This is a genomic window from Komagataeibacter europaeus LMG 18890 (assembly GCF_000285295.1).
Taxonomy (GTDB): Bacteria; Pseudomonadota; Alphaproteobacteria; order Acetobacterales; family Acetobacteraceae; genus Komagataeibacter; species Komagataeibacter europaeus.
The window spans coordinates 1-57,352 of sequence record NZ_CADP01000008.1 but is presented as its reverse complement, the minus strand read 5'-3'; the positions used below and the strand labels follow the sequence as shown (position 1 = coordinate 57,352).

Here is a 57,352-nt window from a genome sequence, read left to right as displayed (position 1 = left end):
GGTGGCCAGCAGCACATAGGTTTTTGTCAGCGCCGCATTGTCCTTCAGCTGCGCCTGGCATGCGGCCAGAAGCTGAAGCTGGTTTTCCGTGGGCTTGCCACCCGCCTTGATGGTGGCGTCAATCTGCGCCTGCTGCACGCGCGCGGCGTTGGCGTAATCATGCTGCAGGTAATACGCCTGGATCAGGATCGTCAGCATCTGCGGGTTCTTGCCACCCGCCTTGATGTATTTTTCAGTGACCGTGATCGCCGTGGGGTAATCCTTGGCGGTGAAGGCCATGCTGCCTTCGGCCAGCGCCATCTGTTCCCTGGTCGCCGCCGGGGTGCGCGGTGATGCGATCAGCGTGTCATAGGCCGAAATCGCGGCGGGCACATTGCCGGACTGGGCGGCGACGGCGGCACGCATCTGCGCGATGGTATAGGATTCGTACTCGGACTTGCCGGTCACGGCATCCGCCGCGTCAACATCGGCCATGGCCTGCGGGTATTTCTTGACGGCCAGTTCAGTCTGCGCCTTCTGCAGTGCCGCGCCAACCTTTTCCCCCAGCTGGTCCGCCGCATACGCACCGTGAACGGGCAGCACGCCCGCCAGCGGCAGCGCCATCATGACCCCGGCCAGCAGGCGCCCGCGCAGCTGGAACAGCGATTTGGATGTGATGTTTTTCAACTGGATGTCCTTCCATGAACGGGTCATGGCCCGATTGATCGGCCAGGGCATCACGATGGACCCGCGCGGCCCATCATTCAATCCGCCCCTGACCGATGGCGACACGGCAGGCCGCATGATATGCGCCTGCCGTGTCACGACGTGAAATCAGATCATGCGCGGGTGTCGGGCTTATTCAGCGGCGTCGTGCGTTTCATGGCGATAGCCGCCCATCAGGATCGACTGCACGTCAGCGGCGAAGTTGCGCACCTCATCCAGCGCGCCCTTGTTGCGGCGGACCAGCATGTTGTAGCCCAGCACCGCAGGCACGGCGGTGCCCAGGCCGATGGCGGTCATGATCAGCGATTCACCAACCGGACCCGCAACCTTGTCGATCGAGGCCTGCCCCGCGATGCCGATGGCCGTCAGCGCGTGATAGATACCCCAGACCGTGCCGAACAGACCCACGAACGGCGAGGTCGAACCCACGGTGCCGAGGAAGGCCAGGCCACCCTGCAGGCGGTTCTGGATGAAATCCACCGAACGCTGGATGGACATGGTGGTCCAGGAATGCAGGTCGATGGTTTCCTGCATCGTGCCTTCGTGGTGTTCGGCGGCCTTGATGCCGGTATCGGCGATGTAGCGGAAGGGCGAGGCGGTATCGAGCAGCGCCGCACCTTCCTTGATGTCATGGGCAGGCCAGAATTTCGCCTTCACTTCCTTGGCATCCTTCAGGATACGCGCCTGCTCGAGGAACTTGGTGATCATGATGTACCATGTCCCGACAGACATCACGACCATGATGATCAGCACGGTACGCGCAATGAAGTCACCATTCGACCACAGCGCGCCCAGGCCATACGGGTTGGAATCGGCAGCCGCCGCGGGGGTGGCGTAGGCAAGGGCGGGCAATGCAGTCAGCAGCGCGGCCGCGATGACTTGATTACGATGCTGTCGGGTCATTTACCTGAAATCCTCTGACGAAAGGGCCATGGGTCTGGCCTGCAACACATTTCATGACTGTTATCTGACCAGTCCGGGAGATGAAAATCAATCCACCTGTATCGATTTCGGAACAATTTCCGGCATGTGGACCCGTCGGTCACGCCCGATTACGGGGGCGGGAATGACGGGAACCAGCGGCTGGACCATGACCGGACGTACGGGCGGCGGCGCGGGCGGGACGGGCGGCATCGGTTCGGGAATGATCCGCAGCGTCACCGGTGGCAGGGGGCGATAGGGTTCGGGAAACATGGGCTTGGCCTTGGGCCGCAGCCCGTAGGCCAGCATCGACAGGACAACGACATGGACCGCAATGATCACGCCCACCACGCGCACGTACGGCGTGCGCCGTCGCTGCCTGGCCGCATAATCCAATCCCATGACTTCGTCAGACCACATGCCATTCCCGTCCAGACGCCACCAGCCAGCGCCCTTGGACCGGGGCTGCGCGCCATTAATTGCCAGACCCTGATTGGGCGTGGTCGGGGCGTATGTGTCAAGCACGATATGCAACAGGTACGGAACAAATTTACTGTTGCGGAACAATGGTTCCCGCCCGGCCATGAAAAAACCCCACGACCGGAAGCCGTGGGGTGCGCGGATGGGCGGACTGTCGCGGTTACTGCGCCTGCGCGCTGGCTTCCGACCGGGTCGCCCCCACGCGGGCGGCANGGGCGGCCGCCATGAAGTCATCAATGTCACCATCCAGGATGGCGTCCGGATTGGTTTTTTCCACGTTGGTACGCAGGTCCTTCACCAGCTGGTACGGGGCCAGCACGTAGGAACGGATCTGGTGCCCCCAGCCGATATCGGTCTTGTTCGCCTCGGTCTGGGCGGCGGCGGCCTCGCGCTTCTGCAGTTCCTGCTCGTACATGCGCGCCTTCAGCATGGTCATGGCCGTGGCGCGGTTGCGGTGCTGGGACCGGTCGGTCTGGCATGCCACCACGATCCCGGTGGGGATGTGGGTGATGCGGATGGCCGATTCCGTCTTGTTGACGTGCTGGCCGCCCGCGCCCGATGCACGGAACGTATCCACACGCAGGTCGGCTTCGTTGATCTCGATCTCGATCGAATCATCGACCACCGGATAGACCCACACGGATGCAAACGACGTCTGCCGCCGCGCCGCCGCATCAAACGGCGAGATCCGGACAAGGCGGTGCACCCCCGCCTCGGTCTTGAGCCAGCCATAGGCATTGGGGCCGCTGACCTGGATGGTGGCGGACTTGATGCCGGCCTGCTCCCCTTCCGAACTTTCCATCATGGTCACCTTGTAACCATGCTGTTCGGCCCAGCGGGTGTACATGCGCAACAGCATTTCGGCCCAGTCCTGCGCCTCCGTCCCGCCCGCGCCGGCGTTGACTTCAAGGTAGCAGTCATTGCTGTCCGCCTCACCCGAAAGCAGGCTTTCGGTCTCACGCCGCTTGGCTTCTTCCGCAAGCGCGCGCAGGCTGGACAGCGCTTCGGCCACGACAGCCGAATCGCCTTCCATTTCCGCCAGTTCCACCAGTTCGATCGTATCGTTCACATCGGCTTCAAGCCGCTGCACGCCCTCGATCTGGTTGGCCAGCAGCGTGCGCTCGCGCATGAGCTTCTGGGCGGCTTCGGAATCATTCCACAACTCGGGGTCTTCGGCCCGGTTGTTCAGCTCCGCAAGGCGGTCGATTGCGACATCCCAGTCAAAGATGCCTCCTCAGCAGTGCCACCGACTGCTTGATCTGGTCGTTCAGGGCCTCTGTCTCGGCAGACATGGGCTTGCTCCTCGCTCAACGGTAAACAATGCGGGCATGCGCGCGGCCGCCCGGCATAACGGGCGTCAATACAGGCCACCCATGCCAATGTCACCCCCGGAAGGCTGGGATGCGGCGGGGCGGGACGGCGCACCGGGATGGCCCGCGGATGTGCTGCCATCACCTGCCGCAGCCGGGCTGCCGGGCATGGTGGCCATGTCGGTTTCGGAATCGGGCATGTTTTCAGCACCGGTATCCGCCGCCGTCAGCGCCATGCCCGACCCCGCGCCAAGGTCAACACTGACCCCCGGCACCTGCCCGGGCTTGAAGGCGTCGATCGCCATGCCCATCCCGGTATCGTAACGGGCCAGCTGTACCCCTTCGGGCACGCGGAAATCAAGGCGTGGGCGGCTGGCCAGCGCCGTCTTCATGACCTGGTTCCAGATCGGACCCGCGATCGCGCCGCCGGTTTCGTTCTTGCCCAGCGACTGCGGGGTATCGAACCCGATCCATACCACCGTCACCAGATCGGGGGAAAAGCCCGCGAACCATGCATCATTGAAATCCTGGCTGGTGCCGGTCTTTCCCGCGATGGGCCGGTCAATGCCAGCCCCCGCGCGCACGCTGGTACCCCGGCGCACCACGTCCTGCATCATCGCCACGATCTGGCTGGCGGACGTGGCCGATACCACCTGCGGGCGGCTATCTTCCATCTGCGGGCCATCGGCGGCCATGCTGCCGGCCTTCCACGTCACGCCATCGGGGCGCCAGACAATGTTGCCGTTGCGATCCTTGATATCATCAACCAGGGTGGGCGTGACCAGCCTGCCGCCATTGGCGATGGTGGCATAGGCGCCCGCCTCACGCATGACAGTGGTTTCCACTGCCCCCAACGCCGCAGGCAGCACCAGCGGCATGGAATGGACCAGACCAAGCTTCTGCGCCAGGTCGGCCACCGGCTTCATGCCGATCTGTGCCGCAAGGCGGATGGTGACGAGGTTGCGCGATTCCCGCAATGCGTCATGCAGCGTGGTCGGCCCCCAGAAATCCTTTTCATAATTGTTGGGATGCCATTCGCCGTAGCTGACGGGAGAGTCATCGAATTTCTGCGAAGGGGAAATCCCCTGCTCCATCGCCGCCAGGTAGACGAAGGGCTTGAACGAAGACCCCGGCTGGCGCGCCGCCTGCGTCGCGCGGTTGAACTGCGATTCCTTGAACGACCAGCCCCCCACCATGGCCATGACGCGCCCGGTATGCACGTCCACCGTGGCCAGCGCGCCTTCCACGCGCGGCACCTGCCGCACGGCAACGCCGCCGCCATCAGCCTGTGGTTCGATCAGGATCACGTCACCTTCCTGCAATCCCTTGCCGGTGCGCATCCATGCCCGGTCACGCGCCAGCAGGTCACCGGTATGGGGAATGACGGGATCGCGCCCTTCCAGCCAGCCCACGCGCCCGGTGGCGGGGGACAGCACGACCGCGACCCGCCACTGTTCCAGCATGGCGGCGGGTGCCGTGACACGGGCCAGCGCATTGGCCCAGTCCCCGCCTGCATCCGCCGCATCGATATGCGCAAAGGCGCCGCGCCAGCCACCATGCGCGCGGTCATAGCGCAGCAGCCCGTCACGCAGCGCGGTGGTGGCCACCTGCTGCAGGTGGGAATCGAGCGAGGTATGAACCGACAGCCCGCCTTCCATCGTCGTGCCGATGCCATAGCGTTCGATCAGTTCACGACGCACTTCCTCGGCAAACCATTCGGAACCGGGGACCGGGCCGGGGCGGGTGAAGTTGGCGGGCACCAGCGGCTCCTGCTGGGCCGCGCGCGCTTCCTCGGGCGTGATGACCTTCAGGTCCGCCATGCGGTCCAGCACCCAGTTACGCCGGTTGGTCGCCGCCTGCACGAAGCGGTGGGGGTTGTAGTTGGTGGGCGACTTGGGCAACGCGCCAAGAAAGGCGGCCTCGGCATTGTCCAGCTGGTCCAGCGGCTTGTTGAAATAGGTCTGGGCCGCGGCCCCGATGCCGTAGACCCCTTCGCCAAGGTAGATTTCGTTCAGGTAGATCTCAAGGATCTGTTCCTTGCTCAGCGTCTGCTCCAGCCGCATGGCCAGCAGCGCTTCCTTGATCTTGCGGTCAATGGAGACCGCATTCGACCCCAGCAGCATGATGCGCGCGACCTGCTGCGTGATGGTCGAGGCCCCGATGGGACGGTGCTTCGTCCCGTGCATCATCATGTCGGTCAGGCCCGCGCGCAGGATGGCCATGGGATCGACACCGCCATGGGTGAAGAATTTCTGGTCCTCCGCCGCAAGGAAGGCATCGCGCACGCGTTCGGGTATGGCGCTGTAGGGCACGAATATGCGCCGTTCCGCCGCCAGTTCCGCCATGACCTGGTCATCGCCCGAATACAGGCGGCTCATGACCGGGGGCTGGTAGGTACGCAGGCCGTCAACCGTGGGCAGGCCCTCGCTCAGGCGTTCATATTCCCCCCATGCCAGAAGGGCCGCTCCACCACCGCCCAGCAGCAGGACGGCAAGCGTGCTGCCCGCAAGCCAGCGCACCATGCGGTAACGTGGGCGGCGCGGGCCGCCAGCGCCTGGGCGTGAGGGTCCATCAATCCGGCCATCGCGGCCTGATCCGTCAGCAAGCGTCATCCGGTATCCAATAGGGAAAGAAAGGGGCGGTTCTGTGTCGAGGCCCCTGTCTAGCATTGTCCGCCGCCGCCGTCGCCCCCGATCCGCCGCACATGGGGCGTGCCGCCCCCTTACGCGCCGTTACGGCTGGCCCATTCCGCGCGCCCGTCGTTATCAAGCTGCTGGAATTCCTCATGGCTCAGTTCAATGGCGGCAGCGACCGCATTATCGGCCAGATGGTCGGGGCTGCTGGTGCCGGGAATGGGCAGCATGACCGGCGCACGGCGCAGCAGCCACGCCAGCGCGATCTGTCCGGGCTGCACGCCCTTCTCGCTGGCCAGGCGGGTCAGCAGGGTATCGCCCTTCGTCAGGCTGCCCGCCGCCAGCGGCGCCCACGGGATGAAGCCGATATTTTCCTTCGTGCAGTAATCCAGCACGTCTTCGGAATAGCGGTTGACGAGGTTGAAGCGGTTCTGGACCGTAGCGACCGGGAAATACAGCCGCGCGCGCTCGATCATCTCCACCGTCACTTCGGACAGGCCGACATGGCGGATCAGCCCCTGCGCGCGCATGGCGGCAATGGCCTCGAACTGCCGTTCGGGCGTGCAGTCAGGCCCCACGCGGTGCAGTTGCCACAGGTCGATGCGTTCGACCCCCAGCCTACGCATGCTCATCAGTACGCACTGCTGCAGGTAGTCGGGATTGCCCACCGGCTTCCAGATATCGGGACCGTGGCGCGTATGGCCGCCCTTGGTGGCGATGATGGTATCCGTGTAGGGATGCAGCGCCTCGCGGATCAGGTCCTCGCTGACAAACGGACCGTACGCATCCGCCGTATCGACGAAGTTGATGCCCAGTTCCGGCAGGCGGCGCAGGGTGGCCAGTGCCGCGGCACGGTCGGCGGGTTCACCCCATATGCCCTTTCCCGTAATGCGCATGGCGCCAAAGCCAAGCCGCGTGACCTCCAGGTCACCACCAATCATGAACGATCCGGACTGCCTTGCATCGGGCGTGAACATGCCATTCTCCTTGCGCGTTGGGCGACCCTGCGCCTGTGTGGGCACGGGACGCGTGTGGCGGGTCTGTGCCACACATTAAGGACCGCGGGCGGCGTGGGTTGCATTGCAATCCCGTCGCCTCAGCCCAGCATCCGCCCGATCACCCGCGCCGTGTAATCCACCACGGGAATGATGCGGGCATAGTTGATGCGGGTGGGACCGATTACGCCAATCGCCCCCACGATGCGGTTGGAATCGGTGCGCGCGGGGGCGACCACCACCGACATTCCCGCCATGCCGAACAGCCCGCTTTCCGCACCGATGAAGATCCGCACCCCTTCGGATTCGCGCGCAAGGTCGAGCAGGCGCAGCATGGTTTCCTGTGTCTCCAGCCGTTCAAACAGCATCTGGATCGTGGTCAGGCGTTCGATTTCCGTCACATCGGCCAGCAGGCGGCCCTGCCCGCGTATGAACAGGGTGCCGCCGCGTTCATCGGCGTCGCTCCATGTCGCAAGGCCGCTTTCCACCACTTCCGCCGTCAGGTGGTCCAGTTCGTTGCGGTTGGCCGTCATGTCGGTGCTGACCGTCTCCCGCAGGCGGTCCAGCGTCTGGCCCGACAGGTGGGCGTTGAGGTAATTGCCCGCCTCCACCAGTGCGGAAGGCGGCAGGCCGGGCGGCGTCTCGATCACGCGGTTTTCCACCTGTCCGTCCGCACTGACCAGAATGACCAGCGCACGCCCCGGGCCAAGGGCCACGAATTCGATATGCTTGATGGTGGCGCCATCGCTCTTGGGGGCCATGACCAGTCCCGCAGCCGATGACAGGCCCGACAGCATGGACGATGCCTGCGCCAGCGTATCCTCCAGCGAACGGCCCTTCACGTCCAGCATGCCCGCGATGCTTTCACGCTCCTCCTCGCTCAGGTTGCCGAACTGCAGCAGGCCATCGACAAACAGCCGTACGCCCTTTTCCGTGGGCAGCCGTCCTGCCGATGCATGCGGGGAAAACAACAGCCCCGCGTCGGTCAGGTCCGCCATCACATTGCGAATCGTGGCAGGGGAAAGCGACAGCGGCAGGCGCTGCGACAGGGTGCGCGAGCCCATCGGTTCGCCCGTTTCGACATACTGCTCCACGATCTCGCGCAGGATCGCGGCAGAACGCGCATCAAGCCCGGACAGCAGGGCTGGCTGCGATACCTGTGGTCGGTTTTCCATCGCCATGCCCCCTGTGTTGCACGTATCCATTCACCATGCGGACCATCCGCGTCCCCATCATAGCAGATCCTGTCCCGTCCTGCCCACGCGGGACTGGAAATCGGGACGGATTGCAGGCTATGCCGCCCCATCACCTTGCGGAGTTTTACGCCCATGCGCCCATCCGGCCGCGCCATTGACGCCCTGCGTCCCGTCTTCATCCAGCCCGGCTTCGCCCACCATGCCGAAGGGTCCGCCCTGATCCGCATGGGCGGGACCGAAGTCCTGTGCGCCGCCACGGTCGAAACCCGCGTGCCCTCCTTCCTGCGCGGCAAGGGACAGGGCTGGGTCACGGCGGAATACGGCATGCTGCCGCGCGCCACCCACAGCCGGGGCCAGCGCGAGGCCGCGCGTGGAAAGCAGACCGGCCGCACACAGGAAATCCAGCGCCTGATCGCCCGTGCCCTGCGCGCGGTGGTGGACCTGAAAGCGCTGGGCGAAATCTCGGTCACGGTGGACTGCGACGTGCTGAACGCCGATGGCGGCACGCGCTGCGCCGCGATTACCGGGGCATGGGTCGCACTGCGCCTGGCGCTGGAAAAACTGGTGCGCGACGGCACCCTGCCCGCCCTGCCGATCAAGGGACAGGTCGCGGCCATATCCTGCGGGCTTACGGATGACGGCCCGGTTCTGGACCTGGACTACAGGGAAGACAGCACGGCCAGCGCCGACGCCAATTTTGTCCTGACCGCCGATGGCGGCATTGTGGAAATTCAGGGCACGGCGGAAAAGGATCCCTTTACCGAAGCCCAGTTCAACACCCTCATGCGGCTTGCCCGCACCGGCACGGCTGAACTGTTCCGTATCCAGACCGCCATCGTGGAAGAGGCATTGAAGGCATGAACACAACCCCCACCCGCCTGAACCGTGGCTACACACTGGTTCTGGCCACCCATAACCGGGGCAAGATCGCGGAATTTGCCGCGCTGCTTGCGGGATACGGCATCCGTGTCGTCTCGGCTGGCGAACTGTCCCTGCCCGAGCCGGAGGAAACCGCCGACAGCTTTACCGGCAATGCCGCCATCAAGGCCGTTGCGGCAGCCAAGGCCGCCAACCTGCCCGCGCTGGCGGATGATTCGGGTTTCTGTGTCGCGGCGCTGGATGGCGCACCGGGCATTTTTTCCGCCCGCTGGGCTGGCCCGCAAAAGGATTATCCCGACGCCATGCGCCGCATCCATGACCGGATCGGCGATAACCCGGACCGCAGCGCGTGGTTCATTTCCGTCCTGTGCCTTGCATGGCCCGACGGGCGGACCGAAACCTTTGAGGGGCGGATTGACGGTCATGTCATCTGGCCACCGCATGGCGAAAACGGCCACGGCTATGACCCCATCTTCGCCCCCGGCAGCGGCACCCGCAGCTTTGCCGACATGACCGATGCGGAAAAGAACGCCATAAGCCATCGCGCGCTGGCTTTCGCGTTGTTCCGCGATACCTGCCTTCCTGCAACCGCATAAAACAGCAGTTTTTGGTAAAGCTTTTTCAAAAAAGGCGGCACCCCAAAACTTCCGTTATTTTTATAATGAAACAGGCCGGTTTCCTTACGGGGACCGGCCTGTTTCATATGGTATGGACCACCAGCCTAACGTCCGGTCATGATCCGCTCCAGCAGTTGCGCCACGGTGGGCACAAAGCCGTTGGCATAGAATGGGTCGGTCGCGAAACGCCATGCGTTCGTGCCGCCGAACATGAGGTTGTGGTCAATCACCTCCGCCTGGTCCGGCCCATGGGCATGGGCCGCCGCCTGCAGCGTTTTCTGGATGCAGTAGGAACGCGGATCCGCCTTGTGCCCGTTGGAATAGGCAGGCGGCTTCTGCGACCAGTTGGAAAAGCGGCATTCCGACAGGCAGCCCATGCAGGCCCCCTGATCGGCCAGGATTTCCCGTGCCCGTTCCGGGGCCACGAACACCAGCGTATTGTCCGGCGTGCGCATGGCCTCGGTATGGCCTTCCTCGATCCACAGCCGCGCGCGCTGCGCATCGGCCGGGGTGACATAAACCTGCCGCCCACGCGCGCCGATGGCCAGCGCCGCCGTGTGTTCGCCCAGTGCTTCAGGGGAGAACGGAATCTGGCGTTCCGACCGCCCCCGCAATTCGCGCAGGAACGAATTGTTCACCGCGGATGAATAAAAGCCGGTGGGCGAGAAACGGTTGAGGAACACATCCCCCTTCTTCAGCGTCAGCAGGCGCTGCTTCCATGCGTCGGGGATCGGGCTTTCGCGCGTCAGCAGCGGCCGGGTGCCGAACTGGAACACGATTGGCCCGAGTTCAGGGTTGTCGATCCAGTCCTGCCATTCCTCCAGCCACCATACGCCACCGGCCATGATGATGGGGGTATCATCCAGGCCAAAGGCACGCATCTGCTTACGCAGCGCCAGCACGCGGGGGAAAGGGTCTTCCGGCGCCAGCGGGTTTTCGGTGTTGGACAGGCCGTTATGGCCACCCGCACGCCACGGGTCTTCATACACCACCGCACCCAGCAGTTCGCCCGTCTTGTGGTACGAACGCCGCCACAGGGCGTTGAACGCACGGGCGGACGATACGATGGGATAATAATGAATGCCGAAACGCGCCGCGATTTCCGACAGGCGATACGGCATGCCCGCGCCACAGGTCAGGCCCTGGATCATGCCCGGCGCACCCTCCAGCACCCCGTTTATGACGCGTTCCGCACCACCCATTTCCCACAGGATATTGGCATGGATACGTCCCCTGCCACCTGCGATTTCATGCGCGATGCGGGCCTGTGCGATCCCGCCGCGAATGGCGTAATCGATCAGTTCCTCGTGCCGCTCGCGCCGTGTTTTACCATGATAGATCTGCGGGACGACGTTGCCATCTCTGTCATAGGAATCGGCATTCACGATCGAGACCGTGCCAGCCCCCCCGGCTGCCGCCCAGTGCCCGGCGGATATGCCGGTTGAGATCGAGACGCCTTTCCCCCCTTCGACCAGGGGCAGAATATCCGTCCCGCCCATACGGATCGCATTGATCGGCTTCATCACCATTCCATCGTCATGTGTCTGCCCGCGCGGCGGGGCGCCCATACCGGGCACGTCCCGCCGCCGGGTGTCATACAAGCCGGAGCCGCGTCTTAGCGCGCGGGCGCACGACCGGGCTTCGCGCCCACTGTCTCGGTAATATCGGCACCGGTATCCTGATCGACCACGCGCATGGACAGCTTGACCTTGCCGCGATCGTCAAAGCCCAGCACCTTTACCTTCACCTCGTCTCCCTGCTTGACGACATCAGTCGTCTTGGAGACACGGCCCTGCGCCAGTTCGGAAATGTGAACCAGCCCGTCACGGGGGCCAAGGAAGTTGACGAACGCACCGAAATCAGCGGTCTTGACGACCTTGCCGTTATAGATGTGGCCCACTTCGGGTTCCGCCACGATGCCACGGATCCGTTCGATGGCCTTTTCGGCCTGATCGTCGGACGACGCGGCGATCATGATCGTGCCGTCATCGTTGATGTCGATCTTCGCGCCCGAATATTCAACAATCTCACGAATAACTTTACCGCCCTGGCCGATCACGTCGCGGATCTTTTCCTTCGGCACGGAGATCGTGGTGATCTTCGGCGCGGAGGAGGACACGTCCGAACGGCCTTCGGTCAGCGCCTTGGCCATTTCACCAAGGATGTGCAGGCGACCCTGACGGGCCTGACCCAGCGCGATCTTCATGATTTCCGGCGTGATCGAGGTGATCTTGATGTCCATCTGCAGCGCGGTCACGCCCTGCTCGGTGCCCGCCACCTTGAAGTCCATGTCGCCAAGGTGATCTTCATCGCCAAGAATGTCGGACAGGACGGCGAAATCCTCGTCTTCCTTGATCAGGCCCATGGCGATGCCGGCTACCGGACGCTTCAGCGGCACACCCGCATCCATCAGCGCAAGCGACGTGCCGCACACGGTCGCCATGGATGACGAGCCGTTGCTTTCCGTGATCTCGGACACCACGCGCATGGTGTACGGGAAGGTGTCCTTGCCCGGCAGCAGCGGGTGGATCGCACGCCATGCCAGCTTGCCGTGGCCGATTTCACGACGGCCGGGGGAACCCATGCGCCCGCACTCACCGACCGAGAAGGGCGGGAAGTTGTAGTGCAGCATGAAGTTGTTGCGATATTCGCCTTCCAGCGCATCCACGATCTGCTCGTCCTGCCCGGTGCCAAGCGTCGCGACCACAAGGGCCTGCGTCTCGCCACGGGTGAACAGGGCGGAACCGTGCGCGCGCGGCAGGATGCCGACTTCGGACACGATCGGGCGGATCGTTTCCAGATCACGGCCATCGATACGGAAACCGGTATCCAGCACCTCGGTGCGGACCACGTCGGCTTCCAGATCCTTGATCATGGGCTTGGCGGCATCGGCGTCGGCCTCACCGATCTTGGCGAGGATGGCGTCACGGGCTGCGGCGACCTTCTTGTAGCGCACCTGCTTGGCGCGTTCCTTGTAGGCATCGGCGATCAGGGCGCGACCGACCTTGTCCACCTTCTTGCGCAGCTTGATTTCCTCGGCCGTCGGCTCGGCCAGTTCCCATGGGGCCTTGGCTGCGCTTTCGGCCAGGTCGATGATCGCATCGATCACCGACTGGAAGGCTTCGTGACCGAACGTCACCGCACCCAGCATCACTTCCTCGGACAGTTCCACGGCCTCGGACTCAACCATCAGGACGCCTTCGGACGTGCCGGCCACGACCAGGTCCAGTTCGCTTTCCTTGAGCTGGGAAATGGTCGGGTTCAGCACGTACTTGCCGTTGCTGTAGCCAACGCGGGCCGCACCCACGGGGCCGAAGAACGGAATGCCCGACAGCGTCAGCGCGGCCGAACAGCCGATCAGCGCGACGACGGCAGGGTCGTTTTCCATGTCATGGCTGAGCACGGTGGCGACGACCTGCACTTCGTTGCGGAAGTTTTCGGGGAACAGCGGCCGGATCGGGCGATCGATCAGGCGGGAGTTCAGGACCTCGGCCTCGCTCGGGCGACCTTCACGCTTGAAGAAGCCACCGGGGATCTTGCCCGCGGCGTAAGCCTTTTCCTGATAGTTGACCGTCAGCGGGAAGAAATCCTGTCCCGGCTTCACGCTCTTGGCGCCAACGGCCGTGCACAGCACCACCGTGTCGCCATAGGTTATGACAACCGCGCCGTCGGCCTGGCGGGCGATCTTGCCCGTTTCCAGCACCAGCGGGCGGCCGCCCCATTCGATTTCCTTGCGAAAATAATTAAACATCCAGACAACCCTGTCCGTTGACTGCCGCAATGCAGGCGGGCCGGACATTGGAACGTTGATGGCAGCGCCTCGGACGGCATGGAGTGATGACGGCACATACCGCCAGAACACCATGTGGCCTGAAACGCTGCGATCCGGTCCGGATATCTCCGCCGTGGCGTCGGCAGCGTGTTGATGGCACCCGTTTTGGTCACGGATGCCGGAAGATAGCCGACCCGACCGGACACGGGCATGCGGGTGCATGCGCCGTGCCCGTGCGGATCGTATGGCAGGAACGCATTATGACCGCGTTCCCGCCATGTCGCAAATCAGCGACGCAGGCCGAGGCGCTTGATCAGCGTTTCGTAACGGGCCTGGTCCTTGCGCTTGACATAGTCCAGCAGGCGGCGGCGACGGCCGACCAGCATCAGCAGGCCACGACGCGAATGGAAATCCTTCGCGTGGGTCTTCAGGTGATCGGTCAGGTTCACGATCCGCTCGGTCAGCAGGGCAACCTGTACTTCCGGCGAACCCGTATCCGTCGCGGCATTGCGGTATTCGCCAATAAGCGCCGTGCGGCGTTCAGCAGTAATCGACATCGTCATCTCCATTGATCATTCGGTTCACAGCATGCGTACCGATCGCAGCAGGCCCCCTTCGGGACGGCACAGCCCGACCACACGCGCCCCGTCCATCGCACGCACGACACCCGAGCGGGGGTCGGCGCGTTCCGGCATCCGGTCCGCCAGCTGGTTCAGGTCAATCGCCTGGCCAAATGACAGGGCATCCGCTTCCTCACGGGTCAGGGCCAGCGCCGGGATGTCGGCCAGCGCGGTCGCGACCGGAAGCAGCAGATCCGGTGGAGCAGGCGCGTTGTCGGCGCTTGCGACAATTTTGTCCAGTGGAATCGCATGGGATTCATCAAAAGGCCCGACGTTCAGCCGCCGCAGCGCCGCAACATGCCCCACCGTGCCACAGGCCAGGGCGATATCACGGGCCAACGCGCGCATGTACACGCCCTTGCCCGATTCCACTTCGAACACCGCCGTATCGGCATCGGGGCGGGCAATCAGTTCAAAGCGGTCGATCCGCGCGGGACGGGCGGCCAGTTCGGGCGCGTTGCCCGCGCGCGCCATGTCATAGGACCGCTTTCCCCCGACCTTCAGCGCCGAAAAGACCGGCGGCACCTGCATGATGTCACCACGGAAGGCGGCAAGGGCCGACTCAAACGCGGCATTGTCGGGCCGCACGTCGGATATGGCGGTCACGCTGCCTTCCGCATCATCACTATCGCGCGCTTCCCCGATACGCAGGGTGAAGTGATAGCGCTTGGTGCCGTCCATTATATAAGGCACGGTCTTGGTCGCCCTGCCAAAGGCCACGGGCAGCAGCCCCGTCGCCAGCGGGTCCAGCGTGCCGCCATGCCCCGCCTTGGCCGCATCAAACAGGTAGCGCACGCGGCCCACGACCTGGGTGGAGGTCATTCCCAATGGCTTGTCTACTATCAGCCAGCCATCCAGCGGGCGTCCACGTTTGCGTCCCATTGCAGGCACCTTGATCCATGAAGGGGGAATGCCGTGCGTTTAGACGAGGCACGCATGCACGGCAATGCCCCATTCCGTCACGGGGGCTGGCCGCCCACGCCACACGTGGTAAAAGGCGAAGCGGGCACATGCCTGCCATCCCTGCTGCCCGCTTTGCCAGTCGTGGATGTAATGTCATCTTGCAGCAAACGGACACATGGCCAAATGCGTCCGCAATCGTTTTTTATTCTGCGTCTAGGGAGACCTGAACACCATGGCTGAACGGCAGACCACGGTCGGTGCATTTGTGTTGGGTGGAGCCCTGCTTGGTGTGACGGCCATAGCGCTGTTCGGACAGTTTCATCCCTTTTCCCCCACCAGTCGGGCCGTGGTGGTGTTCGACAGCCCGATCAACGGGCTGGGCGTTGGCGCACCCGTCACATTCGATGGGGTGCAGGTCGGTCACGTGGACCATATTGCCGTCCAGTTCGATCCCCAGACGCATCAGGCCTACATTCCCGTCACCCTGGAACTTCAGGCCAATGGCGCACACATGGCAGGCAGCCATGGCAAGGTTCTGGACAGCCGCGAACTGCCGAAACTGGTGGAAAACGGGCTGCGCGCCGAACTGCATATGCAGAGCTTTGTCACGGGCCAGGAAGAAATCGACCTGACCTTCGATCCCAGCGTGCCTGCGCACCTGCATCCCGGCATCAGCCCGCTGCCGGAAATCCCTGCGCGTGAATCGGAAATGCAGAAGCTGACCGACGCACTGACGGCGCTACCGCTGAAGAATATCGCCAACAATGCCGACGCCATGCTGGTCAGCATCCGTACGCTGGCGGACAAGCTGGACAAGGATCTGCCCCCGCTGGTGGACAGCGTGCGCGCCACGTCCGACCATACGCGGGTGACGGTAGATACCGCGACCGATGCGATCCGTGACCTCGACCACCATATGGATACAACGCTGGCGTCCATCAACAACCTGGCCGATACCGGCACGGCGCAGCTGGATGCGCGTGGCAGCGAACTGCATACCCTGCTGGTCAATTCCAATGAAACGGTGACCGAGGCCAAGGGCGCGCTGGCTGGCCTGCATGACATTACCGCGCCCAGTTCCGCCGATCGTTCCAATATCGATTCGTCGCTGCGTGACCTTGCCGCCGCCGCCGCCGCCCTGCGCGGGTTTGCGACCGATGTGGAACGCAACCCGCAGCTGCTGCTGATGGGGCGGCGTAACTGATCCCTTTCCCAGATCGGGACCATAAAAAAGCCGGTCTGGCATTACGCCATGACCGGCTTTTTTATAGGAAGAACAAAGGTTTTTTAGGTGCCACCTTTTTTCAAAAAAGGCGGTGTTCTTTGAAGCATTTGTTCAGTGGGAAGGCGATCCAGCCGTAAAGCCGAACGGATCAGTCCTCCAGATCCCGCCTGACTTCCGGCTGACGCAGCATGTTATCGACCTCCATCGCATAATCCAGCGCCGTATCGGGCTGGAAATGCAGGTCGGGCACACCCCGCAGCCGAAGCGCATGGGACAGGCGCGTGCGCAGGAAAGGCGTCACACGCTTGAGCGCAGGCAGCAGTTCCGCCACATCGCTACGCCCCAGGCGGGCCACGAATACAGTGGCGTGCTTGAGATCGGGCGAGATACGCACCTCGGTAACCGTAATGCGCACATCCGCCAGATCCGGGTCACGGAATTCTGTACGGGCAAAGATTTCCGCCAGCACGCGACGGACTTCTTCCGCCACGCGCAACTGCCGCTGTGAGGGGCCTGATGCGGAATGGCCGGCAAGTTTCCCTGCCGGCCCGCTCTCGCTCATCCCTTTTCTGGATGAATTACGGCTCATGCCGGGACGAGTTCCATTTCATAACATTCAACCACGTCACCCTCGCGCAGGTCATTATACCCGGCAAAGGACAGGCCACACTCGTAACCGCGCGCCACTTCCTTGACGTCATCCTTGAAGCGCTTGAGCTGGCTCAGCTCACCTTCATGGATCACAACGTTGTCACGCAGCAGACGCACGCCACAGCCACGCTTGACCACGCCTTCGGTCACGTAACAACCGGCAACCTTGCCCACCTTGGTAATTTCGAAAACCTTGCGGATTTCGGCGTAACCCAGGAACTTCTCGCGATGCTTGGGCGCGATCTTGCCACGGACCAGCTGTTCCACATCATCAGCAACCTGATAGATGATGGAGTAGTAGCGGATATCCACACCTTCACGCTGCGCCAGTTCACGCGCCTGCGCCGTGGCGCGGACGTTGAAGGCGATGATGACGGCGCCGGACGCCTTGGCCAGCTGCACGTCACTTTCGGTGATCTGACCGACAGTGGCGTTCAGCACGCGGATCTTGACTTCCTCGTGCTCCAGCTTCTGCACCGTGGCTTCAAGCGCTTCCGCCGAACCCTGCACGTCCGCCTTGATCAGGACGGCGACTTCCTTCTGCGCACCGGCCTGGATACGGGCCAGCATCTGATCCAGCGTGCCGCGTGCGGCCGTCTGGCCTGCTGCCGTGCGCTCCTTGATCACGCGCTGGCGGAATTCCGAGATTTCGCGGGCGCGGTTCTCGTTTTCCACCACCACGAACGGCTCACCCGCACCCGGCACCCCGGTAATACCCAGGATTTCAACCGGCATGGATGGACCGGCTTCGCCCAACTGGCGATTACGGTCGTCGATCATGGCGCGGACGCGGCCCCATTCAGCACCGGCCACCACGATATCGGTGCGGCGCAGCGTGCCCTTCTGGACCAGCACGGTCGCAACCGGGCCACGACAACGGTCAAGACGGCTTTCGATCACCGAACCTTCGGCAACGCGATCCGGATTGGCCTTCAGGTCAAGGATTTCGGCCTGCAGCAGGATCGCTTCCTCAAGCTTGTCCAGTCCGGTGCGCTTGAGCGCCGAAACTTCGACATCCTGCGTGTCGCCACCCATGCTTTCCACCACGATTTCGTGGTTCAGCAGTTCCTGACGCACGCGGTCGGGGTTCGCACCCGGCTTGTCGCACTTGTTGATCGCCACGATGATCGGGGCATCAGCCGCCTTGGCATGCTTGATGGCTTCGATCGTCTGCGGCATCACGCCGTCATCCGCCGCAACCACCAGCACCACCACATCGGTCACCGATGCGCCACGGGCACGCATGGCCGTAAAGGCTTCATGACCCGGGGTATCGATGAAGGTGATCTTCGCACCCGACGCCAGCGTAACCTGATACGCACCGATATGCTGCGTGATGCCACCTGCTTCACCATTGGCGACATCGGTGGTGCGCAGGGCGTCAAGCAGCGAGGTCTTGCCATGATCGACATGACCCATGACGGTCACGACTGGCGGACGCGGCTTGAGATCCTCTGCCTTGTCCTCGATGCCTTCGATGCCGATTTCGACATCGCTGTCGGACACGCGGCGCACACGGTGGCCAAATTCCTGCACCACCAGTTCAGCGGTATCCGCATCAAGCGACTGCGTAACCGTCGCCATGACGCCCATTTTCATCAGCGCCTTGATGACCTCGCCCTGACGGGCGGCCATACGGTTGGCGAGTTCCTGCACCGTGATGGTTTCGGGCAGGACCACGTCACGCACCACACGGACCTGATCGGAACGCAGGCGCTCCAGTTCGGCCTGGCGGCGTTCACGCTCACGCTGGCGGCGGACGGATGCGAGCGAACGGGTCTTGTCGTCATCCCCTTCGATCGCGGCCTGCACGTCAATACGACCGGCGCGACGGCTGTCATTGTTCTTCTTCGCGCCACCCGAGGGGCGGCGACCGGGCGCTGCATTGCCGGGACGGCGGCTGGGACGACGTTCTTCTTCGCCCCCATCCGCACGGCCGCTGTGCAGGCGCAGCGTCTCACCCGCGCCAGCGGCGGCGCGTCCGGCGCCACCTGCCGCGTTGCCGCCACCTGCCGGACGTGCCGGGCGCAGCGGCTGTGCCGGCATGATCGCACGTTCGGCCAGCGGACGCAGGCGCTGCATCGGCGGCGCCAGCGTGACCTCGCCGGGAATCGGCACGGAAGAAACAACCGGGCCGTCCGGTTCAGCGGATTCGACCGGTTCGGTCTTGCCCTGTGCCGCGGCACTGCGGGCTTCCTGTTTGCGGGCCTCGGCCTCAGCTGCGGCATCTGCCTTTGCGCGCGCTTCTTCTTCGGCGCGGCTGGCATTTTCCTCTTCCTGGCGACGGGCTTCTTCCGCGGCGGAAAGGATCGTGATCTTTTCCTGCTCGCGCGCATCCTTTTCGCGCTGGATGGCGGCGCGGCGCTGTTCGTCCAGCACGCGCTGGCGGGTCGCCAGCTCGGCTGCCGTCAGCGCGCGACCACCCCGTCCCCCGGCGCGACCGCCAGCCGGCCCCGATCCGTTACCTGCGGCCCCGGCCCCGCGCTTCTTGCGCACCTCGACCTGAACCACCTTTGAACGACCATGGCTGAAGCTCTGTCGCACGGAACCGGCATCCACCGTCCGTCCGACTTCCCTACGGCCCGCCGGCCGCAGGGACAAGCGTCCCTTACCCTGATCCTGATCGTTGCCTTCGCTCATGTACCCGCCTGTTCACACCGTCCGGCGGACCGCTCCGCCGAATTCGGGCTGGCCCTGCCGGACAAACCCGCAAAACGTTCACTCTCGATCCGGAATCGGCGCGCCAGTTCACCATGCAGCATCGCCGCATGAACAACATGGTCGCGGCCAAACGCCGCACCCAGACCCGATGCCGTAGGAACAACCGCAACCGGAAGGTCCCGTGCACCGGACAAAACTCTCTTCCTCTCGTCGGGGCTGCCATCGGCTGCCTGGATAACCAGACCGGCCCGACCGCCCACAACCCACTCACGCACCTTGGCGAAACCACAGACAATCTGCCCGGCCCGCCGTGCCAGTCCTGCAACATCCATCATGCGCCGCAGCAACCCGTCTTCAACAAGATGGGTCAGGTCAGGGTGAATAACAACCCTTCCCCGTGCCGCACGTGCGAATGCGCCACGTGTGCGTGCTGTTTCTAACACATCCGCACGCGCGCTCAACCAAATTCCCCGTCCGGGCAGACGTGCGGAAAGATCAGGGATCACGACTCGGTCGGGGGAAATGACAAACCTGACCATTTCCTCCTTCGGCAGCCGGACGCGGGTGACGGCACAGCGGCGCAGCGGACCGCGCTCTTCATGCTCCATGTCGCCCGCGTCTTCCGCGGTCAGATATTCCTGCTCAGACGTCGGACGTCTCCTGCTCGCCGGTCTTGTCGTCTTCATCAAACCAGTGCGCACGCGCCGCCATGATGATTTCGTTGGCCGCGTCCTCGTCAATGGCATCGCTGCCGAGGATTTCAACCAGTTCGTCACCGGCAAGATCGGCCAGGTCATCAAGCGTCTTCACGCCCTTTTCACCCAGCGTCACCAGCATCTGGTTGGTGAACACGCCCAGTGCCGCGATGTCATCGGTGACACCCAGCGCCCGACGCTTGTTATCCAGTTCTTCTTCCTGACCCGCAAGGTAGCCTTCGGCGCGGCGGACCAGTTCACTGGCCACGTCCTCGTCAAAGCCCTCGATGTTGGCCAGTTCCTCGGAGTCGGCGAACGCCAGCTCCTCGATGGAATGGAACCCTTCGGTCACCAGCAGGCCCGCAATGACGTCATCAACGTCCAGCGCCTCGACAAACAGGTTGCTGCGGCGGCGGAATTCTTCCTGACGGCGCTCCGATTCCTCGGCCTCGGTCAGGATGTCGATATCCCAGCGCGTCAGCTGGCTGGCAAGGCGGACATTCTGCCCGCGCCGCCCGATGACAAGGCTGAGCTGGTCATCGGGAACAACAACCTCGACCAGGCCTGCTTCCTCATCCATCACCACCTTGCTGACTTCAGCCGGGGCAAGGGCGTTGACGACAAAGGTCGCGGCCTGCGGGCTCCACGGGATGATATCGATCTTTTCGCCCTGCAGTTCCTTCACGACTTCCTGAACGCGGCGGCCACGCACGCCCACGCAGGCGCCGACCGGATCGATCGACGCATCGCGGGAGATAACGGCCATCTTCGCGCGCGAACCGGGGTCGCGGGCCACGGCCTTGATCTCGATGATGCCATCGTAGATCTCGGGCACTTCCTGCGCGAACAGCTTGGCAAGGAATGCCGGATGCGTGCGGGACAGGAAGATCTGCGGGCCACGCGGTTCGTCACGCACATCATAGATGTAGGCGCGCACGCGATCGGAATTGCGGAAGCTTTCGCGCGGGATCAGTTCATCACGACGCAGCAGGGCTTCGGCATCGCCGATCTCGACCAGCAGGTTGCCGTATTCCGTGCGCTTGACGGTGCCGTTGACGATCTCGCCCACGCGGTCCTTGAAGTCATTGAACTGGCGGCGGCGTTCATATTCACGCACGCGCTGGACAATGACCTGCTTTGCCGTCTGCGCCGCGATGCGACCGAAGTCGATGGGCGGCAGCGGGTCGATCAGGTATTCACCCAGCTGGATCTCGGGCTTGAACTTGCGCGCGATGTACAGCGGGATCTGGGTTTCCTCGTTCTCCACCGTCTCGACCGCTTCGGTCCAGCGCGACAGCCGGACATCGCCGGTCTTGCGGTCGATGGTGGCGCGGATATCCTTTTCATGGCCGTATTTGGCGCGACCGGCCTTCTGGATGGCCTGCTCCATCGCTTCCAGCACTTCCTCGCGGTCGATCGACTTTTCCCGCGCTACGGCATCGGCAACCAGCAGCAGTTCGGGACGGGCAACGGACGTATCCATCAGTGTCTCCACAACATCGTTCAGTTGGCCTTGCGCGCCGCCTTGCGGTCGGGCTTGCCAGGGGCCTTCTGCGTTCCGGCCGAAGCACTTTCGTCCCCCGGCCCGTTTTCGTCGCTGGCGGCATCCGGCTTCATCATCCGGGCGCTCGCCTCGATCAGTTCATCGGTCAGGACCAGCCGCGCCTTGCGCATCTCGGCGAAAGGCAGCGCGACCTCGGTCCCGTCATCCAGCCGCATCAGCCCGTGGCCATCGCGCGAACCAAGCACAATGCCGGCAAAGCGCTTGCGGCCATCAATGGGCATGTTCATCTCGGCCCGGGCCAGATGGCCCGCGAAACGGTCCCAGTCCTTGGCACGCGTCAGGGGCCGGTCAATCCCGGCGGACGAAACCTCCAGCGTCCAGGCGCCCGGCAGCGGGTCCTCGACATCCAGTATCGCACCCACCGCATGGCTGATCTGTTCGCAGTCTTCAATGGCGATCAGCGTGCCATCCGCACGGTCCGCCATGATCTGCACCGTGGGGGATTCGCGCCCCAGCACCGCCACGCGCACAAGGTCAAAGCCCATGTCGGCCAGCGCGGGCGCGATCATTTCGGCAATACGGGCATCAAGGCCCGTCAGGAATGGCAGATCAGCGTCCAATGCAAAAAAGGCAGCCCTGCGGCCACCCCCCAAAGAAAAAACCAGAGATGAAGGAATTGCCCGTAACATAGGTCACGGCCATCGTAACCGCAAGAACTATATCTGCGGCCGGACGTTACATTTCCTGCATCTTAACGTCTTGCCATATCCTGTCACAGACCCACATTATGCACGCATGACGCCCTTGAACTCACCGCCGGAACCCGTACGGGAACGCAGCGAACGCTCATCCAGCCGCAGGCTGGTTGTGGTGGGGCTGATCGCGGCCGTTGTCGCGGGCGGCGGTCTGGGCACGGGTGGCTTCATGGCCGCGCGTGAAGGCGGCAGCGGCAGCCAGACACCCCCCGTCGCGGCCGAGGCCGGGGGCGGCGGCACCAGCGACGGCACGCACCTCATGCTGAACGCCCCGGTCCAGAACCGACCCGACATGATGGGCCAGATGCCCATGATCTCCCCCGACCGGGCGGCGGAAATGCTGCGCCAGACATCCTATTCCATACAGCAGCAGGCCGAGATCCTGGCCGCGCTGAAGCGCCGCGATATCATCCTCGCCGACATGCCCATGTATGACATGGCGGGCGGCACCGCGGTGGTGAACGTGCAGTCGCTGGGACTGGTGCAGACCGTGCATCTTGGACCGCGGCCCAAAAGCGTCATCCTGCCCATCCGCGTGGCGGGCAATGTGTCCATCACCGCGGCGGGGGACCCGGGGCCTGCGGGCATCCATGCGGGTGCGGTATTCGTGCCCGGCCCCACGGCACTGCCCGTGCTGACGCGTGACACCGAAATCGTGATCGGGGTAGTCGTACAATGAAACCGCTCTATCCAGCGCTGATGGAGCGGCTAGTACCCCTCATCATGGTCATTTTCCTGGTGCTGGGCAGCTTTCAGGCGGCAATGGCGTTGCATCTTTCGCTCGCCAGCCTGCGGCATTTCATGGAATGGTGTGCCCCGGCCTATCCGGTCGTGGCGGCGGCCAGTGCCCTGCTGGCGCTGACCGGGCTGTGGTTCGAGAACCGGGCCGAAAAACTGGCCCGCAAGGGGATCCGACGCAGACGGGGATGGATAATGGACGTACTCGCCAGGCTGACCAATCGCAGCGCGCTGGAGGAAATGCTGGCGCGCGAACAGAAAGAAACCGTGATCGACGCGGAGGAACTGGCCGCAAGCCTGCGTGCCCGCGTGATCGGCCAGGACCAGGTGTGCGAGGACGTGGCGACCCAGCTGCGCCGCCGCCTGGCGCTGCAGGTACGTGGCAAGCCGGTAGGTATCTTCCTGCTGGCGGGACCGCCGGGCACGGGCAAGACCTACCTGTCCAAGCAGCTTGCGCGCCAGCTTGATCGCCCGCTGCTGAATTTCGACATGACGCAGATGAGTTCCCCCAACGCCGCGACCCAGCTGTTCGGCTCCCCCAAGGGATATGTGGGGTCCGACACCTATGGCAAGCTGACCGGCGGGCTGAAGGAAAAGCCCGACGCGGTCGTGCTTCTGGATGAGATCGAGAAGGCGCATCCCGACGTTTTCAAGAAATTCCTGACCGCGTGGAACGATGGCCATGTGACCGAGGCCTCTACCGGGCAGCAGATTTCCACCGTACGCTGCATCTTCATGCTGACATCCAACATCGCCACCGAAGCGCTGACCGAAATCGCGGACAGGCTGGCGGATGAACCCGACAAGATGCGCGCCGAATCGGTCGAAGCCCTGCGCCAGGCCGGTTTCGCGCCGGAAGTGCTGAACCGTCTGGACCGTATCTTCATCTTCCGTCCGCTGGAGGGACTCGACATCGCGCGTGTCTCGGCCCTTGAGATCGAAGCCATGATCGACAGCTATGGCCTGAAGGTCGAAACCGGCGGCATCGACCCCGCCCTGCTGTTTGAAGTCATGCGCCGGCAGGACCGGATGGGACCGGCCGCCAGTGCGCGTGATCTGGCGCGGTCCATCGAGGACATGATCAGCGACTCGCTCATCACCGCCCGCCAGCAGGGGGCGAAACTGGTGCGCATCGTCTCCAGCGAAGACGGCGTGGTGGCCGAAATCGCGGATGCCGACCGCGATGCCCAGCGCGCGCCGATCAGTTCCTGATCCATGCGCATGGTATCCCGTTTCCGGTATCGACCGGGCCGCGTGGCCCGCGCCATGGATTGCTGAATGTCTGCTTTTTCGCGCTTATGGCATCGGGCGCCAGCATGGCGGTTCTGCCTGTACATGATCCTGCCGTTCACGGTGCTGACGCTGATCTTCCCGCCAGCCTATCTCATACGCCTGATCCCACGGCTGACGGCGCTGTCCTCCAGCATTCATAACCGGCTGGGGATGCATGACGCCCCGGCCAAGGGGGAAGGCGGCGGCGACGGCAATGGGGAGGACGGTGTCATCACCATGATGCCGATCACCGACCGGCTGACCAAGGCGATCCCGTTTGCAGGCCGTATCCTGCCACTGCCCGAGTGCACATGGCACCCGGTCATGAACATCATCAACGGCCCGCATGGGGAAGTGCTGGAAAACGTGCTGATCCGTGTGGAGGGCCATGTCGTCACCGGCATGATCGGGGCGGAAGGCAGCACCCAGCCCGTGCCGGAAACGGCCATTACGTCCATTGATTCCAGTTGCCATGACGACCGGAACTACATGTCCCGTGTCCTGACCGCCCATCCGCCATCAATGGAGTGCTGGTTTACGACGGCGCCCGCCTCGATCAACCGCACGGCCATCATCGCCAACCGGCTGAGAGAAGAAGGGTTCATCCTGCCCCCCGTGCTGCTGAAGGCCGGATGGAGCTACAGCACGCCTGCAGGTGACCACAACGTCAATGTCGAAACGGTCACCATCTTCCTCAATCCCGTGAACACCGACAGCACCAAGATGCTGCGTACGCCCGATTACTGGGCCAAGGACACATTGGGCCAGCAGCCCGCCGCCAGCGATTTCGTAAAGCGTACGAATACATGGATGGCAGGCTGGGCGCAGGTCCTGCATGACGGGTTCAACAGCGATATGCTGGCGTCAAGCGATGAACAGCGTGCCAGCCTGGCGCATGATCCCGCAGCGTCCCTGCCGGGACGGGGCAGCCCGCTGGACTAAGCCATCGTTTCAAAGCTTTCTTTTGCAGGGCAGGCTTCTGGTATGCAGCCGCGCGGTTTCGACCGCATGACGGGCGCAGGAGTCTAGCCCTGCCGCAATACGTCCGAAATCTCGATCAGGAAATCCAGCACGGTACGGGTACGCAGCGGCAGGGTGCGCGGTCCCGTATGGACGGCATAAAAGGGCAGTTCCGGTATCGTCCATTCCGGCAGCAGGTGCTTCAGGCGCCCGGCCGCAATGTCTTCTTCCACCTGGAATGTCGGCAGCATGCCAATGCCCAGCCCCGCACGGACGGCCTGCAGCACGGCTTCGCTGCTGTTGGCGCGGAAGGGACCACTGGCGGCGACCGTGGTTTCGGCCTCACCCTTGCGGGCAAACTGCCAGTCGTGGCGGGTACCGCCATAGCTATAGGCAATACAGGGATGGTTGAGCAGGTCACGCGGGTGTTCGGGCGTGCCCCGGCGCGCAAGGTAATCGGTTGACGCCACCACGCAACGATGGACCGAGCCAAGCCTGCGGGCAATCAGCGACCCTTCGGCAATGGAACCGATGCGGATGGCAAGGTCCAGCCCTTCTTCCACCAGATCACCGAATCCATCACGCATGACCAGTTCGACCGACAGGTCGGGATGTTCTTCCAGCAGGGTGCTCAGCCTGCTGGTCAGGTACAGGCCGAACGCCGTCGTCACGCCCAGACGCACCAGCCCCGAAACCGAAGCCCGCCTGCGGCCAAGGGCCGTTTCCGCCGTTTCCAAGATTTCCAGCACTTCATAGGCATGCGGCAGCAGGCTGCGCCCGTCTTCCGTCATCATCAGGCTGCGGGTGGTACGGGCGAACAGGGTCGCGCCGTAATGGGCTTCCAGCAACGCAATATGCCGGGAAATGGTGGGCTGGCTTGCCCCCGTTTCCCTTGATACCGCCGAGAATGAACCCGTGGCGGCCACACGGACGAAGCTATGCAAGGCAGAAAGCAGATCCATGAAGCCCCAGCACCCTCAACTATGTTATTACATAGCCATAGCTTTAAACGGCATCCTATTTATGCACAATACAGAGAAAAGACACCACCGATATGTGTAAAATGCAACGGTAACACCGGTAACCTATGCCGAATATGCATATATGATCTGCCCATAAAAAAACGGCGGCCCGTGTGATACGGACCGCCGTCTTTATCATCCATCCCGACCGGAACCGGGGCGGATCATGTGATTACGCGGCCTTGGTCATGCCACGCAGCACGGTCTGGAGAATGCCGCCATTGCGGAAATACTCCACCTCGTCCAGCGTATCGACACGGCACAGCAGCGGAACGTCCTGCTTGGAGCCATCGGCGCGGGTGATTGTCATCGTCATCGTCATACGCGGCGTGATCTTGTCCAGACCGCGGATTTCGAAGGTCTCGTCACCCTTCAGGCCCAGCGTCTTGCGCGTCGTGCCTTCTTCAAACAGCAGCGGCAGCACGCCCATGCCCACCAGGTTGGAACGGTGGATACGCTCGAAGCTTTCGGCAATCACCGCACGCACGCCCAGCAGCAGGGTGCCCTTGGCCGCCCAGTCGCGTGAGGAGCCCATGCCGTATTCCTTGCCGCCGATCACGACCAGGGGCACGCCCTCCTTCTTGTATTCCATCGCGACATCATAGATGGAGCCTTCCTTGCCGTCCGGGAAGTGCTTGGACACGCCCCCTTCGGTGCCGGGCAGCATCTCGTTCTTGATGCGGATGTTGGCAAACGTGCCACGCACCATCACGCGGTCATTGCCACGACGCGAACCGTAGGAGTTGAAGTCCTTCTTCGCGACGCCATGCTCTTCAAGGTACTTGCCGGCAGGCGAGCTTTCCTTGATCGCGCCAGCAGGCGAGATATGGTCGGTCGTGATGTTGTCACCCAGCAGCGCCAGCAGGCGCGCACCGATGATGTCGCCACGCGGCTTGGGTTCGGGCGTGATGTCCTGGAAGTACGGCGGATCCTGCACGTAGGTGGATGATGCATCCCACTTGTACGTCTCGGAACCGGTGGCGACCTTCAGCGCCTGCCATTCCTTCGTGCCCTGGCTTACGTGCTTGTAGCGGTTGATGAACTCCTCACGCGTGATGGCGGAACCCATCAGGGCGGCGATTTCATGGTTGGTCGGCCAGATGTCCTTCAGGTACACCGGCTTGCCATCCTTGGAGGTGCCCAGCGGCGTGGTGGTGATGTCCTCACGCATGGTGCCCAGCAGGGAATACGCCACGACCAGCGGCGGGCTGGCCAGGTAGTTGGCGCGCACGTTCGGCGAAATACGGCCTTCGAAGTTACGGTTGCCCGACAGGACCGACACCGCAACCAGCTTGTTGCCTTCGATCGCATCGACGATGTGATCTTCCAGCGGGCCGGAGTTGCCGATACAGGTCGTGCAGCCATAGCCCACGGTGTTGAAGCCCATCGCGTCCAGTTCGGCCTGCAGGCCCGCGCGGTTGAGGTAGTCGGTCACAACCTGCGATCCCGGTGCGAGCGAGGTCTTCACCCACGGCTTGGGCTTCAGGCCCAGCGCACGTGCCTTTTTCGCCACCAGGCCTGCCGCGATCAGCACGGCGGGGTTGGAGGTGTTGGTGCATGAGGTGATGGCCGCGATCACCACGTCGCCGTGACCGATCTCGTAATTGGTGCCAGCCACCTTGGCCTTCTTGTCCTTGTCGGCTTCGGGCACGCCCAGGCTGCCGGTCAGTTCCTTCTCGAACGCCTTGTCCGCACCCTTCAGCACGACGCGGTCCTGCGGGCGCTTGGGGCCGGCGATGGACGGCACGATGGTCTCAAGGTTGAGTTCCAGCGTATCGGTGAACACGGGGTGCGCCGATTCGGCATGACGGAACATGCCCTGTGCCTTCAGGTATTCCGCCGTCAGCTTGATGCGGTGTTCCTCACGGCCGGTCTGGCGCAGGTAATCCAGCGTCAGGTCATCAACCGGGAAGAAGCCGCAGGTCGCGCCATATTCCGGGGCCATGTTGGCGATGGTCGCACGGTCGGCAACCGGCAGGTGGTCAAGGGCAGGGCCGAAGAATTCGACAAACTTGCCGACAACGCCCTTCTTGCGCAGCATCTGCGTGACCGTCAGCACCAGGTCGGTGGCGGTCGCCCCCTCGGGCAGCTTGCCAACCAGCTTGAAGCCGATCACGTCGGGGATGAGCATGGCGATCGGCTGGCCCAGCATCGCGGCTTCCGCCTCGATCCCGCCAACGCCCCAGCCCAGAACGCCCATGCCGTTGACCATGGTGGTATGGCTGTCCGTGCCGAACAGGGTGTCGGGATAGGCGTAGTCCTTGCCATCCACATTCGCCGTCCACACCGCCTGCGCGATGTATTCCAGGTTCACCTGGTGGCAGATTCCGGTGCCCGGCGGCACGACGGAGAAGTTTTCAAACGCTTCCTGGCCCCAGCGCAGGAAGGCGTAGCGTTCGCCATTGCGCTCGAACTCGATGGTTACGTTGTCCTGCAGCGCTTCGGGCGAACCGGCCACGTCCACCATGACCGAATGGTCGATCACCAGGTTGACGGGAACCAGCGGGTTCACCTTCTGCGGGTCGCCCTTCAGCTTCAGGATGCCGTCGCGCATCGCGGCCAGATCAACCACGGCGGGAACGCCGGTGAAATCCTGCATCAGGATACGCGCGGGCTTGAAGGGAACTTCCTTCGTGCTGCGCCCTTCCTTCAGCCATTCCGCAATGGCCTTGGCATCCTCAACCGAATAGGAATGCCCGTCCTCGAACCGCAGTACGTTTTCCAGCAGCACTTTCAGGCTGACCGGCAGGCGGCTGACGGAACCGATCGTCTTTTCAGCTTCCGGGATTGAGAAATAATGATAGGTCTTGCCGTCCACATTGAGTGTGCGGCCCGTTTTCATTGAGTCGTGCCCAACCGTCTTCATTGGCTTTGTTTCCTCCGAGGCATCAGCAACGGATCGTCCCGTATGACCACTTTCCCCCGCCCCACTTCCATAGGTGCGGGATTTGCGACCTTGTCGGGGACAACCTGCTTGATCTCCCAACGGGGGTAGAACATACCCGGACGCGGTTGCGACACAAGCTGGACCCGGTAACAAGAAAGCGGGAGCAGGCGTTTTTTTCACCCGCCCGCCCCTTCACCCACCGATCGGAGGATTTCCGTCATTCCTGCCTTTACTCCCCCCGGCCGTCCCCTGCTGGAAGTGGAAAATATATCGGTTTTCCGCGGTGAACGGCTGGTTCTGGACCGTGTCGGCTTTACGCTGGATGCGGGCGACGCCCTGCTTCTGACCGGGCCGAATGGCGCGGGCAAGTCCACCTTGCTGCGCGTGCTCGCGGGTTTGCGCAAACCTGAAGGCGGCCATGTCCTGTGGGCCGGGGTCGATGCGCTGGCCGATCGCAGCCAGCATGCCGGACGGGTGGCCTATCTGGGTCATCAGGATGCGCTGAAACTGGGGCTGACACTGCGTGAAAACCTGACGCTGGCGGCGCGCGCCAGTGGCGGAAATCCTGATTTGTGCATGAAATCGCTTAATATTTCCGGGCTGGCCGACCTGCCGGCGCGCATGCTGTCAGCGGGGCAGAAACGTCGCGCGGCGCTGGCGCGCGTCCTGCTGGCGCAGGCCCCGCTATGGCTGCTGGATGAACCCAGCCTGGGGCTGGACATCAACACGATGGGCCTGCTGGGCACGCTGTTTGCCGCCCACCGGCAGGCTGGCGGAATTGTGATTGCAACCACCCATGTTCCCCTGCCCCTTCCCAATGCCCGCACGCTGGCGCTGCCGGGCCTGAACGAATCCGACATCCCGCAACCGATGGAGGATTTCCCCGAGGACGACCTGCTGTGAAATTCCAGATTCCCTCCCTCATCATGGCCATTCTGGAACGTGACCTGCGGCTTGCCCTGCGCCATGGGGCGGACACGCTGGGCGCCGTGCTGTTCTTCATCCTTGCGGGCGCGCTGTTTCCGCTGGCCCTTGGCCCCTCGCCCGAACTGCTGCGGCGCATGGCGCCGGGCATCGTGTGGGTGTGCGCGCTGCTGGCCGCCCTGCTGCCGCTGGACCGGCTGTTCGGGGCGGAGCTGGAGGACGGGTCACTGGACCAGCTGCTCATGACCGGGCTGCCTGCCTCCCTTATCGCACTGGCGAAAATGATGGCCCACTGGCTGACCACCGGCCTGCCGCTGCTGCTGGCGGCGGGACCGCTGGCCATCATGCTGGGCATGCCTTCGGGCAGCATGGTCGTGCTGCTGACGGGCCTGTTCCTGGGCACGCTGATCCTGTCGCTGATCGGGGGGATGGCGGCGTCGGTGGTGCTGGGCGCGCGACGGGGCGGCGTGCTGCTGCCGCTGCTGGTGCTGCCGCTGACAACGCCCGCGCTGATTTTTGGCGCGGCGGCGCTGGATGCGGCCCAGACCGGCCTGTCATGGGGACCGGACCTTGAACTGCTGGGCGCTTTTCTGGCGGCGGCGATTCCCCTGTGCGCGCTGGCGGCGGGGGCCGGGCTGCGGGCCGCTGTGGAATAGCAGGGGCTTTTGGTGAAGCTTTTTTAAAAAGGCGGCATCCAAAAATTCTTGATTTATCAATCCTTCAGGCCGGGTGGCCTATCTGGCCGCAACAGGTGCCGCGGGGGCGCCAACGTCAAATGGCAGCGTCCCCTGCACCGGGTCGCCCGTCCGTGCCCGCATGCGCCAGTGCAACACATAATGCCCGGGCGTCAGCGCCACGCTGGTGGCAATGGACTGCTGTTCATCATCAATGGGCGATGCGGGCAGCAATTGCGGCACCCCGCTGGGGCCAAGCAGCAGCAGGCGGGCGCGAAACGGGTCGATCACGGTATCGAATGTCAGCTTGACGGCCACGTTGCCCGCGGCAACCCGCGCGCCCGGCGCGGGGTCGGAATGCACCAGTGCTGGCGCGGCGCAGGCCTGTGCCACAACCGCGCCGGACAGGGTGGCGGACAGGCCAAGCATGCGCAGCGTTGGGAAAAAGAACACGGGAACGACACCTCCGGCATGGTTGGACTGCCGTGTGTATTCCCCCGATATGCGAAGGGCGGCAAGACCTTCGTCCCGCCGCCCCGCATTTTGCCCGCCCCGAGGGGAGCATGGCATATCAGATATAATGTTCCTGAATCGGCTTCAGCCCGTTGAACCCGGTCGAGCAGTAGGTCGAGACATACGCCCCCGTGGACAGCAGTTCGATCCGGTCCCCCGACTCCAGATCCAGCGGCAGGGCATAGGGGGTCTTTTCATACATGATGTCCGCGCCGTCGCAGGTCGGGCCCGCAATGGCGACGGGGCCGGTTGCCGCCCCGTCATGCGGGGTGCGGATGCCATAGCGGATGGCCTCGCCCTCGGTCTCCGCCAGGCCGCCGAAACGCCCGATGTCCAGATAGACCCAGCGCACGCCATCATCGATTCCACGACGGCTGACCAGCACCACTTCGGACGACACCACGCCTGCGTCACCAACGATGAAGCGGCCCGGCTCGACAATCATTTCCGGCAGGTCGTTGCCGAAATGCTCGGTCATGGCGTGGCTGATCGCCAGCGCGAAGCTGTCGATGCCCGGCACATCGTCACGGTAGCGGATGGGAAACCCGCCACCCAGATTGACCATGCGCAGGTCCAGCCCCGCCGCCTTCAGGTCGGTGAACAGCATGCCCACGCGCGCGATGGCGGCTTCGTACGCACCGGTCGCCGTCTGCTGGCTGCCCACATGGAAGGACAGGCCATACGGGTCCAGCCCCAGGTCACGGGCGCGCAGCATGAGGTCACGCGCATTGTCCAGCGTCGTGCCGAACTTGCGCGACAGCGGCCAGTCCGCCCCTTCGTTTTCCACGATCAGGCGGCAGTAGACGCGCGAACCCGGCGCATGGCGGGCCAGCTTTTCCAGCTCTTCCGCGCAGTCGAAGGCGAACATGTCCACGCCCGCGGCAAAGGCGCGGGCAATGTTGGACGCCTTCTTGACGGTGTTGCCAAAGGAGACGTCGGCCGGACGCGCCCCCGCATCCAGGCACATGGAAATCTCTTCCCATGATGCCGCGTCGAACGCCGAACCCAGACCCACCAGGCGGGTCAGGATTTCACGGGCGGGATTGGCCTTGACGGCGTAATAGATCCGGGCCAGCGGCAGCGCATCGCGCAGCGCACGATAGCGTTCTTCCACCCGGTCAACGTCAACGACAAGGCAAGGCGTAGCAGGAGACTGCTCAGCCAGATAACGAGCGATTTTGGGAGTCATCGCACCCAAATCCCTTCTGTACTGCCGCCCGATGGATACAATTCTGGAATTGCACAAACGGACAGATGTTGCGAAACGGTCTAACGGACCAGCGACCAATTAAGGACCCCCACCCTGTGGCGGCCCGATTGCCAGAACGCTTGACGTCGTTGCGTAACCTCAGAGGGCCAGTGGCACGTGCGTTGTTGCGTAAGCAGCGCATATGAGGACAATACGCCCGTGACGCAATAGAAAAATCATCCCTTCCGACAGTTTTTCGTCTAAGGTCACATGATCGTGGCGCAATATACACATGACCGGTACCGACCCGGTCCGTCCACGTGACAGCAGACAGGACACGAAGTTCCCCTTGATTGGTACCTCATCCACTGAAATCGATATGACGGATATCCCGCCGCCTGCGCCCCATCTGCCGCATTTTTCCATGCAGCAGGTCAAGAAGGTGGCGCAACAGGTCGCCCGCAACATCGTATCCGACCAGATCACGCTGGCTGCGGCGGGATGCGCATTCTATGCCACACTGTCCCTGTTTCCCGCCATGAGCACGCTCATCTCCCTCTACGGGCTGCTGTTCGATCCACAGACGGTGGAACCGCAGCTGGTCGTGCTGCGCAACCTGCTGCCACCGTCCGCCTATGACATGCTCGGCGCGCGCATCCACCTGCTGGTGGCCGAATCGCATTCGTCACTGACGTTCAACCTGATCATATCGACCACCATCGCCACGTGGTCGGCATCAGCGGCCACGCGTTCGCTGATCATGGCGATGAATGTTGCCTACAATACGCCCGAAACGCGCAGCTTCCTGCGCTTTCAGGGCATGGGCATGGCCCTGACGTTCTGTTCGATATGCGGGGGGATCCTGACACTCGCCCTGATGGTGGCGCTGCCGTTCCTGCTGGATTACCTGCCGCAGCGGCTGGCCCTTGCCCCGCCGCCCGGATCGGTCGAACTGCTGGTGCGCATGGGGGGGCCGCTGCTCATGCTGCTGTTCGTGCTGTCGCTGTGTTCGCTGCTGTACCGCTTCGGTCCCAACCGGCCCCATACGTACTGGCGCTGCATCCTGCCCGGGTCGGTGGGGGCGACGCTGCTCTGGCTGCTCTCATCGGCGGGCTTTTCCTATTATGTCAGCCATATCGCGAGCTACAGCGCCACCTATGGGCCGCTGGGCGCGTTCATCGCCATCATGATGTGGTTCTATGTCTCGGCCTATGTCGTGCTGCTGGGGGCCGAACTGAACGCCGGGCTTGAAATCGAGATGAAACTGCGCTGCGCCCCGGAAAAGACCATGGAAGGCTGGACCAAGCACCAGAGCCTGTAGCCCGGGCAGGTCAGCGCGGCATGCTGGCCACTTCTTCCTCATCATCGCGCATGGGCCTGAGATCGACCAGCGTCGTCCCCATGCCCAGCATGCCAAGCTGACGCGCGGCCTCAAGCGACAGGTCAATGATGCGGGCGCCATGATAGGGGCCGCGGTCATTGATCCTGACCACCACCGAACGCCCCGTCCGGCGCGAATGCACCATGATCCGGCTGCCCAGCGGCAGCTGCCGGTGGGCAGCGGTCAGCGCGCCGGGATCAAACATCTCCCCCGATGCGGTGGCGTGACCAAGCTGCCGGCCGGTGCCATACCAGCTGGCCAGGCCCTGCTGGCGCCAGTGCGCGGGAACATGCGTCATGACAGGCGGCCGCCGCATGCCGCCACGGCCGCCATGCCGCCCCATGGGCGCACCGTGCCGCACGGCGGAACATGCAACCTGCATGCCACCGGATGCCGCCAGCATGAAACATGCCACGATCACCGGCAACGTAAACCGTGCCCTGTCGCGGCCTGTCCGCATGCCGTCACGTCGGTGATCGGGATATCCTGTCATGACCCCATCATATCATGTGATACACCGATATCATATCAATAGCGTCACGGTTCGCCGCCCGCCGTCACGGACCGGCCCGGCAGGTGCCCGCACGGCACGCGTGACATGATCGGACTTGGAACCGGACGGCGGGCGTGCTAGGCGCGTGCATCATGGAGCGCCCTCTCATTGCCGTGCTGAACGGTCCCAACCTGAACATGCTCGGGCTAAGGCAGCCCGAGGTCTATGGTCATGCCACGCTTGACGACGTGGAACAGGTCTGTGTCCAGGCTGCCGAACGCCTGGATGTGGCCATCGACTTCCGCCAGACAAATGGGGAGGGGGAGCTTGTTTCATGGATACAGGAATGCCGGGGCCGCGCACGCGGCATCATCATCAACCCGGCGGCCTATTCCCATACCTCGGTCGCAATCCTTGACGCGCTGCTTGCCGTTGATCTGCCTGTGATCGAGGTCCACATTTCCAATATTCACCGCCGTGAAGCCTTCCGTCATCACTCCTACGTCTCCCGCGCCGCCATTGGCGTCATATGCGGGCTTGGCGTACGCGGGTATGCCCTGGCGCTTCAGGCCATGACAGACATGATTCTGGACGAGGACGATCAATGAGCCGACTGCTCGTGGATGCGGATGCCATTCGGGCATTGGCTGAAATTCTGACCGATACCGGCCTGACCGAAATCGAGATCGCGGAAAAGGACAACCGCATCCGCGTTGTCCGCGCGGTTGCACCGGTCGCCCATGCCGTGCCGGCCCCGGCGCCTGTTGCAGCGCCCGCCCCCGTGGTGCCCGTGACCGCCGTGACCCCCACGGCCACGGACCCGTCCAAGCACCCCGGCGCCGTGACCAGCCCGATGGTGGGCGTCGCCTATCTGGCGCCCGATCCGTCTTCCCCGCCGTTCGTCACCGAAGGCCAGCAGGTCAGCGCGGGACAGACGCTGCTGCTGATCGAGGCGATGAAGACCTTCAACCAGATCAAGGCCCCCCGCGCGGGCACCCTGAGCAGGATTCTGGTGCAGTCGGGCGACCCGGTCGAATTTGGCGAAGCGCTGGTCATCATAGAGTAATGTTTTCCAAGATCCTCATTGCCAATCGTGGCGAGATCGCCCTGCGCATCCTGCGGGCCTGTCGCGAACTGGGTATCCGGACGGTTGCCGTGCATTCCACGGCCGACACCGATGCCATGTATGTCCGCCTGGCGGATGAAGCCGTATGCATCGGCCCGCCGGCCAGCCGCGACTCGTACCTCAATGTCGCGGCCATCCTCTCGGCGGCCACCATTACCGGGGCGGACGCCATCCATCCGGGCTATGGCTTCCTGTCGGAAAATGCCGATTTCGCGGAAACGGTGGAAGCCCACGGCATCACCTTCATCGGGCCGACGGCGGAACATATCCGCATGATGGGCGACAAGATCACCGCCAAGACCACCATGATGGCGCTGGGCGTGCCGCTGGTCCCCGGATCGGATGGTGCGCTGGAAAACCTTGAGCAGGCGCGTGAAGTGGCGGCAAGGGTCGGCTATCCCGTGCTGATCAAGGCTGCTGCTGGCGGCGGCGGGCGTGGCATGAAGGTCGCCCCCACCGAAGCCGACCTGGAGGAAGCGTGGAGCGTCGCCCGCACCGAAGCCCGCGCCGCCTTTGGCAATGATGAGGTGTATCTGGAAAAATACCTCGACAAGCCACGCCATATCGAACTGCAGATCATGGCCGACACGCACGGCAACGTGGTGCATTTCGGCGAACGTGACTGCTCCCTGCAGCGCCGTCACCAGAAGCTGCTGGAAGAGGCAGGATCCCCTGCACTGACGGCCAGGCAGCGTGACGACATCGGTGCGATCGCCACCTCCGCACTGACGAAGCTGGGTTACCGCAACGCCGGCACGCTGGAGTTCCTGTACCAGGACGGGCAGTTCTGCTTCATCGAGATGAATACCCGCCTGCAGGTGGAACATCCGGTGACGGAAATGGTGTGCGACGTGGATCTGGTGCGCGAGCAGATTCGCATCGCGGCGGGGGAGCCGATCGGCTACAGCCAGTCGGACATCAAGTTCTATGGTCACGCGATCGAATGCCGCATCAATGCGGAAGACCCGCAGACCTTCATGCCCACGCCGGGCACGATCACCGTCTATCACCCGCCGGGGGGGCTGGGCGTGCGAATCGACAGCGCGCTGTATGCCGGCTACCGCGTGCCGCCCTATTACGACAGCATGATCGCCAAGCTGATCGTGCGCGCGCCCACACGGCTTGAGGCCATCGAGCGCATGCGCCGCGCGCTGGATGAATTCGTGATCGAGGGGGTCAAGACAGTCATCCCGCTGCACCGCAAGATTCTGGAAGATCCCCAGTTCCGCAAGGGCGACTACACCATCCACTGGCTGGAAAACTTCGTGGCCCGCCAGCAGGAAAAGAACTGAACCGGACGACACCCCGAACGCAGTTGCGCATTGCACGAAAAAGGGCGGTACCATGATGGTGCCGCCCTTTTTTAGAAACATCCTGCAAAATAAAAGACGTTTCTGGTGAAGCCTTCTTCAGAAAGCGTCAGGAAACGTCGCCTTTTTTCAAAAAAGGCACCATCCAGAAACCTTTGTCTTCCATCCCTTGCCCGGCAAGGACAGTGGATCATGACCTGTCCCCCCGGATCATGTTCAGGCCATGACCGGGTCGAGATAGGGGCTGGAGGCATCGAAGAATTTCTGGTTGTGATCCAGTTCATAGGAAATCACGTACAGACAGGTCAACGCACTGTCGATTTCCAGCCGCACACCCAGGTTATCCGCCTGTCCCGCTATCTGCTGCAGGTGCGCGATGGCGAATTTGGCGGATCGCGCCGTGCGGCCGTAATGCCCCCCGTACCGTCCGCTGAACTGCGCCATGCGCCGCATCATGTCCCCGACGACGCGCTGGGCTTCGGGCGGCAGCAGGTGGCGTTCCAGAATCGCACGCAGGCGGATGACATTCATCCCGATCGTCATGGCGGACAGGATGCCCTGCAGATACGCGTCAATAATCGTATCCGGCGTGTTTTCGGCATTGGTCAGCAGGCGGACAAAGCGGTCCACGTTATGTTCGACCACATACAGGGTGGTCGGCAGGTTGCGCGCGCGCGCGATATAGCGCAGCCCGCGCAGGATGCCGGTACGCATCTGCCAGCGCATGTCGTTCGTATCGAACGGCAGGACCAGCCTGAAGGACCACATGGCGTACCACAGCCCCAGCACAAGCGGCATGGCGGTATTGAAGAACGCCACTTCATCCAGTCGCGACTGGTTGCCCGGACCCAGCAGGATGGGCAGGAACAGGTTGTAAGAAACAGCCCCCAGCACCAGGGCGGGATAGGCAAAGGCCAGCCCCCCCGCCAGCATGGGCAGGAACAGGCACACGGCCATGATTTCATACGTGGTGGGTTCCGCCAGACGCCACAGCACCAGCACCCCCGCCACGACCGAGGCAATGATCGCCCCCCCAAGGAAGGCCCGCGTGGCCAGCGCCGGTTTTTCCAGCGTGGAGAACAGGCTGCACACGATGGAGACGAACATCATGAACGTCAGGCCAGATGACCACGACGTGGTGACCCAGATCAGGCCCGACCCGAAAATGGTGACCGATGCCCGCAGGCTGTTGGTAAAGGCCTGCTGCCAGTCACGGAAGGTCTTGAGCCGGTAGTGGAAATGGTCATGCAGCAGGGGATGGCGGCTGGCGTCAAACTGGATCAGCGCCTGTTCCAGTTCATCCAGTATTTCCCCCAGCGCATAGTTGAGCATGCGCTGCTGCGACAGCATCTGCACCAGTTGCGGGTCCACCGGGGCGCTGCCGGGACTGCCCATTTCCTGATCCAGTGAATCGGCCACGCTCTGCCAGCACGATGCCTGCAACGCCGCCAGGCGGGCCAGGACGGGGTGGATGTCATCACTGGATTCAATCTGTGAGGCCATATCCTTGAGGAAGGCCTCCACCTCGCTTGATGTCGCGGCGAAAGCGGCATCGGGCCTCCCGCATGGTCCCTGCATCAGGGCGGCAAGATCCAGTCCGCGCGACAGCAGCATGGCCACCCGCGCAAGGGCCGCACGCGCATGATCGCCCTCATGCCCGCGATGGGATCCCATCTCCACTTCAGCGAATTCGATCTGGTCGCTCAGGGACGTAATGTTGGAAAAGACCACGCGCGCCTTTTTCAGGACCTGCGTATCGCCCGACAGCAGACCGGCAAGGGTTTGAGCCGCCCCGTTGATCGCCGTCAGGAAATTGTTGGCCAGGCGGTCCTGCGCGCGTTCTTCCAGCTTGAACTGGAACAGGGAGGAGACGGTACTCTCCAGCACGATGCCCAGCACGATATAGGTCGCGCGCGCCATGGCCGTCATGAAGATATGTTCGGGGTCGGCAATCCCGTCGAGCGAGATGATGGCATAGGTAAAGCCGCTCGCCCGCATGCCATGGATACGGTAATTGGTCATGGTCGCGGGACCGGGCAGCAATGTCCCGATAAAGCAGAACGTGCCGATCCCGATCGCCAGCATGAGAATGAACATGAGCGGCGCCTGTGGAAAGGCCGCCACCAGCAGCACGGCACAGATCGTGCCGACCACCATGCCAAACAGATGCCAGCGCGCCTTGGCGACACTCTTGCCACGCGTGCCCTGCGCCACCATCCAGACCGTCAGCGCCGCCCATTGCGGGCTGCCCAGTTCCCACCACAGCGCAATGCCCAGCGCGATAAGGGAGGTAATGGTGGTCCGCAGCGCATAACCGAAGGTGAAGATGCCAGGCGCGTAAAGCCAGCGCAGGTGATCCTGCCGCAGGGTCATGCCCGGCGGCCACAGTCGCCTGAAAAAGCCACGGACCTGATTGCTGAAACGGATCAGGGAAAGCTCAAGACCTTTCATCCCGGCGTTAAGCCTCCCTGTTCAGATACAATCCATCCACACTGTACATCATACCGCCCACGCGCACAGGCCGACAGCCCGATGACAGCCCGCAGGGCGGTGCATGCCACATATCACGCGCCCGGCGTCGCCGGTTACTCGTCGTAGGAGACGAGGGTCTTGACCGGCACATCCAGCCGGCCGCGGCCGCCAAGGCCCGTCAGTTCGATCATGGTGGCGGCCCCCACGACATCCGCACCCACCTTGCGCAGCAGGGAGACGGACGCCACCAGCGTGCCACCCGTGGCCAGCAGGTCATCCATCACCACCACGCGCTGTCCCGGCTGGATCGCATCCGCCTGGATATGCAGCGAATCGGACCCGTATTCCAGATCGTAGCTGTGGGACACCGTCTTGCCCGGCAGCTTGCCGGGTTTGCGCAGCATGACCAGCCCGCAGCCAAGGCGACTGGCCAGCGGGGCCGCCGTCAGGAACCCGCGCGATTCGATGGCCGCCAGCATGTCCGGCGCCCACGGCGCCACCGCCGCCGCCAGGCGCCCCATGGCGATCTGCCATGCATCCGCATTCCGCATCAGGGTCGAAATATCGTAGAACAGGATACCGGGCTTGGGAAAATCCGGGATGTTACGGATGTATTGTTTCAGGTCGATCTTGGCAGTCGTCATGATCGGTGCGCAGTCCCCGTTGGGTGGTCATACAGATCCGGGACATGCCTGCCCCGTTCACGAAAGTGTCGCCCCTGAGGACGGCCCCCCGCTGTAGCCGCCACACGGCGGGGCGACAACCCCAACCGGGTACGGGGCACATGCTTTGGCGCGCCCTGCTGGGCTGATGTGGCGGGAGGAGACTTTATTCCTTCCCCGCCTCCGCACTGCCGGGCGGGCGGGCGGGACGCAGCAGCACCATGACCAGCATGATCGCGGCCCCCATCAGCATGACACCCGCCATGGGAATGGGGGAATTGGTCGGCAGCATACCCACGAATGCCCCCGCCACGGCCCCCAGCACATACTGCAGCGTGCCCACGAATGCCGATGCGCTGCCCGCGAACCGCGGATGGTCAGCCAGCGCGCCCACCGTGGCATTGGGCCCGATGATGCCCGTGGTGCCCAGTGACACCATCATGGTCAGGATCAGGCACCCCATCATCCACAATGGCGGATGGCCGCCATGCTGCATGGCGAAGGCGATGACGATGGCCACGGCGGTCATGGCAATGGTCCCCGCCACCGCGACCATCACCGCGACCCCAAGGATACGGGCGGCGTCAATACGCCACACCAGCATGCCATTCAGTTGCGACGCGCCAATCATGCACACCGCGAACACACCGAACAGCATGCCGGAATGCGCCGCCGACAGGCCGAACAGGCCACGGAATACCGACGGGGCGGCGGACAGGTAGGTAAACGACATGAAGCACGAAAAACCGGCAATCATGGCATGGGTGATGAACCCGCGGTCACGCGCCAGCATCATGTACCGGCTGAACAGGGTGACGGGCGAGAACTCGCTACGGTTCTGGGGCTTGAGCGTTTCGGGCAGGACACGCCAGATCAGCAGGATACAGATCAGGCCATATACCGCCGACGCCCAGAAGATCGACCGCCATGACGCAATCGACAGCACCATGCCCCCCAGCGTGGGCGCCAGGATGGGCACGACCCCCATCACCAGCACCAGCCGCGACATGAGGCGCGCGGATTCATTGCCATGCGACATGTCGCGCACGCAGGCGCTGGGAATGATCAGGCTGGCCGATGCCCCCAGCGACGCGACCAGGCGGAAAAACGAAAACGTGGGAATGTCCCGCGCCATCGCACACCCGACCGATGCCAGCGTATAGACCAGGGTGCCCACCAGCATGGGCCTGCGCCGGCCGAAACGGTCCGACAGCGGCCCCATGGTGATCTGCCCGATCGCCAGCCCCACGAACCATATGGCCAGCGTCATCTGCGCGGAACCCGCCCGCCCGTGCAGCGTCGTTTCCAGTTCCGGGAAAGCAGGAAGATAGATGTCGGTTGAAACCGGGCCGACCGCGGTCAGGAACCCCAGCAGGATCGCAATCCACCCCATCGGGCGGGCAGTCGTTTCCGGCACGGGCTTTTCCGCTGAATGGCCCGCCGTTGCGGATGAGCCCATGAGGCACTCCATATTGAAAGATTGTGGGGACTAGTAGACCAGCCAGGTCCACTTTTTCACCATCTAATTACGACATACTGCAATTCGCTATCGCGATACCCGTGCCATGTCGGGGCGGCGCATGCGCACGCGGCGCATAAGCCATAGCCCCACCAGCGCGGACAGGGCAAACAGCACGGTCGCCACCCCGATGCGCCATGGTCCCTGCAGCCGGATACCCGACCCCACCAGCACGAACACGACGGTCTGTGGCAGGCTGCCCAGCAGCGTGGCCAGCATGAACGGCATGACCCGCACCCCCAGCATGCCCGACGCCAGATTGAGAAGAAGCGCCGAGCCCACCGGCATGAGCCGCAGCGTCAGGACGGACGCGAACGGCTCGTGCCGCACAAAACCGTCCAGCCGCGCCATGGTTGCCACAAGCCGCGCGGGCATGCGCGGCCGTCCCGCCCACATGCCCCACCCATAGCCACACAGGCACCCGGTCACGGTAGCCAGCGTGGCCAGGACGCAGCCCGCCCCGATTCCATAGGCGGCACCGGCGGCGAAACACACCGCCTGCCGTGGCAGGCCAAATGCGCAGAACACGCTGGCGGCCAGGATGAAAATCACCACGCCTTCCACCCCCGAATGCAGGGCGGGGCCAGCCGTCAGCATATGCCGCAGCCCGGGCAGGCGGCCAAGGACCGCCGCAAACCCGACAAAGGCCACAAGCAGCAGCACCGGCCGGACCAGCACGCGCAACGTGGGCCGGGCGGGTGGCGCGGGCTGTGCGGCGTGCGGTAATATCATGCGTGCGTCCCGTTTTCCGACAGCGATCTGGTCCTTCGCGCCTAGCATCGCCTTGCAGCGGACTGCAAGGGCGGTCTAAATCCGGTTATGTCCGCATATCCTCCCTCCGGCTCCTTGATGGGCCGTACGCCCCCGTCCGCGCAGGAGCTGCGCAACCGGCAGCGTATCTCGACGTGGCTGTTTGCAATCTGCTTCATGCTTGTCGGCATGATCGCACTGGGCGGTTATACCCGCCTGACCGGATCGGGCCTGTCCATCATGGACTGGCGGCCCATTACCGGCATGATCCCCCCCCTGACCCACGCGGAATGGGAACGGCAGTTCGCGCTGTACAAGACCATTCCGCAATACAAGATCCTGCATGACGGATTCGGGCTTGCGGGCTTCCAGCAGATTTTCTGGGCGGAATGGACGCACCGCTTCTGGGGGCGGCTCATGGGGCTGGTCCTGCTGGTGCCACTGATCTGGTTTTCCATCACCGGCGCGCTGAGCCGGGGCCTGGCGCTGCGCCTGGTGCTGTTTTTCGTGCTGGGCGGGCTGCAGGGCGCGATCGGGTGGTTCATGGTGGCGTCGGGCTTCAACCCGGACAGCACGGCGGTCGCCCCCGTGCGGCTGGTGCTGCACCTGTGCTGCGCCTTCGCGCTGTACATCGCCATCCTGTGGACGGCGCTGTCCGTGCGGACACCGCGCCCGACCTTCATTCCCGCCACGCCTGAAGCCGTGCGCGTCCATCGCCTGGTCTGGGCCATCTGCCTGCTGGTCGGCATCACGGTCATTGCGGGTGGCTTTACCGCGGGCACGCATGCGGGGTTTGCCTACAACACCTTTCCGCTCATGGATGGTCACCTGATCCCGTCGGGCTATGGACGGCTGCACCCGTTCTGGCTGAACTGGTTCCAGAACATCCCCGCCGTCCAGTTCGACCACCGCCTGCTGGCCACCACCACGGCCCTTGTCATCGGCGGCACCATCGTACTGGGGCTGCGCACGCCGCAACTGGGGCGGGATGTCCATAGCGCGCTGGCGGTACTGGGCTGGCTGGTGCTGCTGCAATATGCGCTGGGCGTGACCACGCTGCTGCTGGTGGTGCCGGTCTGGGCGGGAACGGTCCACCAGACCTGTGCGGCCATCGTGCTGACAGCGGCCATCATCACCCTGCATCGCCTGCGCGGGGTAGGCCGCCCGTAATATGCGCGGTGGCGGCACGCACGGCGTGCCGCCACCGCATCGGTCATGGTGTTACGATATAGGCCGCGCCCTGCTGCCGCACATGTGTGTAGCGTGCGCGGATGATGCGCCACAGGCTGAGAAACTCCCATACATCTTCCTGTGTATCAAAGCGTGAATTGCTGACGAACGCGGCGATATCGTGCCGGTCCACCGCCCGCTCCAGCACCATCGCGTCATGCGTGACCGCGACATGCTGGGAATAGTTGAAAAAATCCATCACCACCGGCTTGTGCGCCCAGTAGCACAGGGCCAGCGTCTCACAGGCCACATCGCCATCAATCGCGCGCACGGCGGCAATCGTTTCGTCAGATGCCGCCAGGCTATGCACGATGCCGGTCACATTGCTGCGGTAGAGGTAGGGCAGGTACACCGGCAGGCTGACCACCACCGGCAGCAGGTTCAGCCCCACCATGCCCACCAGGACGGCGCGCATGGGCACACGGCCAACCGTGCCCCCGGTGGTCACCAGGCGCGACATGGCCAGACCCGCGCACAGGGCGGCTGCGATCAGTGCTTCGAAACAGGCATTATGCGACACCCCGGCCCCCGTACGCTGCACGATGGCCGATGCCACCGCCAGCAGCAGATACAGCCCCAGCAACAGTCCGGACCGATGGGGCAGACGCCGCCACGGCACGAATGCGCATGACACCATCATGCCGCCCAGTCCCAGCACGTTGCCCAACCCCTTGAGCATGCCATGCACATAGAAAACGCGTTTATGGCCAAAGACGCCCTGAATGAAATCCGGACCGAAACTGCTGTAGTACAGCCCCCCCAGCAGGCACAGGGACACAAGACATCCCCCCATCCATGAGACAGCATGACGCCAGTCGGTCAGCAACAGCCACACAAGGACCGCCACCGGCAGGGCCAGGATATTGTGCTTGAAGGTCAGTCCCGCGACAACGACGAAGCCCGCGCAGAAAGGCCGCCATGCACCGGCCCGCCCCGGTTCACGGCCATTACCCAGCAACAGCATGAATCCCGCCATGATAACGGCCTGCCCCAGCCACTGCGGGTCATCCATGGCGACATAATCACTATAGAAAACAGCGGAATAAAGTACGATCAGCAGGCCTGCGAGCCATGCCCCGCCGAGTGTTCCGCCACAGGCGAGGACAATCCGCCCCGCAGCCCAGGCACAGAAAAGCAGCGCCAGAAGCGAAATGATGCGCCCCGCCACGATCATGTCCCCCAGCAGCCAGCCAAACAGGCCGACAACGTAAAACGAACTGGGCGGGTAATTATTGAACACCATCTGTTCGGCCGGGGGGTACAGCGGCGCATGATCCAGTCCTATGGCGCGCCGTGCCAGATAGGCGTTCCAGCCTTCATTACTGGATAACGACACATGGGCGGTAATGAATGCCACATGTGGAACAAGAAGGATGAATATGGAAAGTATTGCAACATAAAGCCATATTGATTTTTTTACGTTAAAATTCATATTTTCCATATGGACTTTATTCTTCATGGCCTGATTATTATATTATTATGAAAAAACGAAGGAAATATGACGCATCCGGGCATTTTCATGCTTCCGCAATGACAATAATCTGTCCCCCTGCCCTGATTAACGCACACGTACACACTCCCCATCCTGACCTGAACCCGGTCGCGTGGATACTGTTAGAATGCACTATGATAATTTCATATATTACGCCTGCCATTTTTTATGATGTCATGCCCCGTTGCACGGGTGCAGACCGGACAGAAGATAACCATATGGGACATACACCGCCCGGAACCGGACGGCAGGTATCGGTTGCCCCTCACCTCCGGGGCAATCCGGACCCATGGCGCGCCACATCTTTTCCAGACGGATGATTTTCTGCGATACATCGCATTCAGATATGCAGGAATGGAACATGCTCAAGCTGAAACATGTCGTGACGGGTACGCTGCTGGCACTGATCGCATGCGGGCCAGCCGCCCATGCCGAACCGCATGGCGGGGGCGGCTTCCATGGTGGGGGTGGCGGTCGTGGCGGCGGGGGCTGGCACGGTGGCGGGGGGCGCGGCTATGGCGGCGGCTGGCATGATGAAGGCCGGGGCGGCGGCCGGTGGCGCGGCGGCGGATGGGGCTGGGGTGGATGGGGTGGTGGCTACTATCCCTATTACCCCGTCTATGGCGGCTGGGGTTATCCGTGGGGCGGATGGGGCTGGGGTGGCGGCTGGGGATGGGGTTGGGGCGGTTACGCCATGGCCCCGGCCATGGGGGCCGCCGCAGCCGGCGCCAGCTATCAGGCCGCACCCGAGATCTATAACGGTACGGGCAATAACGCACCGGAAGACGATTCGGTCTATGACAAGGACCTGTCCACGCTTGTGACCGATCAGACTGCCCCGCCACGGCAGGGACAACAACCGGCCACGGGCCAGGCCGCCCCCGCCAGCAGGCCCGTCACCTGCCCGCGTGGTCAGGTTTATAATACCCTGACCGAAAGCTGCGACCGGCCATAAGGCCGGGACCAGCGACCAGCACCCTAACCGGGTGTGGCGGGCGCGGTATCCGTGCCCGCGTGGGGCAGCCAGCCACCCAATTCCTGCCGCACGAGAGTTTCCAGCAGGTCAATGGCGTCAGGGGAGTCATTCAGGCATGGAATCAGCGCCAGTTCCTTGCCGCCCGCCTTGACGAAAGCATCACCCGCTTCATTGCCGATTTCATCCAGCGTTTCGATACAGTCGGAAATGAAGCCCGGCGTGATGACGGCAATACGCTCGATCCCACGTGCGGGCAGCGATTCGATGAAGGGCGCGGTGTAGGGTTCCAGCCACTTCGCCGGGCCGAAACGTGACTGGAAGGTCAGCGGCATCATCTGTTCATCATAACCCATGGCACGGCGCAGCGCCGCGATGGTGCGCTGACAGTCGGCAGCATAGGTATCGCCCTTTTCCACATAGATCTTCGGTAATCCGTGGAAGGACGCCACGATCATCTGCGGCTTGAAATCCAGCGTGGCAAGGCGCGCCGAAATGGATCGGCCAAGGGCCGCGATATAGGCGGGATGGTCCGGAAACGGCGGCAACGTGCGGATGGCGGGCTGGTTACGCATGCGCATGAGCACACGGAACGCCTGGTCATTGGCCGTCGCGGTCGTCGTGGCGCTGTACTGGGGATAAAGTGGCGCGAGCAGGATCCTGTCGCACCCCTGCGCCACCAGGTCATGCAGCGCCTGTTTTATGGAAGGCTGGCCATAGCGCATGCCCCAGGCCACCGGCACATCATCCGCCGCCAGCCGCGTGCCCAGCTGTTCCGCCTGTTCACGGGTATAGGTGCGTAACGGGCTTTCATCACGGTCGTGATGCCAGATCCGGTGATAGGCTTCCCCCGACTTGCGGGGGCGAAAGGTCAGCACCGGCCCGTACAGGATGGGTTTCCAGATAAGGGGACTGGCCTCGATAATGCGACGGTCCGACAGGAATTCCGCCAGATAACGACGCACCGCGCCATAGCCGGTGCCATCCGGGGTGCCCAGATTGCTCAGCAGCACCCCGGTACGCGACGGGGCATTTTCATGCCGCGCTGCACGATTTACGGTAATGAATGTCATGGAACGGCTGCTACATGAAGCCGTTCAGGTATGCAAAGGAACAGGCGGACATACCCGTTACCCTGCCACGGGCGACGTCTCAGCGGCGGGTCCGCACACGGACCGGCTGCAGCGCACGCGCCGGCGCACGCAGGTAATATGCCACGCCAGCAACACCCAGCATGGCGACAACGGGGGAAAGCATCTGGACAAAAGTGAACATCACGGTCCCTTTCCTGATCGGACAGTTACCAGTCAACCGCGCGTTTCATGCCCGCGTCAATCAAAAATATTACTGTCCCGTGCCAGTTCCACGCATTTACGCATTAATGATGGCAGCGCCACATCGTCGCGGTCCATGTCATGAATGACCCCTTCCGCCCCTACCAGACTGTTGGGAAAGGTGGATATGCGCGCTGCATAGACATCAACCAGCAACGTGAAATGGGTAAAGACATGCTTCACCTGCCCGGCCCGCCGCCAGTTGACGCGCAGCCGGGGTGCGATGGGCGCATGGTCAAGCGCCTCCGCCTGGGGCCATGGCGCATCGCGCCAGTGCGGACCGGGCAGGCCCATCATGCCGCCCAGCAACCCCTTTTCAGGCCGCCGGACCAGCAGGATCCCCCCTGCCGCATCAACCATGCAGAAATGCACGCCATGGCGTACCGGCCGCGCCACCCTTGGCGCGCGACGGGGCAGGCTGGCCGCGATTCCCTGCCGGTTTCCCGCACAGGCCCCACGCCACGGGCACAATACGCAGGCGGGCGCGCGCGGCGTGCAGATCCCGGCGCCCAGGTCAAACAGGGCCTGCGCGAAATCGGACGGACGGGCGATGGCCTGCCGGTCCGCATTCAGTGTCATCGCCTGCCGGGCGATGGCCTTGCGCGATCCGGGCAGCGGGTCGGTCATGGCGAACAGGCGCGCCGTCACGCGTTCCACATTGCCATCCACCGGCACGACCGGACGGCCAAAGGCGATGGCGGCAATGGCGGCGGCGGTATAGGCCCCGATTCCCGGCAGTTCCAGCAGCCCCGCCACCGTATCGGGAAAGCGACCGCCATTTTCCGCCACCACCCGCGCGCAGGCATGCAGGTTGCGCGCCCGCGCGTAGTAGCCAAGCCCGGCCCACAGCGCCATGACCCGGTCCTGCGGCGCGCGGGCAAGCGCCGTCACATCGGGGAAGGCGTCCAGAAAACGCTCGAAATAGGGAATGACAGCCGTAACCGTGGTCTGCCGCAGCATGATCTCGCTCAGCCACACACGATAGGGATCTGCGCTCTGGCCCGGCAGGGCGCGCCATGGCAGAGTGCGACGATGCCGGTCATACCAGCGTAACAGATCGGCAGCAGAAGGTAACACGGACCCGTTTATGACGAACCCGCCGACCCGCAGCAAGCGAAAGAATGAGACACCACCGCCCGAACCACCCCGGCGGTCCATGCGCACGCGCAGCATGGCGGCCCTGCTGCCGCATATCAGCCGCCCCGTCTTTCGCAAGCAGTCCCCCGCCGCCGTACAGGTCATGACGGACTGGCCCGATATTGTCGGTCCCCACCTGGCAGGCATGACCGTGCCCCGCCGCCTGAGTGCTGGCACCCTGACCGTTGCCTGCCGGGGACCTGTGGCGATGGAACTGCAGCACCTTGCCCCTACCGTCATCGCCCGCATCAACACCACCTGTGGGCAGGGCGTGGTCAAGCGCCTGAAGATGGTGCAGGACCTGACCGCCGCGCCACGCGCGCCCGCCGCCGCGCCCCGTCGCCCGCCGCCGCCACCCGTGCAGATTGACGACATGCCTGACGGGCCGCTGAAGGAGGCGCTATCCCGGCTGGGTGGCTGGCTGAACGCCGGTCGCGACCGATAGGAACTGTCTGGAGAAATCGACCTTCAGCCCATCGCGTAAAATTACAACGAAGTTTTTGGTGAAGCTTTTTTCGAAAAGCTTCAGGAAACGCCGCATTTTTGAAAAAAGGCGCCCCCTGAAAACTTTTATCCCTGTTTATCAAGAGGCTATTTTCAGACAGTCTCCAGGCATGGAATCTATCCTGGCCTGTCACATAATGATGCGGGCACAAGGCTGGATATCAGGCGCACATATGCCCATATCAATGAACACGAGATCAGGAAAAGGAACCACCCGAGATGCGTAAGTTGGCCTTGTTGCTGGCCGTGTCCATGGGACTGGTCGGTATTCTGCCCGCCCCTGCCGCCTATGCATGGCGTGGCGGCGGATGGGGTGGAGGCTGGGGCGGCGGATGGCACCGTGGCTGGGGCTGGGGCGGATTCGGCCTGGGCATTGCCACGGGGACGGCGCTGGGTGTCGCGATGTCGCCTTACCGCTACCGGGGTTACGGCTATGGCTATCCCTATCCGGCCTATGCCTATCCGCCACCGCCCTATCCGGTTTATGCCTACCCGCCGCCGCCGCCACCTCCGCCGCCGTATTACGGGTATTACCGTTAGGCGCGGGCCGCCTGCACGAAGCGACGGATCAGTTCGGGCGATTTGACGCCGGGGGCGGATTCCACGCCGGATGAAACATCAACGGCACGGGCCCCGCTGTGCTGTATGGCGCGCTGGACATTATCGGGGTTCAGCCCACCCGCCAGCAGCCACGGCACCGGGGCCTGCCATCCATGCGTCAGGGTCCAGTCAAAGGCATGGGCATTGCCGCCGGGACGGTCCGACCCGGCGGGCGCGCGGGATTCAATCACCAGACCATCCACCCGACAGGTTTCAGGCAGGTCATGCCTGCTGGCGATCCCCACCGCGCGCCATACCGGCAGGCCAGAGTGGGTGCGGATGGCTTCGATCCGCCCGGCATCATCATAGATTTGCAACCCGTCAAGCGGTACGTGGTCCAGCACGCGGCGGATATCGTCGTCGGTCGGGCGGACAAACAGGCCAATCCGCTTCGGCCCGTCCACCGCCATGTCGCGCGCCAGCGTGCTGGCGGCCTGCGCCGTGACATGACGCGGGGAACGACTGAAAAACACGAACCCGACCCAGTCCGCCCCGGCCTGCACGGCGGCATCCAGCCCCACATGGTCACGGATGCCACAGATCTTGACCCTGACCGGCATGGTGTCGTCCCCTGCCCCGTTCAGGCCGACAGTTCGGCGGCAATCGCCGCCGCCGCCGCCGGGTCCGGCGCGCGGGTGATGGGACGGCCCACCACGATCCAGTCAGCCCCCGCCGCACGGGCCTGTGCCGGGGTCATGACCCGCTTCTGGTCCCCCAGCGCGCTACCGGCGGGACGGATCCCCGGCACGACCAGTACCGGCCCGTCACCCAGTGCCCGACGCAGGGGGGTAATTTCATGTGAGGAACAGACCAGCCCATCCGCCCCCGACTCCATGGCCAGCCTGCCCAGGCGGACAACCTGTTCCTCCACGCTGCCGGGCACGCCCACTTCATGCAGGCCCTGCGTATCCATGCTGGTCAGCACGGTAACGGCCAGCAGCAGCGGGCGGCTGCCGGACGGAAAGGTCTCATCCACCGCCCTGCGCGCAGCCGCGATCATGGCGCGCCCGCCACTGGCGTGGATGGTCAGCATGGCAGGCCGCAGGGCAGCAAGGCTGCCAATGGCGGACGCCACGGTATTGGGGATGTCATGCAGCTTGAGGTCAAGAAACAGCGGACTGTCGCCCGCGGCCGCCCGCACGGCGTCCAGTCCACGGGCATAGGTGAACTCCAGCCCCAGCTTGACCGCGTCGGCATGGCCTGCCGCCTGTTCGCGCCAGCGCACGGCCTGCGCCGTATCCTTGGTATCGAGGGCGACAATCAGGCGGGTGGACCGTCCAGGCATTGGCGGTGCTCCATGGTCAGACATACAGGTGGTGATGACGTGCGGGAATTAAGGGATCAGGCGCCCGGCGGCTTTTCCGCCGTGATGGCGGGCGGGGTCACCACGGCGGGTTCCGTCGCGACGGGGCTGGCGGCCGCCGTCGCCTGTTCCGCTTCATACGCCTTCACCATCGGGGAACTGGCCGGGGCGGATGTCAGGCCGGGGGCACGGGCCGCCCCGGTATCATTTTCCGGCAGGCGGGCACGCAGGGCGCGCACTTCCTGTTCGGCGCGGCGGGCGCGGCGCATCTGGCGCAGGACCACGACCCACACGCTGGCGGACCCCGTGGCATACAGCAGGGCGGCAACCAGCAGCGCCAGCACGCCGGGCGATGACGTCCATTTCCATTGCAGCCATGACAGTTCCACCGGCGCCTGGTTGCAGGCCGCGAAAATGATCAGTGCCACGATCACGGGCAGGGTAATGAAAAGACGTATCATGATCCCTGTTCCCTACCGCCAAGAACAGGGGGCTGCAAGGAAATCAATTCATCCGGCGTGCCGCTTGATCGTGCGCAGCAGGCATGGTTGCCTGTGGGTAACAGGCCATGACACGCGACAGGCCACCGGGACAGGGACGAAACAATGGGCAAGGTTGTTGTTTTCCGGACCACGGCGCGACGTGACGAATCCTGGGCGGTTGTCGCCCGCACCGGACGCGACACGCGAATCGCCAGCATCTATCCCACACGCGCCAGCGCGGAGGCGGACTGTGAATGGCGCAGCCAGCAGGTGGCCGCCTACCGCAACTTCCTGGAACGCAATGAAATCGCGGTGCCACATTACAGCATCCGCCCCTATCGCCGCGCGGACCTGCCCCGCGCGTGGCGCCCCATGCCCGCGCTGGGGTTCCTGCATGGCGGGTGCTGACGGGCCAGGATATCAGGATGGCGGCCCTTCGATCATGCATGCCCATGATCCGCGCATACCTGCAGGCAGCCACTACCGGCGGATGTGTTGCTTTTGCCCCCATAACAGGCAAAATCGTACCCTGTCCCGTTCGGGCTGCCTGACGCGTGCTGCAAAAATGGAAAGTTCATGACTGATTCACCCGCTTCCCCCGCGCCTGTGCTGGAACAGGCGGACCGCACGCTTGATGACGCCCTTGCGCGACTGTTCGCGTTCCTGCGGATCCCCAGCATCTCCACCCAGCCCGAACACGCGGCGGATTGCAGGCAGGCGGCACAGTGGCTGTTCAATGAACTCGACAGCCTCGGCTTTGACGTGACACTGCATGAAACACCCGGCCATCCCATCCTGGTGGCACATGACCGCACGCCGCCCGCTGGCCCGCATGTACTGTTTTACGGCCATTACGACGTGCAGCCTGTCGATCCGCTGGAACTGTGGGCAAGAGACCCGTTCGAACCCGCGCTGGTGACGGCACAGGATGGCCGCAGGCAGATCACCGCGCGCGGCGCATCGGATGACAAGGGTCAGGTCATGACCTTTATCGAGGCCCTGCGCGCCATTCGCGCAACGACGGGACAGATGCCGGTACGGATTTCGCTGCTGATCGAGGGCGAGGAAGAATGCGGCGGCCCCAGCCTGCTGCCCTTCATGGAAACGCATCGCGAAGAACTGCGCGCCGATGTCGGGCTGATCTGCGATACCGCCATGCTGCCCGGCGTGCCCGCCATCACCACCACGCTGCGCGGCATGGTGGGCGAGGAAATCCACCTGCGCTGCGCAAGCCGCGACCTGCATTCGGGCATTTACGGCAACGCCGCGCGCAACCCGGCGGAAGTGCTGTGCCGGGTGCTGTCCTCCATCCGCGATGACGCCACCGGCCGCGTCACCCTGCCCGGTTTCTATGCCGGCGTGCAGGACCCGCCGGAAGCGCTGCGCGCGCGCTGGCGTGAAATCGCCCCAGATGACGCAGCCTTCCTTGGAGATGTCGGGCTGTCCGTGCCTGCCGGGGAAAGGGGGTATACCGCCATCGAACAGACATGGTGCCGCCCCAGTTTCGAAATCAACGGCATTTCCGGCGGTTATACCGCCGAAGGGTTCAAGACCGTGCTGCCGGGTGACGCCATGGCAAAGGTGTCATTCCGGCTGGTGGCGGGGCAGGACCCGGTGCACATCCGCCAGGCTTTCTGTGCCCATGTGCGTGACCGGCTGCCGCCTGACTGCACGGTGACCTTCACGCCCTGCGGCGGGTCGGTCGCAAGCGTCGTGCCCGATGACACCTTTGGCCTGCAGCCTGCGCTGCGGGCGCTGGGGGATGAATGGGGCACGCCCGCGGTCACCATCGGCTGTGGCGGGTCGATCCCGGTGGCGGCCGACATGCAGCGTATCCTGGGCATATCCGTCCTGCTGGTGGGTTTCGCGCTGGATGATGACCGTGTGCATTCCCCCAACGAGAAATATGACCTGACATCCTTCCACAAGGGCATCCGGTCATGGATCCGTATCCTGCACGCCATGGGCAAGACGGATGCCTGATGGCAGCCTGCCCCTTGCCCTGACCATGGGGGACCCGGCGGGAATCGGGCCGGAAATCACTGCTGGCGCATGGCGGGCCATGCGGCAGGGCACGACACCGTTCGCGGTGCTGGGCGATGCGGGGCTGATCGGGCGGCATGATGTGCCGGTGCGCGAAATCACCACCATTGCCCAGGCGGCCGAAGTCTTTGCCCACGCCGTGCCGGTGCTGCCGGTCGGGCTGCAGGCGCCGGTCCATGCGGGCCAGCCGGACAGTGGCAACGCCCACGCCATCACCACGTCCATCGCGCGCGCGGTGGAACTGGCCCGCAATAGGCAGGCCGCAGGCGTGGTGACCAACCCGATCAGCAAGATCGTGCTGAAAAAAGCCGGTTTCGCCTATCCCGGCCATACCGAATACCTTGCGGCCCTGTGCAACGTGCCGGGACGCGAGGTGATGATGCTGGCCTGCCCGGAACTACGGGTCGTGCCCGTTACCATCCATGTCAGCCTGCGCCGCGCGCTGGATGAACTGGACACCAGCGCCATCATCGCCGCCACCCGCACCACCCATGCGGCCCTGCAGCGTGACTTCGGCATTGCCACGCCACGCATCGCCATTGCCGGGCTGAACCCCCATGCGGGCGAGGACGGCAGCATGGGCACGGAAGAACAGACCATCATCGCCCCCGCCATCGCCGCCCTGCGCGCCGATGGCATGGACATAAGCGGGCCATGGCCGCCCGACACCATGTTCACGCCGCCCGCACGGGCACGGTACGACGTGGCGATGTGCATGTATCATGACCAGGCGCTGATCCCGCTCAAGACCATCGACATGACGCAGGGGGTCAATACCACGCTGGGGCTGCCCATCATCCGCACATCACCCGATCACGGCACCGCCTTTGACATTGCCGGGCGGGGCGTGGCCGATCCGTCCAGCCTTGTCGCAGCACTGCACATGGCCATGCGGATGGCCGAACACAGGAACAGGTCATGACAACATCCCCTGCCACGCCCATCCGGCTGGGCGTCAACATCGATCATATCGCCACCGTGCGGAACGCACGGGGCGGCACGCATCCCGACCCGGTAAAGGGCGCGCTGCTGGCGCAGGCATCAGGCGCGGATGGCATTACCGCCCACCTGCGCGAGGACCGTCGCCACATCCGCGATGCCGACCTGGAGCGCCTGCGCGCGGAGTTGTCGATCCCGCTGAACATGGAAATGGCCGCGACGGAGGAAATGACCACCATCGCCACCCGCCTGCGCCCGCATGCGTGCTGCCTGGTGCCCGAACGGCGGCAGGAAGTCACGACCGAAGGCGGACTGGACGTGCGTGGACAGGCCAGCGAACTGGCGCCCCGCATCGCCCGGCTGCGTGATGCGGGAATCCGTGTCTCGCTGTTCATTGACCCGGACCCCGCGCAGATCGAAACGGCGGCGGAACTGGGGGCGGCCGTGGTGGAACTGCATACGGGCGCCTATGCCGATGCCCGGAACGAAGCGGCGCGCGCGATTGAGCTCGGCCGCCTGACGGCGGGCGCGGAACATGCCGCGCGATGCGGGCTGGAAGTCCATGCAGGCCATGGACTGACCTATGACAATGTCAGCCCGGTTGCCGCCCTGCCGCAGGTCATGGAACTGAATATCGGGCATTTCCTGATCGGGCAGGCCATTTTTGACGGACTGCCTGCCGTAATCCGTCACATGAAGGGTATGATCGCAGCGTCGCGAAAGTAAAAGACGTTTTCTGGTGAAGCGTTTTTCAAACAGTTTCAGGGAACGCCGTCTTTTTGAAAAAAGGCGGCACCCGGAAACTTTCGTTCCTTAATCTCTCTGGCTCAGCCGCCTGTACCACCCACGGTTAGGCCGGTCATTTTCAGGGTCGGCTGGCCCACGCCCACCGGCACACCCTGCCCGGACTTGCCACAGGTGCCGATACCGGGGTCAAGGGCAGGTTCGCCGCCAATCATGGTCACCTGCGTCATGGCGTCCGCGCCATTGCCGATCAGGGTCGCACCCCGCACGGGGGTGGTGATCTTCCCGTCCTCGATCATGTAGGCTTCGGATGCGGCAAACACGAATTTGCCTGATGTGATGTCCACCTGTCCCCCACCGAAATTGACCGCATAAAGCCCGCGCTTCGTACTGCGGATCATGTCATCGGTCGTGGCGTCGCCGCCAAGCATGAGGGTGTTGGTCATGCGCGGCATGGGCGCGTGGGCATAGGACTGCCGCCGCCCGTTGCCCGTGGGGGAAACACCCATGAGGCGGGCATTGAGACGATCCTGCAGGTAGCCGGTCAGGATACCGTCCTCGATCATCACGGTGCGACCGGTGGGCGTGCCTTCATCATCAATGGTCAGACTGCCCCGGCGTTCGGGCAGGGTGCCATCATCCACCACTGTCACACCGGGGGCCGCCACCCGCTTGCCCATAAGCCCGGCAAAGGCGGATGTGCCCTTGCGGTTGAAATCACCTTCCAGCCCATGGCCCACCGCTTCATGCAGCAGGATACCGGGCCAGCCGGCACCCAGCACCACTTCCATTTCCCCGGCCGGGGCGGGACGCGCGTCAAGGTTGACCAGCGCCATGCGCAGGGCCTCGTCCACGGCACCCTGCCACACCTGTGGCGACAGCAGGCGGGTATAGGAATAACGGCCACCCAGCCCGTGGCCGCCACTTTCACGCCGCCCGTCCTGTTCCACCACCACCGATACATTCATGCGCACCAGCGGGCGGATGTCGGCCATGCGCTGCCCATCGGGACGGATGATCTGGATGGCCTGCCACTCAGCGGAAATCGACGCCATGACCTGCACCACGCGCGGGTCACGCGCGCGGGCATAGGCATCCAGTTCCGACAGCATGGCGGCGCGGGAGGCAAAGGCCCCTTCTTCCAGCGGATTGATGTCGGGATACAGGCGATGGTTGGTCGAACGCGGCCCCACGGCCAGCGTGCCCGAACGGCCCGCCCTGATCTGGCTGACGGTTTCCCCGGCCCGGCGGATCGCGCTTTCGCTTATGTCATCGGAATGGGCGAAGCCGGTTTCCGCCTCCAGCACGGCGCGCAGGCCGAAACCGGAAGAGGTGTCAAAGCTGGCGGAACGGATCACCCCTTCATCCAGCGAAATCGCCTCGCTTTCACGATATTCCAGGAAAAGCTCGCCATCATCCATTCCCTCCAGCGCATGGCGAACCAGACGTTCGGCATCGGGACGGCCGAGGCGCGCGCCCGCCCGTTCAAAAAACAGGGCATCAGTTGCAGCCAGCGGGGAAAGACCCTGAAGGGATAAGGGCATGAAACGGTGACTCCGGTTGGCGGAACAGGAATGAAAGGACATCGATGCCCGGGCCGCACGGGCCGGGAGGGCAGACAGCATAACCGCTTTTGCCTGCTGGGGAAAAGCTGGTCTCTCATCATGACAGGTACCATGCATAAAAATGAACTTCCCTCCATCTGGAGGGTTTTCCTTTGTGGTAGGGACACAAGGCAAGGCATGGTGCAAAAATCAGGTTTTTATTATTTGGAGAAATGGCGTCTCGTGAAAGTTTCCCTCCTGTGCGGTTCTAGTCTGACCCGGTCCGCGCCCCGTCAGGCCGGGCTGTTGCTGGCCGGCCTTCTTTATACAGGCACGCCCGCCCTGGCCCAGGCGACGCCGACCCCGTCACAGGTGGCCCCCACGGCGTCTTCTGCTGCTGTCCCCTCCTCGCCCCTCACGGGCACGGATGGGACAACAGCCGCCCCCGTTTCCCCCGCGACGGTTCCCGGAGTCTCAACGCAGCCGGAGGGACAGGCGGACCAGACCTATTCCGTACCAACGCCTGAACCCCTGTCGGGAAGCGGAAACATGCTGCCACCCGCCCACGCCGCGACACCGGATGCCGGGATACAGTCCCCGCCCGCACAGGCGG

Annotated in this window: 53 protein-coding genes and 1 pseudogene (1 of these 54 cut by a window edge); 21 read left to right on the top strand and 33 right to left on the bottom strand. The window is 63.7% G+C overall.

All coding sequences use genetic code 11. The annotated features are described in order from the left end of the window. From GEU01_RS05130 to hrcA, 7 genes are all read right to left on the bottom strand, one after another. Positions 1–804, bottom strand: partial view of a tetratricopeptide repeat protein gene (locus GEU01_RS05130; RefSeq protein WP_019085210.1) — the 5' portion only. The gene continues 594 nt to the left of window position 1, outside the view; the window shows 804 of its 1,398 coding nt (coding positions 1–804); it begins with the start codon at positions 802–804; the stop codon falls past the left edge of the window. Between the two features lie 33 nt (positions 805–837). Continuing rightward, complete coding sequence (locus GEU01_RS05125) at positions 838–1,608, bottom strand: MotA/TolQ/ExbB proton channel family protein (protein ID WP_010509183.1); 771 nt, start codon at positions 1,606–1,608, stop codon at positions 838–840. Positions 1,609–1,695: 87 nt separating this feature from the next. Beyond that, a complete protein-coding gene (locus GEU01_RS05120; RefSeq protein ID WP_231289918.1) occupies positions 1,696–2,151 on the bottom strand; it encodes a hypothetical protein in 456 nt (151 codons plus the stop codon). A gap of 115 nt (positions 2,152–2,266) precedes the next feature. Then, positions 2,267–3,398, bottom strand: a protein-coding gene (prfB, locus tag GEU01_RS05115) for a peptide chain release factor 2 (protein WP_157212814.1) whose coding sequence is annotated in 2 segments (ribosomal slippage) — positions 2,267–3,328 and positions 3,330–3,398 — 1,131 coding nt in all. Because the reading frame shifts where the segments join, the coding sequence is not laid out codon by codon here. A 65-nt stretch (positions 3,399–3,463) separates the two neighbouring features. Further along, a complete protein-coding gene (locus GEU01_RS05110) occupies positions 3,464–6,028 on the bottom strand; it encodes a penicillin-binding protein 1A (RefSeq protein ID WP_026018518.1) in 2,565 nt (854 codons plus the stop codon). Between the two features lie 110 nt (positions 6,029–6,138). After that, positions 6,139–7,026, bottom strand: a complete 888-nt coding sequence (locus GEU01_RS05105) for an aldo/keto reductase (protein WP_019085206.1) — start codon at positions 7,024–7,026, stop codon at positions 6,139–6,141. Between the two features lie 119 nt (positions 7,027–7,145). Further along, positions 7,146–8,225 carry a heat-inducible transcriptional repressor HrcA gene (gene hrcA, locus GEU01_RS05100; protein WP_010509173.1) on the bottom strand — a complete coding sequence of 360 codons (1,080 nt, stop codon included), beginning with the start codon at positions 8,223–8,225 and terminating at the stop codon, positions 7,146–7,148. Between the two features lie 147 nt (positions 8,226–8,372). Here hrcA and rph point away from each other — a divergent pair, with 147 nt between their 5' ends. After that, the gene (gene rph / locus GEU01_RS05095; RefSeq protein ID WP_010509172.1) at positions 8,373–9,101 is read left to right on the top strand and encodes a ribonuclease PH; all 729 of its coding nucleotides are present in this window, start codon (positions 8,373–8,375) and stop codon (positions 9,099–9,101) included. Next, positions 9,098–9,715 carry an RdgB/HAM1 family non-canonical purine NTP pyrophosphatase gene (gene rdgB, locus GEU01_RS05090; RefSeq protein ID WP_019085204.1) on the top strand — a complete coding sequence of 206 codons (618 nt, stop codon included), beginning with the start codon at positions 9,098–9,100 and terminating at the stop codon, positions 9,713–9,715. The genes rph and rdgB overlap by 4 nt, the downstream gene beginning before the upstream one ends. 125 nt (positions 9,716–9,840) lie before the next feature. Here rdgB and GEU01_RS05085 read toward each other — a convergent pair whose 3' ends face one another. The 4 genes from GEU01_RS05085 to truB form a co-directional block, all read right to left on the bottom strand. Then, positions 9,841–11,259 carry an NAD(P)H-dependent flavin oxidoreductase gene (locus GEU01_RS05085; protein WP_026018516.1) on the bottom strand — a complete coding sequence of 473 codons (1,419 nt, stop codon included), beginning with the start codon at positions 11,257–11,259 and terminating at the stop codon, positions 9,841–9,843. 92 nt (positions 11,260–11,351) lie between these two features. Then, a complete protein-coding gene (pnp, locus tag GEU01_RS05080; protein ID WP_019085202.1) occupies positions 11,352–13,487 on the bottom strand; it encodes a polyribonucleotide nucleotidyltransferase in 2,136 nt (711 codons plus the stop codon). A 308-nt stretch (positions 13,488–13,795) separates the two neighbouring features. Beyond that, positions 13,796–14,065 carry a 30S ribosomal protein S15 gene (rpsO, locus tag GEU01_RS05075; protein ID WP_025439775.1) on the bottom strand — a complete coding sequence of 90 codons (270 nt, stop codon included), beginning with the start codon at positions 14,063–14,065 and terminating at the stop codon, positions 13,796–13,798. A 24-nt stretch (positions 14,066–14,089) separates the two neighbouring features. After that, the gene (truB, locus tag GEU01_RS05070; RefSeq protein ID WP_019085201.1) at positions 14,090–15,010 is read right to left on the bottom strand and encodes a tRNA pseudouridine(55) synthase TruB; all 921 of its coding nucleotides are present in this window, start codon (positions 15,008–15,010) and stop codon (positions 14,090–14,092) included. A 253-nt stretch (positions 15,011–15,263) separates the two neighbouring features. Here truB and GEU01_RS05065 point away from each other — a divergent pair, with 253 nt between their 5' ends. After that, positions 15,264–16,235: an MlaD family protein gene (locus GEU01_RS05065; RefSeq protein ID WP_010509159.1), complete on the top strand. Its 972-nt coding sequence runs from the start codon at positions 15,264–15,266 to the stop codon at positions 16,233–16,235. A gap of 169 nt (positions 16,236–16,404) precedes the next feature. On the opposite strand, the gene rbfA is transcribed toward GEU01_RS05065, so the two are convergent. Genes rbfA through rimP form a run of 5 tightly spaced genes read right to left on the bottom strand, consistent with a single transcriptional unit; the run spans position 16,405 to position 22,387 of the window. Next, positions 16,405–16,818 (bottom strand): 30S ribosome-binding factor RbfA, encoded by a 414-nt coding sequence (gene rbfA, locus GEU01_RS05060; protein WP_010509158.1) that lies wholly within the window; start codon positions 16,816–16,818, stop codon positions 16,405–16,407. 23 nt (positions 16,819–16,841) lie between these two features. Continuing rightward, positions 16,842–19,547, bottom strand: a complete 2,706-nt coding sequence (gene infB / locus GEU01_RS05055) for a translation initiation factor IF-2 (protein ID WP_019085200.1) — start codon at positions 19,545–19,547, stop codon at positions 16,842–16,844. After that, positions 19,544–20,254: an RNA-binding protein gene (locus tag GEU01_RS05050; protein ID WP_081499931.1), complete on the bottom strand. Its 711-nt coding sequence runs from the start codon at positions 20,252–20,254 to the stop codon at positions 19,544–19,546. The genes infB and GEU01_RS05050 overlap by 4 nt, the downstream gene beginning before the upstream one ends. Further along, positions 20,211–21,746, bottom strand: coding sequence for a transcription termination factor NusA (gene nusA / locus GEU01_RS05045; protein WP_019085198.1), 1,536 nt, complete (start codon positions 21,744–21,746; stop codon positions 20,211–20,213). The genes GEU01_RS05050 and nusA overlap by 44 nt, the downstream gene beginning before the upstream one ends. A 20-nt stretch (positions 21,747–21,766) precedes the next feature. Continuing rightward, positions 21,767–22,387 (bottom strand): ribosome maturation factor RimP, encoded by a 621-nt coding sequence (gene rimP / locus GEU01_RS05040; protein ID WP_019085197.1) that lies wholly within the window; start codon positions 22,385–22,387, stop codon positions 21,767–21,769. A 184-nt stretch (positions 22,388–22,571) separates the two neighbouring features. Here rimP and GEU01_RS05035 point away from each other — a divergent pair, with 184 nt between their 5' ends. The 3 genes from GEU01_RS05035 to GEU01_RS05020 all read left to right on the top strand — a co-directional run bounded on the left by GEU01_RS05035 (position 22,572) and on the right by GEU01_RS05020 (position 25,474). Next, the gene (locus GEU01_RS05035; protein WP_019085196.1) at positions 22,572–23,201 is read left to right on the top strand and encodes a hypothetical protein; all 630 of its coding nucleotides are present in this window, start codon (positions 22,572–22,574) and stop codon (positions 23,199–23,201) included. Then, the gene (locus tag GEU01_RS05030) at positions 23,198–24,472 is read left to right on the top strand and encodes an AAA family ATPase (RefSeq protein ID WP_026018515.1); all 1,275 of its coding nucleotides are present in this window, start codon (positions 23,198–23,200) and stop codon (positions 24,470–24,472) included. Before GEU01_RS05035 ends, GEU01_RS05030 begins: the two co-directional genes overlap by 4 nt. A gap of 66 nt (positions 24,473–24,538) precedes the next feature. Continuing rightward, complete coding sequence (locus tag GEU01_RS05020; RefSeq protein ID WP_026018514.1) at positions 24,539–25,474, top strand: hypothetical protein; 936 nt, start codon at positions 24,539–24,541, stop codon at positions 25,472–25,474. Between the two features lie 83 nt (positions 25,475–25,557). On the opposite strand, the gene GEU01_RS05015 is transcribed toward GEU01_RS05020, so the two are convergent. Beyond that, positions 25,558–26,454, bottom strand: coding sequence for a LysR family transcriptional regulator (locus GEU01_RS05015; protein WP_019085193.1), 897 nt, complete (start codon positions 26,452–26,454; stop codon positions 25,558–25,560). 232 nt (positions 26,455–26,686) lie between these two features. Further along, entirely contained in the window at positions 26,687–29,380 is a 2,694-nt protein-coding gene (acnA, locus tag GEU01_RS05010) for an aconitate hydratase AcnA (protein WP_010509141.1), read from the bottom strand. A gap of 279 nt (positions 29,381–29,659) precedes the next feature. Between acnA and ccmA the strand changes: the two genes are divergently transcribed. Continuing rightward, complete coding sequence (ccmA, locus tag GEU01_RS05000) at positions 29,660–30,304, top strand: heme ABC exporter ATP-binding protein CcmA (RefSeq protein WP_019085190.1); 645 nt, start codon at positions 29,660–29,662, stop codon at positions 30,302–30,304. A gap of 23 nt (positions 30,305–30,327) precedes the next feature. After that, positions 30,328–30,981, top strand: a complete 654-nt coding sequence (gene ccmB / locus GEU01_RS04995) for a heme exporter protein CcmB (protein ID WP_042710778.1) — start codon at positions 30,328–30,330, stop codon at positions 30,979–30,981. A gap of 78 nt (positions 30,982–31,059) precedes the next feature. On the opposite strand, the gene GEU01_RS04990 is transcribed toward ccmB, so the two are convergent. Together GEU01_RS04990 and GEU01_RS04985 are read right to left on the bottom strand one after the other, a co-directional pair. Next, a complete protein-coding gene (locus GEU01_RS04990; protein WP_019085188.1) occupies positions 31,060–31,569 on the bottom strand; it encodes a copper resistance CopC family protein in 510 nt (169 codons plus the stop codon). 1 nt (position 31,570) lies between these two features. Further along, positions 31,571–32,701, bottom strand: coding sequence for a type III PLP-dependent enzyme (locus GEU01_RS04985; protein ID WP_026018513.1), 1,131 nt, complete (start codon positions 32,699–32,701; stop codon positions 31,571–31,573). Between the two features lie 379 nt (positions 32,702–33,080). Between GEU01_RS04985 and GEU01_RS04980 the strand changes: the two genes are divergently transcribed. Then, positions 33,081–34,022, top strand: coding sequence for a YihY/virulence factor BrkB family protein (locus GEU01_RS04980; protein ID WP_039794422.1), 942 nt, complete (start codon positions 33,081–33,083; stop codon positions 34,020–34,022). A 10-nt stretch (positions 34,023–34,032) separates the two neighbouring features. Here the strand turns inward: GEU01_RS04980 and GEU01_RS04975 are convergent, their stop codons facing one another. Then, on the bottom strand, positions 34,033–34,575 hold the full coding sequence (locus GEU01_RS04975; protein ID WP_019085187.1) for a septal ring lytic transglycosylase RlpA family protein: 543 nt from the start codon (positions 34,573–34,575) through the stop codon (positions 34,033–34,035). A gap of 152 nt (positions 34,576–34,727) precedes the next feature. Between GEU01_RS04975 and aroQ the strand changes: the two genes are divergently transcribed. The 3 genes from aroQ to accC are packed head-to-tail and all read left to right on the top strand — an operon-like array spanning position 34,728 to position 36,993. Beyond that, positions 34,728–35,183, top strand: coding sequence for a type II 3-dehydroquinate dehydratase (gene aroQ / locus GEU01_RS04970; RefSeq protein WP_010514708.1), 456 nt, complete (start codon positions 34,728–34,730; stop codon positions 35,181–35,183). Next, entirely contained in the window at positions 35,180–35,641 is a 462-nt protein-coding gene (locus tag GEU01_RS04965; RefSeq protein WP_010510657.1) for an acetyl-CoA carboxylase biotin carboxyl carrier protein, read from the top strand. Before aroQ ends, GEU01_RS04965 begins: the two co-directional genes overlap by 4 nt. Then, positions 35,641–36,993: an acetyl-CoA carboxylase biotin carboxylase subunit gene (gene accC / locus GEU01_RS04960; protein ID WP_019085186.1), complete on the top strand. Its 1,353-nt coding sequence runs from the start codon at positions 35,641–35,643 to the stop codon at positions 36,991–36,993. The genes GEU01_RS04965 and accC overlap by 1 nt, the downstream gene beginning before the upstream one ends. 234 nt (positions 36,994–37,227) lie before the next feature. On the opposite strand, the gene GEU01_RS04955 is transcribed toward accC, so the two are convergent. From GEU01_RS04955 to GEU01_RS04940, 4 genes are all read right to left on the bottom strand, one after another. Then, positions 37,228–39,462, bottom strand: coding sequence for an FUSC family protein (locus GEU01_RS04955; RefSeq protein WP_019085185.1), 2,235 nt, complete (start codon positions 39,460–39,462; stop codon positions 37,228–37,230). Positions 39,463–39,596: 134 nt separating this feature from the next. After that, positions 39,597–40,127, bottom strand: coding sequence for an adenine phosphoribosyltransferase (locus GEU01_RS04950; RefSeq protein WP_010510664.1), 531 nt, complete (start codon positions 40,125–40,127; stop codon positions 39,597–39,599). A gap of 184 nt (positions 40,128–40,311) precedes the next feature. Then, positions 40,312–41,604 (bottom strand): multidrug effflux MFS transporter, encoded by a 1,293-nt coding sequence (locus tag GEU01_RS04945; RefSeq protein ID WP_019085184.1) that lies wholly within the window; start codon positions 41,602–41,604, stop codon positions 40,312–40,314. An 87-nt stretch (positions 41,605–41,691) separates the two neighbouring features. Next, the gene (locus GEU01_RS04940) at positions 41,692–42,396 is read right to left on the bottom strand and encodes a TVP38/TMEM64 family protein (RefSeq protein ID WP_042710777.1); all 705 of its coding nucleotides are present in this window, start codon (positions 42,394–42,396) and stop codon (positions 41,692–41,694) included. Positions 42,397–42,513: 117 nt separating this feature from the next. Here GEU01_RS04940 and GEU01_RS04935 point away from each other — a divergent pair, with 117 nt between their 5' ends. After that, on the top strand, positions 42,514–43,584 hold the full coding sequence (locus GEU01_RS04935; RefSeq protein WP_019085182.1) for a COX15/CtaA family protein: 1,071 nt from the start codon (positions 42,514–42,516) through the stop codon (positions 43,582–43,584). Between the two features lie 43 nt (positions 43,585–43,627). On the opposite strand, the gene GEU01_RS04930 is transcribed toward GEU01_RS04935, so the two are convergent. Beyond that, positions 43,628–45,085, bottom strand: coding sequence for a hypothetical protein (locus GEU01_RS04930; protein WP_019085181.1), 1,458 nt, complete (start codon positions 45,083–45,085; stop codon positions 43,628–43,630). 412 nt (positions 45,086–45,497) lie between these two features. On the opposite strand from GEU01_RS04930, the gene GEU01_RS04925 reads away from it, so the two are divergent. Further along, the gene (locus tag GEU01_RS04925; protein WP_208620519.1) at positions 45,498–46,091 is read left to right on the top strand and encodes a hypothetical protein; all 594 of its coding nucleotides are present in this window, start codon (positions 45,498–45,500) and stop codon (positions 46,089–46,091) included. A gap of 23 nt (positions 46,092–46,114) precedes the next feature. Here the strand turns inward: GEU01_RS04925 and hemH are convergent, their stop codons facing one another. The 3 genes from hemH to GEU01_RS04910 all read right to left on the bottom strand — a co-directional run bounded on the left by hemH (position 46,115) and on the right by GEU01_RS04910 (position 48,601). Continuing rightward, positions 46,115–47,182 carry a ferrochelatase gene (hemH, locus tag GEU01_RS04920; RefSeq protein ID WP_019085179.1) on the bottom strand — a complete coding sequence of 356 codons (1,068 nt, stop codon included), beginning with the start codon at positions 47,180–47,182 and terminating at the stop codon, positions 46,115–46,117. Between the two features lie 79 nt (positions 47,183–47,261). Next, on the bottom strand, positions 47,262–47,384 hold the full coding sequence (locus tag GEU01_RS27250; RefSeq protein WP_010510678.1) for a hypothetical protein: 123 nt from the start codon (positions 47,382–47,384) through the stop codon (positions 47,262–47,264). Between the two features lie 56 nt (positions 47,385–47,440). Continuing rightward, the gene (locus GEU01_RS04910) at positions 47,441–48,601 is read right to left on the bottom strand and encodes an A/G-specific adenine glycosylase (RefSeq protein WP_019085178.1); all 1,161 of its coding nucleotides are present in this window, start codon (positions 48,599–48,601) and stop codon (positions 47,441–47,443) included. On the opposite strand from GEU01_RS04910, the gene GEU01_RS04905 reads away from it, so the two are divergent. Further along, on the top strand, positions 48,600–49,025 hold the full coding sequence (locus tag GEU01_RS04905; protein WP_019085177.1) for a DUF721 domain-containing protein: 426 nt from the start codon (positions 48,600–48,602) through the stop codon (positions 49,023–49,025). The genes GEU01_RS04910 and GEU01_RS04905 overlap by 2 nt on opposite strands. A 278-nt stretch (positions 49,026–49,303) precedes the next feature. Continuing rightward, positions 49,304–49,624, top strand: coding sequence for a hypothetical protein (locus tag GEU01_RS04900; protein ID WP_010510684.1), 321 nt, complete (start codon positions 49,304–49,306; stop codon positions 49,622–49,624). Here the strand turns inward: GEU01_RS04900 and GEU01_RS04895 are convergent. The 3 genes from GEU01_RS04895 to GEU01_RS04885 are packed head-to-tail and all read right to left on the bottom strand — an operon-like array spanning position 49,621 to position 51,448. After that, a complete protein-coding gene (locus tag GEU01_RS04895) occupies positions 49,621–50,244 on the bottom strand; it encodes a phosphoribosylanthranilate isomerase (RefSeq protein ID WP_019085175.1) in 624 nt (207 codons plus the stop codon). The two genes, GEU01_RS04900 and GEU01_RS04895, sit on opposite strands and share 4 nt — an antisense overlap. A 20-nt stretch (positions 50,245–50,264) precedes the next feature. Next, positions 50,265–50,969 carry an orotidine-5'-phosphate decarboxylase gene (gene pyrF, locus GEU01_RS04890; protein ID WP_019085174.1) on the bottom strand — a complete coding sequence of 235 codons (705 nt, stop codon included), beginning with the start codon at positions 50,967–50,969 and terminating at the stop codon, positions 50,265–50,267. Positions 50,970–51,025: 56 nt separating this feature from the next. Beyond that, entirely contained in the window at positions 51,026–51,448 is a 423-nt protein-coding gene (locus GEU01_RS04885) for a LapA family protein (protein ID WP_019085173.1), read from the bottom strand. Positions 51,449–51,592: 144 nt separating this feature from the next. Here GEU01_RS04885 and GEU01_RS04880 point away from each other — a divergent pair, with 144 nt between their 5' ends. From GEU01_RS04880 to GEU01_RS04865, 4 genes are all read left to right on the top strand, one after another. Continuing rightward, positions 51,593–51,877, top strand: a complete 285-nt coding sequence (locus GEU01_RS04880) for a hypothetical protein (RefSeq protein ID WP_019085172.1) — start codon at positions 51,593–51,595, stop codon at positions 51,875–51,877. A 168-nt stretch (positions 51,878–52,045) separates the two neighbouring features. Next, on the top strand, positions 52,046–53,452 hold the full coding sequence (locus GEU01_RS04875; RefSeq protein WP_026018511.1) for a M20/M25/M40 family metallo-hydrolase: 1,407 nt from the start codon (positions 52,046–52,048) through the stop codon (positions 53,450–53,452). Continuing rightward, positions 53,445–54,434 (top strand): 4-hydroxythreonine-4-phosphate dehydrogenase PdxA, encoded by a 990-nt coding sequence (gene pdxA, locus GEU01_RS04870; protein ID WP_019085170.1) that lies wholly within the window; start codon positions 53,445–53,447, stop codon positions 54,432–54,434. The genes GEU01_RS04875 and pdxA overlap by 8 nt, the downstream gene beginning before the upstream one ends. Beyond that, complete coding sequence (locus tag GEU01_RS04865; protein WP_019085169.1) at positions 54,431–55,177, top strand: pyridoxine 5'-phosphate synthase; 747 nt, start codon at positions 54,431–54,433, stop codon at positions 55,175–55,177. The genes pdxA and GEU01_RS04865 overlap by 4 nt, the downstream gene beginning before the upstream one ends. Positions 55,178–55,278: 101 nt before the next feature. Here the strand turns inward: GEU01_RS04865 and tldD are convergent, their stop codons facing one another. After that, positions 55,279–56,739 (bottom strand): metalloprotease TldD, encoded by a 1,461-nt coding sequence (gene tldD, locus GEU01_RS04860; protein WP_026018510.1) that lies wholly within the window; start codon positions 56,737–56,739, stop codon positions 55,279–55,281. A gap of 243 nt (positions 56,740–56,982) precedes the next feature. Here tldD and GEU01_RS25630 point away from each other — a divergent pair. Next, positions 56,983–57,352 (top strand): annotated as a pseudogene (locus GEU01_RS25630) (alpha,alpha-trehalase TreF); the annotation flags it as partial.

Coding starts and splice junctions, on each gene's coding strand:
- GEU01_RS05125 (WP_010509183.1), bottom strand. CDS start 1,608: ATGACCCGACAGCATCGTAATCAAGTCATCGCGGCCGCGCTGCTGACT.
- GEU01_RS05110 (WP_026018518.1), bottom strand. CDS start 6,028: ATGACGCTTGCTGACGGATCAGGCCGCGATGGCCGGATTGATGGACCC.
- GEU01_RS05105 (WP_019085206.1), bottom strand. CDS start 7,026: ATGTTCACGCCCGATGCAAGGCAGTCCGGATCGTTCATGATTGGTGGT.
- hrcA (WP_010509173.1), bottom strand. CDS start 8,225: ATGGCGATGGAAAACCGACCACAGGTATCGCAGCCAGCCCTGCTGTCC.
- rph (WP_010509172.1), top strand. CDS start 8,373: ATGCGCCCATCCGGCCGCGCCATTGACGCCCTGCGTCCCGTCTTCATC.
- rdgB (WP_019085204.1), top strand. CDS start 9,098: ATGAACACAACCCCCACCCGCCTGAACCGTGGCTACACACTGGTTCTG.
- GEU01_RS05085 (WP_026018516.1), bottom strand. CDS start 11,259: ATGAAGCCGATCAATGCGATCCGTATGGGCGGGACGGATATTCTGCCC.
- pnp (WP_019085202.1), bottom strand. CDS start 13,487: ATGTTTAATTATTTTCGCAAGGAAATCGAATGGGGCGGCCGCCCGCTG.
- rpsO (WP_025439775.1), bottom strand. CDS start 14,065: ATGTCGATTACTGCTGAACGCCGCACGGCGCTTATTGGCGAATACCGC.
- truB (WP_019085201.1), bottom strand. CDS start 15,010: ATGGGACGCAAACGTGGACGCCCGCTGGATGGCTGGCTGATAGTAGAC.
- GEU01_RS05065 (WP_010509159.1), top strand. CDS start 15,264: ATGGCTGAACGGCAGACCACGGTCGGTGCATTTGTGTTGGGTGGAGCC.
- rbfA (WP_010509158.1), bottom strand. CDS start 16,818: ATGAGCGAGAGCGGGCCGGCAGGGAAACTTGCCGGCCATTCCGCATCA.
- infB (WP_019085200.1), bottom strand. CDS start 19,547: ATGAGCGAAGGCAACGATCAGGATCAGGGTAAGGGACGCTTGTCCCTG.
- GEU01_RS05050 (WP_081499931.1), bottom strand. CDS start 20,254: ATGAAGACGACAAGACCGGCGAGCAGGAGACGTCCGACGTCTGAGCAG.
- nusA (WP_019085198.1), bottom strand. CDS start 21,746: ATGGATACGTCCGTTGCCCGTCCCGAACTGCTGCTGGTTGCCGATGCC.
- GEU01_RS05030 (WP_026018515.1), top strand. CDS start 23,198: ATGAAACCGCTCTATCCAGCGCTGATGGAGCGGCTAGTACCCCTCATC.
- GEU01_RS05020 (WP_026018514.1), top strand. CDS start 24,539: ATGTCTGCTTTTTCGCGCTTATGGCATCGGGCGCCAGCATGGCGGTTC.
- GEU01_RS05015 (WP_019085193.1), bottom strand. CDS start 26,454: ATGGATCTGCTTTCTGCCTTGCATAGCTTCGTCCGTGTGGCCGCCACG.
- acnA (WP_010509141.1), bottom strand. CDS start 29,380: ATGAAGACGGTTGGGCACGACTCAATGAAAACGGGCCGCACACTCAAT.
- ccmB (WP_042710778.1), top strand. CDS start 30,328: ATGGCCATTCTGGAACGTGACCTGCGGCTTGCCCTGCGCCATGGGGCG.
- GEU01_RS04990 (WP_019085188.1), bottom strand. CDS start 31,569: ATGCCATGCTCCCCTCGGGGCGGGCAAAATGCGGGGCGGCGGGACGAA.
- GEU01_RS04985 (WP_026018513.1), bottom strand. CDS start 32,701: ATGACTCCCAAAATCGCTCGTTATCTGGCTGAGCAGTCTCCTGCTACG.
- GEU01_RS04980 (WP_039794422.1), top strand. CDS start 33,081: ATGACGGATATCCCGCCGCCTGCGCCCCATCTGCCGCATTTTTCCATG.
- GEU01_RS04975 (WP_019085187.1), bottom strand. CDS start 34,575: ATGACAGGATATCCCGATCACCGACGTGACGGCATGCGGACAGGCCGC.
- aroQ (WP_010514708.1), top strand. CDS start 34,728: ATGGAGCGCCCTCTCATTGCCGTGCTGAACGGTCCCAACCTGAACATG.
- GEU01_RS04965 (WP_010510657.1), top strand. CDS start 35,180: ATGAGCCGACTGCTCGTGGATGCGGATGCCATTCGGGCATTGGCTGAA.
- accC (WP_019085186.1), top strand. CDS start 35,641: ATGTTTTCCAAGATCCTCATTGCCAATCGTGGCGAGATCGCCCTGCGC.
- GEU01_RS04955 (WP_019085185.1), bottom strand. CDS start 39,462: ATGAAAGGTCTTGAGCTTTCCCTGATCCGTTTCAGCAATCAGGTCCGT.
- GEU01_RS04950 (WP_010510664.1), bottom strand. CDS start 40,127: ATGACGACTGCCAAGATCGACCTGAAACAATACATCCGTAACATCCCG.
- GEU01_RS04945 (WP_019085184.1), bottom strand. CDS start 41,604: ATGGGCTCATCCGCAACGGCGGGCCATTCAGCGGAAAAGCCCGTGCCG.
- GEU01_RS04940 (WP_042710777.1), bottom strand. CDS start 42,396: ATGATATTACCGCACGCCGCACAGCCCGCGCCACCCGCCCGGCCCACG.
- GEU01_RS04935 (WP_019085182.1), top strand. CDS start 42,514: ATGGGCCGTACGCCCCCGTCCGCGCAGGAGCTGCGCAACCGGCAGCGT.
- GEU01_RS04930 (WP_019085181.1), bottom strand. CDS start 45,085: ATGGAAAATATGAATTTTAACGTAAAAAAATCAATATGGCTTTATGTT.
- GEU01_RS04925 (WP_208620519.1), top strand. CDS start 45,498: ATGCTCAAGCTGAAACATGTCGTGACGGGTACGCTGCTGGCACTGATC.
- hemH (WP_019085179.1), bottom strand. CDS start 47,182: ATGACATTCATTACCGTAAATCGTGCAGCGCGGCATGAAAATGCCCCG.
- GEU01_RS27250 (WP_010510678.1), bottom strand. CDS start 47,384: ATGTTCACTTTTGTCCAGATGCTTTCCCCCGTTGTCGCCATGCTGGGT.
- GEU01_RS04905 (WP_019085177.1), top strand. CDS start 48,600: ATGCGCACGCGCAGCATGGCGGCCCTGCTGCCGCATATCAGCCGCCCC.
- GEU01_RS04910 (WP_019085178.1), bottom strand. CDS start 48,601: ATGGACCGCCGGGGTGGTTCGGGCGGTGGTGTCTCATTCTTTCGCTTG.
- GEU01_RS04900 (WP_010510684.1), top strand. CDS start 49,304: ATGCGTAAGTTGGCCTTGTTGCTGGCCGTGTCCATGGGACTGGTCGGT.
- GEU01_RS04895 (WP_019085175.1), bottom strand. CDS start 50,244: ATGCCGGTCAGGGTCAAGATCTGTGGCATCCGTGACCATGTGGGGCTG.
- pyrF (WP_019085174.1), bottom strand. CDS start 50,969: ATGCCTGGACGGTCCACCCGCCTGATTGTCGCCCTCGATACCAAGGAT.
- GEU01_RS04885 (WP_019085173.1), bottom strand. CDS start 51,448: ATGATACGTCTTTTCATTACCCTGCCCGTGATCGTGGCACTGATCATT.
- GEU01_RS04880 (WP_019085172.1), top strand. CDS start 51,593: ATGGGCAAGGTTGTTGTTTTCCGGACCACGGCGCGACGTGACGAATCC.
- GEU01_RS04875 (WP_026018511.1), top strand. CDS start 52,046: ATGACTGATTCACCCGCTTCCCCCGCGCCTGTGCTGGAACAGGCGGAC.
- pdxA (WP_019085170.1), top strand. CDS start 53,445: ATGCCTGATGGCAGCCTGCCCCTTGCCCTGACCATGGGGGACCCGGCG.
- GEU01_RS04865 (WP_019085169.1), top strand. CDS start 54,431: ATGACAACATCCCCTGCCACGCCCATCCGGCTGGGCGTCAACATCGAT.
- tldD (WP_026018510.1), bottom strand. CDS start 56,739: ATGCCCTTATCCCTTCAGGGTCTTTCCCCGCTGGCTGCAACTGATGCC.